The organism is Halobacillus locisalis (assembly GCF_013694105.1).
GTDB lineage: Bacteria > Bacillota > Bacilli > Bacillales > Halobacillaceae > Halobacillus > Halobacillus locisalis.
The window spans coordinates 288,358-346,028 of record NZ_JACEFG010000001.1; the positions used below are offsets into that span (position 1 = coordinate 288,358).

Sequence of the window (57,671 nt, forward strand, 5' to 3'; positions counted from 1 at the left end):
AGACAAAGGGGCCGAGAAGACTTTCACGTATGAAACACCTCAAAGAGATATTCATACGTGGAAAATGGAGAGGTTCGTTCCGAATGAAGAGAATCCCGATAAGCCGCTTGGTTCGATCAAGAGTTTAAAAAATAAAAATCGATGGGATCGGAAGAGATTAGCAGAAGGTATGGTGATGTCCGAAATATTAGGTCCGCCGCGTGCCCATAAGCCTCATAGCTCTCATCCTAAAAAAAGATGATGAAACGCACGAATTGTAGTGATACAATTCGTGCGTTTTTCGTATAAATGAATAGAGAGGGGGAAGTCGAATGGCTAAATGGCAACAGCAGTTACGGACATGGATCGGTCGTTATTTCGATTTACCTTCTGACGTGATGCTCGATCTACCGAGAATTACAACGATTGGATCGATTCATGTGTACATAGAGAACCATACTGGTCTTTTGCATTTTTCAGACCATGAGATAAGAATACAATATAAAAAAGGCCAGGTACGAATCCTTGGAAAAGATCTTGGTGTGAAGATGATGATCAAAGAAGAACTGCTATTAGAGGGAGAGTTAAAGTCGGTCGAATTTTTACCTGATTCGTAACAGGAGGTGAAGCGATGAAAGGTCAATATGATTTTTACAAGGGTAGAATAAGGATCAGGATTAAGGGCGCATTAGTCGAGCCTTATCTGCAAGCCTGTACACGAAGAGGATGTCAAGTGACCCATCTAACGAGGACGAGCGAAGATGAAGTGCAATTGACGATTCGGTTGAGTGATTGGCGTACGTTCCGTGAGTTAAGAAAAAAGTACAGGTGTAAAATCATCCTGGTGGAAGGGCAGGGAATCCCTTTCATTCTTAAGCGTATGTTTCAAAGACCATCGTTGCTCATAGCGTTTTTTGTCGGTGTATTGTTCGTATTTGTACTTGCGAATACGCTGTGGTCTATTGAAGTGAAGGGGCTGAATCCAGAACTTGAGGCTAGTGTGGAGAGTAAGTTGAAATCCTATGGCGTAACCCCTGGAAAATTGACGATTGGCATGAGCGATCCAAATGACATTCAACGCAAGCTGTTAGAGGATATTCCAGACCTCTTATGGGTAGGTGTGAAGAAGCAAGGGACAAGTTATCATCTATATGGTGTAGAGAAAATAAGGCATGACACGGATGATAAGGAGCGCCCTACCTATCTTGTAGCAAAGAAAAAGGGTATGGTCGTTCAATCGTTTATTAAGACAGGCCGTCCATTAGTGAGTGTCTATGATGTAGTGCAAAAAGGACAACCGTTAGCTACAGGAGAATTGGTCGAAGATGGGGACGTGTTCGTTCATGCTGAAGGAGAGGTCATTGCTGAGACTTGGTATAAAGCAGAGCAAACCTTACCTCAGAAACACATACTCCAGTTGACGAACGGAGAAGCTACCCATAGTTACTCTCTTGATATAGGGCGATTACGTGTGCCACTTTGGGGCTGGTGGACGTCTAATGATGGGGACATCAGAGAAGAAAGTGAGACGTCTGATTGGAATGTGTTCGGTTGGCAACTCCCGGTCCAAATGCAGACCACATCTGCTTATTCGCTGGACGCTATATCCCTCGAAAATTCGCAAAAAGAGTTGAAAGAAATCGGAGTTCGTACAGCCAAAGAAAGTCTCCGACAAACGCTTGATGAAAGAGCGGACATCCTGGATGAAAAAGTTTTGCACCTCAGTAAGGAGCATGGTAAAGTAAAATTAATCCTATTATTCAAAGTTTACGAAGACATCGCAGAAACAAAGTATATTAGCCAAGGAGATTGAGTATGCCAGAAGACTTGAAGACAATCGATATCCAATTAGATAATACCACAGAAGCATTAGCTCTTTTTGGAACGGAAGATAGAAATTTAAAGCAAATTGAAGAACAGCTTAAAGTCACGATCATCTCTCGTGGTGAACATGTGCGTGTTTCCGGTCCAACAGACCTTGTTCAGTTGGTGGAAGACATCTTATTGTCTGTATTGAATGTCATTCGAAGAGGGTTGACCATTACAGAACGAGATGTCGTTTATGCAGTAGAGCTCGCTAAAAAAGGTAAAATAAACCAATTTGAAGCGCTTTTTGAAGATGAAATTACTCGAAATGCAAAAGGGAAGTCCATCCGTGTCAAAACGCTCGGTCAGCGAAAATACGTCTCGGCCATCAAAAATAATGACCTTGTTTTCGGAATCGGACCAGCAGGAACAGGGAAGACATACTTAGCTGTCGTTATGGCCGTCAATGCCCTGAAAAATGGGGATGTGAAACGGATTATCTTAACGCGACCTGCCGTCGAAGCTGGAGAAAGCCTCGGGTTCTTGCCTGGTGATTTAAAAGAGAAAGTAGATCCATATTTACGTCCTCTATATGACTCGTTGCATGATGTGTTCGGAGCCGAGCATACTGCACGTCTGATTGACCGGGGAACGATAGAAATCGCTCCGCTCGCCTATATGAGAGGAAGAACCCTGGATGATGCCTTTGCGATTTTGGATGAAGCACAAAATACGACACCAGAACAAATGAAAATGTTTCTGACTCGTCTTGGTTTCGGTTCGAAAATGATTATCACCGGTGACATTACACAAGTCGATTTGCCGAAAGGCGTGAAGTCAGGGTTGAAAGTAGCGGAAGAAAAGCTTGGAAGAGTGAAGGGCTCCGCCTTTATTCATTTGGATCAAACCGATGTCGTCAGACACCCGCTCGTACAGAGAATCATCGATGCTTACGAAGATGGGGGAGAGTAAGGCCCATTCACCTGGGCCTTCTTTCTTGTTGTCTAGGAAATTATAAAATTCGGACCCTGTGGATAGCGCATCTAATGAGCCACGGCCGGCTCCAGCGCCCAGCCCCTGGCGACATAAGCAGCCCACCCTGCGGAAGGAAAGACCACATTCCTCCGGGTGTTTTGCTTATGCTTGCCTGAGCTCCCGGGCGCTTGTCCCTTTGTTCTTCGCTTTTTGTAAATCTTTTAATGAGGTGAAAAAATGGGAAAGCGTACGAATCAGACAACCGATCAAGGTCGCTCTCTATTTCAGCTATACCGTTTTTGGATTTCACTTGCTGTTCCGGCGTTGCTTGTAGCCGGTGTCTTTTTTGTTGCTGCTTTTTCAAATGTACATACACAAACCTATAGTCTGGACAAATATGGAACGGCTCCAGAAACGATTTACGCACCTATTACGATTGAGAACGAAAGGGAGACGGAGCAACAGATCAGAGAAGTCACTCAGGCCGTTACAGACCGTTATACAGTGTCGGATACGATAGCAGAGGAACGATTGGAGAAAGTATCTGAAGTATTTGAGGTAGTCGAAGAAGTGAAAACGTCAGCCGATTCAGAAGAGGGGATCGTGGAGCAAGTCACAAAATTGCGGACACTTATTTCCGAAGATATTGTCGAGTCCCTCCCAGTTGAGCTTTTTCGTCCGTTGTTAGTTGCAGACCAACAAGAGGTTGAAGCTGGCCAGGAAATCCTCATGTCTTCCCTTCGTTCTGCTTTTGAAGACGGGATACGGTCAACCGACTTAGAAAGAGAAGGACGGACGCTCGAGTTGAAGTTGAAGTATTCCAGTGTACCTGAGTCCTTGCAAGAAGTGATGATCGATATCGGATATTTTGGATTAGTCGAGAATGCTCTATTTGATGCAAGGAAAACGGATGAAGCAAGGAAAGAAGCGATTTCCAATGTGGAGCCCGTGATGGTTCGTGCCGGAGAAGTGTTAGTGGAACAAGGAGCCACGATAACAAATGACGTTTATGAAGATTTATCACTGACCGGTTTGCTGGATGAACAGAAGAATGCTCTTCCTTTGATGGGGTTAGTTTTGTTCAGTTTGATGCTCGGGGCTTTATTTTTATATGAGAGTGTTAAGGCCGTAAGTAAGGGGAATTTGCGCGCTCAACACATCTATGTCATGACCGCTGTTTCTCTTTTTATGATTTTGTTAATGAAAGCGTTCAGCTTATATGTAACCCTTGGGAATCCTGTTTATTATGCTATGCCGGCTGCGACAGGTGTACTTCTGATCAAGTTACTTTGTCACGAACGATTAGCTGTCGTTATGTCCATTTTATATGCATTGATGGCTACTATTTTAATGAATGGCCAGATGCTTGGAATGCTGAATGGAGCAGCTGGAGTCTATCTGTTGATGACTCAGTTATCTGCCGTTTTTTTCCTTTTCCAAACAAAAGATCGTCTATCTATTGTAAGGGCGAGTGTAGGAGTTGCTGTTATTAATATATGCACCATCCTATTCTTTATATTCGTATCCTTTGAAAAGTATTCATGGACGGAAGTGATGCTCTTCGGTGGGTATGGGCTGGGGGCAGCCTTCATTGCAGGAGTGCTGACTTTGGGGCTTTTGCCATTTATCGAGACGTGGTTCGGCATTTTATCTGATAATAAATTGCTGACGCTTGCAAGTCCGAACCAACCGCTCCTTAGAAAAATATTGATGGAAGCTCCTGGAACTTATCATCACAGCATTATGGTGGCAAACTTAAGTGAAGCGGCTTGTGAGTCCATCGGGGCGAATGGGCTTCTCGCCCGAGTGGGAGCTTACTATCACGACCTAGGCAAAACGAGAGAACCTCACTATTTTATCGAAAATCAAATGGGGATGAGAAATCCACACGACTTTCTCGATCCTGACCAAAGTGCAGAAATTATTTTGCACCATCCATATGAAGGCGCTGATTTGTTGGAGAAAGAAAAGTTGCCGAAAGAAATTGTCGACATAGCTAGGCAACACCATGGGACGACGCTATTGAAATATTTTTACTACCAAGCAAAAGAAAACAAGGCCCCTGTGCGTGAAGATGACTTCCGCTATCCTGGACCAAAGCCGCAATCCAAGGAAGCTGCGGTTGTATGTGTGTGATTCCGTTGAAGCTGCTGTTCGCTCATTAGACCAACCGACAGAGGAGAAAATCAAAAAAATAGTCCATTCGATTATAGAAGACAGACTCTTGGATGGACAATTCGATGAAAGTGACTTAACGTTTAAAGAAGTAAAGATAATGGAATCTGCTATATGTGAGACGTTACATGGTATCTTCCATTCAAGAATTCAATATCCAGAAACTCAAACACTTGTGAAGGAGGCAAAATAATTATGATCCATATCGACTTTCAAGATGAAACCAATTCCGTAGACGAGGCTTTTGTAGATCTCATTCAACGTATCCTTCAATTTGCTGCAGAGAAAGAAGGGGTCGAGACGGACTCTGAAGTTTCGCTGAGTTTTGTAGACAATAGCGAAATTCAAGAGATCAATCGTAATTATAGACAAAAAGATTACGCGACCGACGTCATTTCCTTCGCCATGCTAGAAGAAGGTGAAGGAGAAATGAAAATTCTTAATGAGGACATGCCGAATATGCTTGGAGATATTGTCATTTCAGTTGATAAGGCGAAGGAACAGGCTGAAGACTATAACCATTCTTTAGAAAGAGAGTTCGGCTTCTTAGCTCTTCATGGGTTCCTTCATTTATTGGGATACGACCATATGAATGAGGAAGAAGAAAAAGCGATGTTCAATCGCCAAGAGGAAATTCTAAATGAGTTCGGACTTGAACGATCCTAAACAACATAAAAAAATCATCGGCTTTCGTTTTGCATGGAATGGAATACGTGAAGTATATAAGTCAGAAAAGAACTTTAGGATCCATCTCCTAGCTACAGCAATCGTGATAGGTATTGGGGTGCTGCTCGGTGTGAGCGCTCTTGAGTGGAGTGTACTTGCGTTGATTTGTTCGCTGGTTATTTCCTTGGAGATGGTGAATTCAAGCGTGGAGAGAGTCATTGATTATTTAGCACCGGAGCATCATCCGTTAGCTGGGATTATCAAGGACATTTCGGCAGGCGCGGTTCTCATCTCAAGTATCGGAGCCGTGATCATTGCCATCTGCATTTTTCTGCCTAAAATACTTCATATGCTGAGCTAGGTGTGAATCTTGGCTGGTTTATAGTAAAATGAAGTAGCAAGAAAGACACAGTGGGAAATATTCACTGATCGGAGTTTCACTTTACCCCGCCTGAACATGACGTAATTCCCCAACATTGAAAATTGAGCATAAATCATAATAGGAATGTAGGGGAAACGGCATCTAAAGGCCCGATTGGTTCAACTAACCATTAATGGGGAAAACCACCCCATTAATAGAAGTTTCACTTTATGGAGGAACAAACATGACAGAAGAATTTAAGTCAGGCTTTATTGCTATTGTAGGTCGACCGAACGTCGGCAAATCGACGTTTATGAACCGAGTGATCGGTGAAAAAATCGCCATCATGAGTGATAAGCCTCAAACAACACGAAATAAAATCCAAGGGGTAATGACGGATAAAGACTCGCAAATCGTCTTTATTGATACTCCAGGGATTCATAAACCTAAGCACAAGCTCGGGGATTACATGGTTAATGTTGCCGAAAGTACATTAAATGAAGTTGATGCTGTATTGTTCATGATCAATGCTGAAGAAGGCTATGGTCGTGGTGATCAGTTTATTATTGATCGACTGCAACGAGTGAACCAGCCTATTTATCTGATCATTAACAAAATTGATAAAGTTCACCCGGATAAACTGCTTCCACTGATTGATCAATACAAGGAAAAGTTGAACTTTGAAGAAATTATCCCGATTTCGGCTCTTGAAGGGAATAACGTACCCCACCTTATCAAAGTATTGAAAGAGCAACTTCCGGAAGGTCCTCAATTCTACCCGGAAGATCAAATCACGGACCACCCGGAACGATTTGTCATCAGTGAGTTCATTCGTGAAAAGGTCCTTCATTTAACTCGTGAAGAAATCCCTCATTCCATTGCAGTTGTTATCGAAGGCATTGAACCGCGTGAGAATTCCAATGCCGTATATATTCAAGCTGCCATCATCGTAGAGCGTAAGTCTCAAAAAGGAATCATCATCGGTAAGCAGGGGAGTATGCTGAAAGAAGTCGGACAGCGAGCAAGGAAAGATATCGAATCGTTACTCGGTAGTAAAGTGTATTTGGAGCTATGGGTAAAAGTCCAGAAAGACTGGAGAAACCGTCAAATTCAACTAAGTGATTTCGGTTATAAAGAGGACGAATATTAAGGGTTGGAAAAAATTATGCCACATGAAGATCAGGTCGAGGAAGCATCCTAAACATGTAAGCATTGGGTGAATTTCATTAGACGAAAGGGCGGTGTTTCTTGTGCTCAATAACCTTTCATGGAATGTGTTCAGGCAAACCGGGGATATAGAAACCTATTTGTTAATGAAAGAATTAGAGTCTCAAGATCAGCAGTCTCAAGCACAACATGCTTCCTCATCTGACGTGGAAAAGGCGAAGTTCGAAGACCTTAATTTGTAATGAACATGAGCAGGTGAGAGGGTTGTTAGAAAAAGTAGAAGGTATTGTCATCCGTACACGTGATTACGGTGAAACCCATAAGATTGTCACAATATTTTCAAGGGAAAAAGGCAAGTTCGGTGTCATGGCACGAGGTGCTAAGAAACCGAAAAGCCGAACAGCATCAGTCACCCAACCGTTTATACACGGCATGTATTTAATTCATATAGGGTCCGGTTTAGGGTCAATGAGTCAAGGAGAAATGATATCTTCCCTTCGGGGCATACGTGAAGATATCGTCAAGACTGCCTATGCTTCTTATGTAGCAGAATTGACAGATAAACTCATTGAAGAAAAACAACCGGACCCTTTTCTTTATGAACAATTCCTTCAAACATTGCAATGGATGAGTGAAGGGAAAGACCCGAATATTTTAACGATGATGTATGAACTCAAGCTGTTTCAAAAGGCGGGTTTCGCACCCGTCGTCGATCAATGTGTCCATTGTGGTTCAACTGAAGGACCTTTTTCTTTCTCCATGGCCGAGGGTGGATTGTTGTGCTTCAGGAGTAAGCATCGTGATCCGGAAGCTTATGGTTTACCAGATCCGCTTCCTAAGCTCTTGCGTGTGTTTTTACATATGGATGTAAAGCGCTTAGGTGCGATCTCCATGAAAGAACAAAATAAAAAATTGTTGCGTCAAATCATTGATGAATATTATGATCGTTATGGTGGATATTTCATTAAATCTAAAAAGTTTCTGAATCAACTGGATTTGTTTACTGAATAATGTTTGACAATGGATTTGGAATTGAGTATGATTTTTATTACTTACAAACGTTTCGTGACGAAGGAAAGTAGTAGTTGGAACCCAGGATAATAGCGAGCTTGTGATGGTGAAAGACAAGCATCTATGGACTAGCGAAGGTGTTCTGGAGCGATAGTATCTAAAAGTGGCTTTCGAAATGGAAAGCAATTAGGGTGGAACCGCGGAAATCCCGTCCCTATGTCTTTATATGACATAGGGACGGGATTTTTTATGTTCTGTTGATTCCGTTGACAACATCAACAGACAACTATATTAGGAGGGAACATGATGAATATACAAGATATGATTTTGACTCTGCAAAAGCACTGGTCCGATCAAGGATGCCTATTGATGCAAGCCTATGACACCGAAAAAGGTGCCGGCACGATGTCACCAATGACTCTGTTAAGAAGTTTAGGGCCAGAACCATGGAATGTGGCTTACGTAGAGCCTTCCAGACGTCCGGCAGACGGAAGGTATGGAGAGAACCCCAACCGTCTTTATCAGCACCATCAGTTCCAAGTGATTATGAAGCCGTCACCTGATAACATTCAAGAATTATATTTGGATTCCCTAAGAGCCCTTGGGATTGACCCTAATAAACACGACATACGCTTTGTCGAGGATAATTGGGAAAACCCAACCTTGGGTGCCGCAGGTCTCGGTTGGGAAGTGTGGTTAGATGGAATGGAGATCACCCAATTTACCTACTTCCAACAAATTGGTGGGTTGGAAGCACGTCCTGTTTCAGCAGAAATTACTTACGGACTGGAGCGTTTGGCTTCATACATTCAGGACAAAGAAAATGTCTTTGATTTGGAATGGACGAACGGTGTTACCGTTGGAGATATCTTTACCCAGCCCGAATATGAGCATTCCGTTTATACGTTTGAAGAGTCAGATGAAGAAATGCTCTTCCAACTGTTTACGACATATGAGAAAGAAGCCCAGCGCATCATGGACAAAGGCCTTGTATTTCCCGCCTATGACTATGTCCTGAAGTGCTCTCACACGTTCAACTTGTTAGATGCCAAAGGAGTGATCAGTGTAACCGAACGGACAGGTTACATCTCAAGGGTAAGGAACCTAGCACGAAAAATCGCCAAGACGTATGTCGAAGAGAGGGAACGACTAGAGTTCCCTATGCTAGCAAAGGAGGATGAAAGCCATGAGTAATACGGTTCTTTTTGAATTGGGAGTAGAAGAACTTCCAGCACGATTTATTGACGATGCCATTGAACAGCTCACATCCAAAACAGAAGCTTGGTTTAAAGAATCACGGATTCCTTTTGGGGAAATCAGAAGCTTTGCGACACCGAGAAGGTTGGCTGTTCAAATTTCGGACGTTGGAGATAAGCAACCGGACCTTGAAGAAGAGGCGAAAGGACCCGCAAAGAAGATTGCTATTGATGAGAACGGTGATTGGACAAAAGCGGCGATCGGCTTTTCTAAAGGCCAGGGAAAAGAAATCGATGATATCTACTTCAAAGAAATCAAAGGTACCGAGTATGTTCACGTTACGAAATTCGTTGAAGGGGAGCCTACCGAACAGCTTCTTCAAAACTTCAAGAAAGTTTTCCTTAGCTTGAACTTCCCTAAAAATATGCGATGGGCGAGCTATGAATTGAAATACGCACGTCCGATCCGGTGGATGGTTGCTCTGTACGGAGAGCAAGTAATCCCTTTCAACATTGAAAATGTGACGACAGGACGTACGACCCAAGGGCATCGTTTCTTGGGTGACGAAGCGGATATACAAGACGCTTCCCTTTATGAAGAAGTACTTGAAGGACAATCGGTGATTGGTTCTGTGGAGAGAAGAAAGCAGATGATACATGACCAATTGACCTCCCTTCAAGAAGAAAAAGGTTGGTCTCTTATTCTTGACGAAGACCTGTTGAACGAAGTGAATCAACTTGTTGAATACCCGACAGCCTTCAGTGGCTCGTTTAATGAAGAGTTCTTGGACATTCCTGAAGAAGCATTGATTACGTCAATGAAAGAACATCAGCGTTATTTCCCTGTCCGTTCTACTAAAGGCGAATTACTACCCCACTTCGTCGGAGTGAGAAATGGAAACGCCGAACATATTGATAACGTGGCTCGAGGCAATGAGAAAGTTCTGAAAGCCAGACTTAAAGATGCCCAATTCTTCTATGAAGAAGATCAAAAAGGGACTATTGACCAGAAGCTCTCTAAATTGAAACGCATGGTTTACCAGGAGGAACTAGGAACGCTTGCGGATAAAGTGGAGCGCGTCGTAGCGGTTTCAGGTAAAGTGGCTGAATGGTTGGAGTTAGATGAGAATACGAGGCAACAAACGAAACGTGCGGCTGAAATTTGTAAGTTCGACCTTGTGACACAAATGGTTGATGAGTTCACAGAACTACAAGGTGTGATGGGTGAAAAATATGCTCGTTTATTCGGAGAAGACGATGTTGTAGCTACGGCAATAAATGAGCACTATATGCCTAGGCAGGCTAATGGAGCCGTACCATCAACGACAGTAGGTGCCATTGTTAGTATCGCAGATAAACTAGACACGATCGTTGGCAGTATTTCAATTGGTATTATTCCGACAGGCTCTCAGGATCCCTATGGTTTAAGAAGACAGTCGCTCGGGATTTTACAGACCTTGAAAGAGAAAGGATGGAATATATCAGTTGAACAACTCATCGATCTTGTTCATCACTTCTATCGTGAATTGAACCTTCCAACTCGAACGCATGAAGAAGTCGAAGAAGATTTACATGAATTCTTCAAGGTGAGGGCTGCCTATTTATTGCGTGAAGATGGAATCGATCCAGACGTTGTCGAGGCCGTATTGTCAAACGGAATCGGACGTTACGCTTCGACAAGGGATAAAGCGAAAGTGCTTGTCTCTAAACGAACGGACGAAAGCTTCAAACCTGTTCAGGAAGCGTTGGGAAGAGTGATGAAGTTAGCTGAAAAAGCCAGTCAGGTGGAGGTTGATCCTGCTCTATTTGAGAACGATTCAGAATCAAAACTCTATGATATGTACCAGATGACTCATCCTGCCTATCATGAGGCCTTAAAAGAAGAGCAGCCAGAAGAAGCATTAACGGTATTATCTAGCCTGGCCTCTCCTATTCACGATTTCTTCGACCATACAATGGTCATGGCAGAAGATGAGAAGGTAAAGAACAATCGTTTGAGTCTCTTAAAAGGGATTTCAGAAGATGTGAGAGTATTTGCCGATTTGACGAAGATCGAGTGGAAACAGCAGTTCTAAAGTTCCTTCTTTTACCCGTAATTTAAAATGAGGTATAATGATTAAATAGTATGTCACAGTTAGTGAGCAGGGTGGTGAAAGAATGGAACTTTCCAACCGACAAGAGCAAATTATTCAAATCGTAAAAGATAACGGACCGATTACCGGTGAAAATATAGCCGAACAATTAAGCCTTACCCGCGCTACCTTGCGTCCAGACTTGGCAATTTTGACGATGGCCGGGTTTCTAGACGCAAGGCCGCGAGTCGGCTACTTCTTTACAGGAAAAACAGGAACAGAGTTACTCACTGAAAAATTAAAGAAATTTAAAGTGGAAGAATATCAGTCTGTCCCAATCGTCGTCGAAGAAGATGTATCAGCCTACGATGCAATCTGTACGATGTTTCTTGAAGATGTCGGAACCTTATTCGTTACCAATGAATTCTCGCATTTAGTTGGGGTCGTATCGAGGAAGGACTTATTACGTGCAAGCATTGGGAACCAGGATTTGTCTTCCGTCCCTGTGCATATCATCATGACAAGAATGCCGAACATTACCATATGCGAACCAGACGACCTTTTACTTGATGCCGCTCAGAAACTGATCGAAAAGCAAATCGACGGACTTCCTGTTGTGCATGTTCAGGATGACACGTTTGAGGTAATCGGTAGGTTGACGAAGACAAACATTACGAAAGCATTGGTTGAACTCGGCAGGGATCAGCATATGTAAAGTTGATAAAATGAGGAGGGGTTAGATTGGATAAACCCTTGATCTATGTATTATCGGACTCTGTGGGGGAGACAGCAGAGCTTGTGGTGAAAGCCGCGCTCAGTCAATTTGACGATGGCCCATTTGATCTTCAACGGATTCCTTATGTGGAAGACAAAGGGACCATTAATGAAACGGTGCTGCAAGCGAAAGAACAGGGAGCCATGATTGGGTTCACACTAGTCGTGCCTATGTTCAGAAAGCATTTGATAGCAAAAGCTGAAGAGCATGGTGTCGAGTGTGTCGATATTATGGGGCCGATGATGGAATCGATGGAAAAGCATTTTCAAACGGAGCCGCGCCTTGAACCCGGGCTTGTGCATAAATTGGATGAAGATTATTTCAAGCGAGTCGAGGCAATCGAGTTCGCTGTTAAATATGACGATGGTCGTGATCCGAGGGGGATTTCTAAAGCAGACATTGTTCTAATAGGTGTTTCAAGAACGTCTAAGACACCTTTATCGCAATACTTAGCACACAAACGCCTTAAGGTTGCGAATGTTCCGATTGTCCCTGAAGTTCAGCCGCCAGCAGAACTGTACCGGGTAGATCCGAACAAGTGCATCGGACTAAAGATATCAGCAGAGAAGCTGAACAGTATTCGGAAAGAAAGACTAAAGTCATTAGGGTTAGGAGCGCAAGCTAGCTACGCGAATCTCGATCGTATCCAACAAGAAATCGATCACTTCAATAGCGTGGTCGATCGAATTGGCTGCCATGTCATTGATGTTTCGAATAAAGCTGTAGAAGAAACCGCTAATGTCATCATGAATAAATTAAGGGAAGATTCCCAAGAATAGTACAAATTCACAAAGTCGCGCTGTGGTTAAGCGCGACTTTTGTTGGGAATACTCTAAAATAGGTAAAATTAGACATGGTGTTTCTTAAGGGTTTGTATTATAATATTTATTTGTGAAAAAATCCTCTTTTGAGCCCATTGAGAAAGGTTATATACTTTCAGAAAATAAAACATTGCTTAAATAGGAGGATTCTTTCTTTTTATTGTAGAAATACTGTTATTATGTCAAATCTAACTTCAAACCTTTGGGTGGATGCAGATAGTTGTCCAGTCCAAAAAGAAATTGTAAATGTCAGTAAAGTTTACGGGTGGACACCCAGATTTGTGGCCACAATTAATCATTTTAGATCCGATTTAGAAGGGCAGCATTGGACTTTTCTTGATCATGGTGATCAAAATGTGGATCTCTACATTTTGAACCATGTTCAACCACTCGATATCGTGATAACACAAGACCTTTCACTCGCCGTGTTATTAACTTCTAAAAGGGTTTATGTGCTTACACCAAGAGGTAAACTAGTTACGGAAGACGATGCGACACAAATCATGGACTCCAAGCATCTTCGTCAAAAGACGTTGAAGAAGAAAAAGAAATGGAAGGGTCCTTCAGCATTCACAGACAGAGATCGAGAAGAATTTTCTCGACAATTGGAAAAAATAATGTCTGATCATGAAGGGATTCTGTAGTTTAACTCGAATAATTCATTAGTATGGTGATTGATTATGGCTGGACACATTCCAGAAGAGAAAGTGGATGAGATCCGCCGTTCGACAGATATAGTTGATATCGTTGGCGGATATGTAGAGTTGAAAAAGCAAGGAAGAAATTACTTTGGGCTTTGTCCTTTTCACGGTGAGAGCACTCCTTCTTTTTCCGTTTCTGCTGACAAGCAAATTTTTCATTGCTTTGGATGTGGAAAGGGAGGGAATGTCTACACCTTCCTCATGGAAATTGAAGGCTATGGCTTCCTGCAAGCAGTCAAACATTTAGCTGAACAATTAGACATTGAATTACCTGATCATGTGATGGAGGACGACCAACCAACAGAGCGGAGCGAAGAAAGCCAAATCGTTCTGGAAGCTCACCAATGGCTTGCAAAACTTTACCATCATTTATTAAGGAATTCGAAAGAGGGAAAAGAAGCCTTTCAATATTTACTTGATCGAGGTTTTTCGGAAGAAACGATTAAGAAATACCAAATTGGGTTTTCCCCGAATTCCAAAGACTTTGTCGTTACATTCTTGGAGAAAAAAGGTTTTCATCCCCAGACAATGGTGAAAGCGGGTCTTTTGAGTACCAATGACCAAGGAGATTACGCCGACAGATTCAGGGGCAGGGTCATTTTCCCTTTACGCAATCATTTAGGTAAAACCGTTGCGTTTGCAGGGCGTGCCCTTGGTAAGCAAGAACCCAAGTACTTGAACAGTCCAGAAACGGAGCTGTTCCAAAAAGGAAAGCTACTTTATAATTTTGACTTAGCCAGATCCGCTATCCGTAAACAGAAGAGGGTTATTCTTTTTGAAGGTTATGTCGACGTCATTTCCGCCGATCAAGCCGGTGTTCACAATGCCGTTGGAACAATGGGAACGTCCATCTCTTCTACTCAAGCGAATCTGCTTAAGAGATACGTGGATCAAGTTATTATTTGTTATGACGGTGATAAACCCGGCGTAGAAGCTGCAGCCAAGGCTGGTCAATTAATGAAAGAAACGGGCTGTCAAACCTTTGTTGCGCGTATTCCGGATGGGCTCGATCCTGATGACTTCATTCAAAAGCATGGAGGAGACCGATTCCAAAAAGAAGTGATCGACACGAGCGAAACGTACATGACCTTCTTGATGAGTTTTCTCAAAAGGGATTACAACCTCCAAATTGAAGGAGATCGGATTGCTTATATCGAAAAGGTATTACAAGAGGTTGCTAAACTAGATCGTGCCGTCGAACGAGAGCATTACCTCAATGAGATTGCCAAGGAGTTTGAAATGTCTTTGGATACGCTGAAAGAAGAGGTCCAAAGTATTCAAAGGGTCTCACCACCTCAAAAAGCGAATCAAGACTCCCAGCGTTCGAATGATCGAGTACCAAGATCAACGGTACGGAAGAAATTGCTTCCCGCCTTTCACAATGCTGAAAGGATGCTGATAGCATATATGTTGAAAGATCCACTTATAGCTGATAAAGTTCAGGAGGAATTAGGAGGAGCTTTTAATATATCCGATCATCAAGTCATTGTGACACATCTTTACGCATATTATGAAGACGGCAATCCTGCAGATGTCAGTGATTTCGTAGAAAGGCTTGAGGATCATTCCTTAAAGGATACAGTAGTCGAGCTTGCGATGGCACCTGTCAATGAAGAGGTATCTGATCAGGAGCTTTATGATTATATCTCCCGTATTCAGGCAGAAGGCAGCGATCGTACGGATATAAAAAGTTTAGAAGATGATTTGAAGAAGGCTGAACAGCAGAATGAGCATATCAAGGCTGCTGAAATTGCCATGAAAATCATCGAAAAAAAGAAAGAATTGAAAAACACCTAGAATAGTTTGTATAGATGTTGGAAGGAGGGGGACTTATGGCAGGTAAGAAACAACAGCCATCACGTTCTAAAGAAAACGAAAACACGAACGATTTGACTCTTGAGCAAGCGAAAGAGCAAGTCTTGGAAATCGGTAAAAAGCGAGGAGTCCTCGCATATGAAGAGGTAGCCGAGAAACTCTCTAATTTCGAGTTAGACTCTGATCAAATGGACGAATTCTATGAGCACCTCAATGAGCAAGGGGTAGAAGTCATAGGCGATTCTGAAACAGATCCAAGCATGAAACAGCTGGATAAAGAAGAAGAGTTTGACCTTAATGACTTGAGTGTACCTCCTGGAGTGAAAATTAATGACCCAGTCCGCATGTACTTGAAAGAGATTGGTCGAGTAAACTTACTTTCTGCTAAAGATGAAATTAGTTTAGCTCAACGAATTGAGAATGGGGATGAAGAAGCGAAGCGGGATCTTGCTGAAGCCAACTTACGTCTAGTCGTAAGTATCGCAAAACGTTACGTAGGTCGCGGTATGCTGTTCTTGGACTTGATTCAAGAAGGTAATATGGGATTAATCAAAGCTGTAGAGAAGTTTGATTACCGTAAAGGGTATAAATTCAGTACGTACGCGACTTGGTGGATTAGACAAGCCATCACTCGTGCGATCGCTGACCAAGCACGTACCATCCGTATCCCTGTTCACATGGTAGAAACCATCAACAAACTCATCCGTGTCCAACGTCAACTATTGCAGGATCTAGGTCGCGAACCGACACCAGAAGAGATTGCTCAAGATATGGAATTGACTCCCGACAAAGTTCGAGAGATCTTGAAGATCGCTCAGGAGCCGGTATCACTTGAAACACCAATAGGTGAGGAAGATGATTCACATTTAGGTGATTTCATCGAGGATCAAGAAGCAACATCTCCTTCTGATCACGCTGCTTATGAGCTTCTGAAAGAGCAATTAGAAGATGTTTTAGATACGTTAACCGATCGTGAAGAAAATGTTCTGCGCCTTCGCTTTGGCCTTGATGATGGTCGTACACGTACCCTTGAAGAAGTAGGGAAAGTATTCGGGGTTACACGTGAACGTATTCGTCAGATTGAAGCAAAAGCACTGCGTAAACTTAGACACCCGAGCCGAAGCAAGCGTTTGAAAGATTTCATGGAATAGAGACCATTCACTCAGGGTTCATCGTCTAGGTAACGGTGGACCTTGAGTTTTTTTGTTCATGAAAGCACTTCTTAGTTGAAGACAATAGAAGGATGCTTGTCTAAAGTGCTTATACGCTGCTAGTGAGATCGGGGGAGTCTTATGTATGGCTGATCAAAGGAAACAAACCATTGTCAATGAAATTCGATACTGGAAAAAAAATCGATTACTCCCGAGTGAGTATTGTGACTTCTTACTTGCCTTATACACAGAGGGAGAAGGGGAAGCAGTAGAGGACAATCAGAAGGCTACGAAGTATCGCAAACGCTTACCATGGATTTATCTCTTCCTTGCTTTGAACCTGATTTTGTTACCCCTTTCATTTCTTGTCATTTATTTTACTGAAATGGACATCATAATGCAAACAGGGCTTTTGTCGAGTTTTGTAGCTCTCGCTTTGGTTCATTTTTGGCGAATGATGAAAAAGGAATCGGAGCTTTATCATATTCCTCTTATAGTAGGGTTGCTGATTGCCCTGTTGTTATCGGTTTTAATCATCCATAGTTATTGGCCCAACAACTGGAGTACATACGGAATCGTAACGAGTCATTGTCTACTTTGGTTATGGATCGGGAGGCGCCTGAGGCTCCCCTATTTACTTATATCAAGCTCTATAGGTATAATAGTAATGTTGGTGTTTATAGTTCTATAAAAATTCACATCTTAACTCTTTCATAAGTACCGCTTTTCGAGTAGAATAAAAGTAGTCGAACAGACATGCGAATACTTTATTGAAGGAATACATAAGGAGGATGCAACCAATGAGAAAAAACCCTGTGATTCCATTTGCAATTATTGCAGTGCTAGGTATTGTGGCGATGATCATTGTATCCGCTGCTGGTATTAATCAGCGTGAAGCCATTCAGAACCAAGAAGAAAACGGTGGAGAACAACAAGAGGAATCAGGTGAAACAGCAAGTGGCAGTCCGGAAGAAATGTTCCAGTCTAAGTGTGCTAGCTGTCACGGCGGTAACTTAGAAGGTGGCGTAGGTCCGAACCTTACTGATGTAGGAAGCCGCTACTCTGTTGAAGAAATTCAGGACATTATCGTAAACGGTAAAGGAAGCATGCCGCCTGGTTTATATACAGGTGAACAAGCTACACAACTTGCTGAATGGTTGGCAGAGAAAAAATAAGTGAAACCCGGAGGAAAGCTTTCTGTATCTTAATCAGAAAGCTTTTCTTTTTACGTTAGCGCTAAGGAGAGATTCAACATGAACGTAAACCAATTGTCTAAACGGCTAGAGAAAGTGGCGGATTATTTACCAGAAGGTGCTTATTTCGCTGACATTGGGTCTGATCATGCGTATCTACCATGTTACGTTTGTCTGAATGACCCAACAGCTAAAGCGGTTGCTGGCGAGGTGAATCAAGGTCCATTAGACAGTGCTAGAGAAGAAGTGGCTTCGCATCAATTACAAAATAGGATTGATACTAGGCTTGGAAACGGGCTTGCTGTCCTCGAAAAAGATGAGGTCAATCAAGTGACGGTCGCGGGAATGGGTGGACCTCTGATCCGAGATATTTTAGAACAAGGGAAAGATAAGCTCACTTCGGTTAACCGGATTATAGTCCAACCGAACATTGATGCACGCTCCTTGCGACGATGGTTCATTAATAATAAGTACAAGCTGTGTGCAGAAGAAATCCTAGAAGAGAATGGACATATCTATGAGGTCCTTGTAGCTGAACCAGGAAACCCTGGTGAGCCTTACTCAGAGGGACAGCTGGAGAAAGAACTTTGGCTTGGACCTTATTTACTTCAAACGAACAGTGCCGTGTTTCAGAAGAAATGGCGAGAGGAACTAGGAAAGAAACAGTATGTGCTAGGGCAAATTATGCAAGCAGCAACACCGGATGAGGAAAAGGTGAAGCAAATCCAAAGTGATATCGATATGTTGAAGGAGGTTGTTCAATCATGAGCCATTCGATGACGGTAAAAGATATTATTCACACTTTTGAGCAATGGTCGCCGAAGCACTTAGCGTACGACTGGGATAATGTGGGGCTACAAGTAGGAAGCATGAACAAACCAGTCAACAAGGTGATGGTTGCCTTAGATGTGCTGGAAAACGTCGTTGACGAAGCTGTTGAGAAGAAAGTCGATCTCATTATCGCTCATCATCCATTGTTATTTGTAAAATTGAAGCAGATCAATTTAGATTCCCCTAAAGGACGGATCGTGAAAAAATTGATTCAGCACGACATTACCGTTTATGCAGCACATACCAATCTGGATGTCGCTAAAGGCGGTGTGAATGATGTGATGGCTGAAAAAATCGGGTTGAAACAAACAAAACCTCTCATTCCACATACGGAGGACGAGCTTGTTAAACTTGTCGTCTTCGTACCAAATGATCATGTGGAGCAGCTGAGAAATGCGATTAGTGAGGCGGGAGCCGGGCATATCGGCAACTACAGTCACTGCACGTATCAGGTTTCCGGAGAAGGTACTTTTATGCCTGAGAAAGGTACATCCCCTTTCATAGGCGAACATGACAAGTTAGAGAAGGTAGAGGAAAAACGGATTGAGACCATTGTTCCTAAGTCAAGGCTTTCTAAAGTATTACAGGCGATGAAGAATGTTCACCCATATGAAGAGGTCGCTTACGATCTTTATCCCTTAGTCAACGAAGGTGAGACACTGGGTGTGGGTCGTGTAGGTCTCTTGGAACAACCGATGAAGCTAGGAGAGCTGAATGAATTCGTTAAACTTCAATACGACGTTCCGGCCGTACGTTTCACAGGAGATCCTGAAAAGCAGATTAAAAAAGTAGCCTTACTCGGCGGAAGCGGAGAAGACTACATTCATCAAGCTAAACGAAGTGGAGCAGACGTCTATATCACGGGAGATATGACTTTCCATATGGCTCAGGATGCTGATGCTATGGGGCTTGCTCTTATTGATCCGGGCCATTATGTAGAAAAAGTCATATGCCCGACGATTGCGGAGTATTTAGAGGTGAACTGTAATCAGCATCACGACTTGACAATCTTGCTGTCCGAATCCCATACAGAGCCTTTTACATTCGGCTAATGTGCTGTAGAAACAAAAAAGAGAAGGGTCCTTAAATTAAGGATCCTTCTCTTTTTAAGTGTTTGACTGTGTAAATTATCTTTTGACCTTCTTTTTAGCGTGAATCTTAGGTAGAATTTTTTTCTGTTCGACTTTAGATTCGCGAATCCAAGTGACTTCATCATCGTGGTCGAATTGTTCGATGAATTTAATCACTTCTTTGGTGATTGGAGTTGGAGTGGAGGCACCAGCTGTTACGGCCACAGTCTCGACTCCTTCTAACCATTCAAGATCAATCTCCGTGACGTCTGCAATTCGATACGCCGTTGTACCAGCTTTTTCTTTCGATACTTGGGCTAAGCGATTCGAGTTGTTACTCTTCGGATCGCCAACCACAAGGGTTAAGTCCGCTTTGCCGGCTTGTTCTGAAACGGCTTCTTGTCGGACTTGTGTGGCCATGCAGATTTCTTGTTGTTTTTCGAGTTGAGGGTACTTTTCTTTCGCGCGTTCCATGACATCATACACATCCCACTGACTCATCGTTGTTTGATTAGTAATCATCAGCTTCTCATGATCGAGTTCTAATGCGTCGACGTCTTCTTCTGTCTGCACGAGGTGCACTTTCCCAGGGGCTACTCCCATGGCTCCTTCGGGTTCAGGATGTCCGTGTTTCCCGACATAAATAATCTCGAACCCTTCTTCGACTTTCTTCCGGATCAGGTTGTGCGTATTGGTAACGTCCGGGCATGTGGCATCCAAGGTCATAAGTCCTTTCGCCTTCGCACGCTCTTTGACTTCTGGAGATACGCCGTGCGCGGTGAAAATGACCGTTCCGTCGTTGATTCCTTCTAGTAAATCCATGCGATTGTTTCCGTCTACTGTAATAATTCCTTCTTTTTCAAACGCATCCGTTACATGTTTGTTGTGTACAATCATACCTAAAATATATATCGGTCGTGGTAGATTGGGATCCTTAGCTGCATTTTGAGCGATGACCATAGCATCTACAACGCCGTAGCAATAACCGCGAGGGGCGATTTTAATGACTTCCATTATGAGACGTCCTCCTCTATATCCATTCCATTTGAATAACTTCCCCTTTTATTATAAAGGGTAAAGAGGAAGATGACAAAGAATCTCCCTATAATCCTAACGTTGTCGTGCATTTCTATCGCACGTCTATTATAATGGGGAAGGAACAATAATATTAAAGGAGCACGTCTATGAGTCAACACACATTCGAACAATATGCCATCAGTCCAGCCGTCAGTAAAATCGTTGAGGGACTTGGCTTTAAACAACCGACGCCTATTCAGCAACAGGTGCTACCTGCAGCCCTGCGCGGTGAAAGTTTAATTGGGCAGTCACATACAGGTTCTGGTAAAACCCATGCCTATCTACTTTCTCTGTTATCACAGTTAGATGAGAACATTGAGGATGTACAATTTGTCGTAACCGCCCCTACACGGGAACTAGCGATCCAAATTCATGAAGAAGTGAAAAAGGCGATTCAAATTGCTGGAAAAGACCAAGTTTGGCTTTCTAAACTATTGATTGGTGGAACGGACAAACAAAAAATGGTCGACAAGCTCTCTTCAACACCTCCCCATATTGTAGTAGGAACACCTGGGCGTATTTTAGATATGGTCAAAGAAGAAGCGATTGATCTGTATAAGGCCAAAGCCTTCGTATTAGATGAAGCCGACTTGATGCTTGATCTAGGTTTTATTGAAGACGTCGACCAAATATTAGTGCGAATGGATCAGGAAGTTCAAATGCTTGTTTTTTCAGCTACGATTCCAGAGCGTTTGCAGCCTTTTCTAAAGAAATATTTAACAAACCCGACTCATATACAAATTGAGGATGAAAAACCATCTCCAGAGTCCATGGAACACCGCCTTGTCCCATTACGACATAAGGACCCGGCCGACATTATCATGGATATTACGAAAGTTATTCAGCCATATTTAGCCATTATTTTCACGAACGGAAAAGAGCATGCTGATCAATTGGCCGATGATTTATTAAGTCGTGGGCTGAAAGTCGGCATCCTCCATGGTGGGTTGTCACCGCGTGAAAGAAAGCGGATGTTAAAAGAACTGCAAAGCTTGCGCTATCAATACATTGTAGCGACAGATCTTGCTTCAAGAGGGATTGATATTCAAGGCGTGAGTCATGTCATCAATGCACAAATGCCAAAAGAAGAAGAGTTTTACATTCACCGTGTAGGAAGAACAGCTCGAGCGGGAATGCAAGGAACAGCCATCAACTTATATAAAGATTCTGATCTTCCATTGATTCAAAAGCTAGAGAAAAAAGGGCTGTCCTTCAACTTTTTTGAAGTGAAAAACGGTGAGTGGAGAGAGGTCAAATCGTATAACGAGCGTCAAGTAAGAGAGCGACCGCAATCAGACCTTGAGAAACAGGCAAGAAGTATGGTTCGGAAACCTAAAAAGGTCAAACCCGGCTATAAGAAAAAGATGAAACAGCAGGCAGAAAAGAATTTAAAAGGATTAAAGCGTGACCAATACCGAAAAAAGAAAAAATAAGGTAGGGATTCGATGTTGAAAATTGGTTCTCATGTCTCGATGAAAGGCAAAAAAATGTTGCTTGGAGCAAGTGAAGAAGCCGCATCCTATGGCTCGAATACGTTCATGATTTACACAGGTGCCCCGCAGAATACGCGTCGCCGTGCAATTGAAGAGTTGAATATTGATGCCGGACAAGAACATATGAAGGCGAATGGAATCACAGATATCGTCGTTCACGCTCCTTATATTATTAATATCGGAAATACGACCAAACCAGAAACCTTTCAGCTGGGCGTCGACTTCCTAAGAAGTGAAATTGAACGTACAGAGGCGTTAGGTGCCCGTCAAATCGTATTGCATCCTGGTTCCCACGTTGGACAAGGTGTAGATAAAGGACTACCGAAGATCATTGAAGGTTTGAATGAAGTTTTGCATAAAGACCAAAACGTACAAATTGCTTTAGAGACGATGGCTGGAAAAGGATCCGAAATCGGAAGAAGCTTTGATGAACTAGCTCAAATTATTGATGGTGTAACAATGAATGATAAGCTATCTGTTTGTATGGATACGTGTCACATCCATGATGCAGGATACAACGTAGTAGAAGACTTTGATGGCGTTCTAGACGAATTCGACCGAATTGTTGGATTAGATCGTTTAAAGGTGATGCACGTAAACGACAGTAAAAATATTCAAGGTGCTGCCAAAGACCGTCATGAAAATATCGGATTCGGTCATATCGGATTTGATGCTTTGCATAAAGTGATTCATCATCCAAGCCTCAAGGAACTACCGAAGATTCTTGAAACACCTTATGTTGGTGAAGATAAGAAGAACAAAAAGCCTCCGTATAGGTTTGAGATTGATATGGTCAAAGAGGGGACATTTGACGAGAACCTCAAAGAAAAAATCATGGAACAATAAGAAAACGCGCACAGCCTTTTGGTTGTGCGCGTTTTTTTCGGAATAAAGTTCAATGTACTGGTGGAATGTTTTTTGAATCTTATAAGTATTAGTTTTTACTTCAACCAGTGAGAAACGCCATATTCGTTTGCCAATTTGACGAGTAATTTATGCACGGATCTTGCTGTATCTTTCGATGTCAGTGATGCTAATTTCTTGAACATTTTTTTGCGTCCATCAGGGTCGAAAGGATTTTCTTTATTTTTTTTCAAAGCTTTCACAACGGCTTCAGCTTCGGACTTCGAGACGGATATATTGTATTTTTTACTATATTCCAATACTTCTTTGACGGTTAACTCCCTTAACTTTTGGGTAATGAACTGTTGTGCCATATTTTTCATAGGTCTATTATCCCTCCGTGATTCAATGTCTTTACAACATATGAATTGGGAGAAGATAATGTGTTTTTAAAAAATTATGTCTATGAGTAAATCAATTGCAATCATCGTTAGCTTCCGTTAGTATAAGCCAATGGGTCCAGAAGGCGCACTAGTCGAAAGTACTATTTCGATGGAACAGCAAAGGAGTGGAAGTTTATGAAGGGATTTACACCTTTAGTACAAGCAGGAGTAGCCATACTTCTTGTAGCAGTAACATTCTTTACTGTGGACCATTTGAAAGATCAACACAAACAATCTTTAGCTGATGAAAATCAGCGTTTAGAGAATAAGAATGATGAGCTACAATCAAAGAATGAAAAGTTAACGAGCACCAATGATTATTTGTCGACAAAATCGACGGAATCAGCAGAGAAAGAGAATGGATTCTACACGTGGCCTAAGATGGAGAAGAAAGCAGAGCGTCTAGTGGCAGAAAGTAATGGTGAATTTAAAAAATCGTGGGCCCTCTATTTAATCAGGGAGTCCAAGCGTTATGATATTGACCCATATCTTGCGTATGAGTTATTGAAAGTGGAGACAGGGGGAACTTTCGACCCTGATTTAGTAGGACCTGAAACAAAATATGGACACGCTTATGGCATGAGTCAATTTATGAAGAATACAGCCCCTTGGATTGCGGACATGGCTGGACTACCTTATGAAGAGAAGCTTTTATTCGACCCATACTATTCCATGCAATTATCTTTAGTTTATTTAGACTTCCTTCACAATCAATATGGTAATTGGGACGAAGCGCTAACGGCTTATCATCGTGGCATGGGTGGTTTGGAACAGTACAAGCAAGAAAATGGGCATGCAAAGAGTTGGTATGCTAAGGAAATTCAAAACAAAGCAGAAAACCATACTACTGTCGCATTAGCTAACTAAAAAAAGAGCCTGATCCGGTATGACAATCGGATCAGGCTCTTTTTCTATAGAGAGTTGGAAAATATGGAGACATATGCGAATTAGACCCGATTCAGAAACCTCCCATTAACTTCCTCGTTAAAAAAATTAATTCATCACATACTATAAGTGATTCTCCAAACAGAAAGTGAGGGTTAATGATGAACGATCCAAAAGATCCGAAAGGTCCTGTTGAGCTTGAGAATCGAGAAGAGCGCCCTAAATATGGGCAAGCGTTTGAGAACGAAGAAGCTCAAAGTGCTCCAGAACATGGTGACGAGCTTGAACAAGTAGCCAAAGACGTGGATGACCACGGACGTGGACCAAATGCTCCGGTCTATGGAGAGAGTTATGAGGAAGAGTTTGCGGCTGAGACAGCAGCAGCTCCTGTTCATGAACCGATAGAGAATCAAGAAAAAGAAACGAACATGCAAGATGATGTGAAAGTCGGTATGGGGTGGGTAGGTTTATCGGCTGCCATCTTATCCTTCTTCTTTGCGCCTTTAATCTTGGGGGCAGCGGGAATTATTCTCGGCATCATCGGAAAGCGCAGAGGAGCAGATACGCTTGGGAATATGGCGATTATCATTAGTGTAGTTTCCATTGCCTTCTCGTTATTCTTTGCTCCGATTTACAATTTGATATAAATAAAAGGTGGATCCCCACATTTGAGGATCCACCTTCTTCTATATTAAGACTGTTCCAGCTTTTCTTTTTCTAAGCGCTGTTTTTCGTAATGTTCTTCAGCTAACTTATCGACTTCTTTTTTCAATTCTTCTACCATTATGTCTTCAGGTACTTTACGGATGATTTCTCCGTGACGGAACAGCAAGCCTTCCCCGCGTGCACCAGCTATACCGATGTCCGCCTCGCGTGCTTCTCCTGGTCCATTAACAGCACAACCTAAAACCGCAACCTTGATAGGCGCTTTTATAGTAGAAATATACTCTTCTACTTCATTGGCTATTGAGATCAAATCGATTTCAATTCGTCCACATGTTGGACACGAAATTAGAGTAGCTGCATTAGCTGCGAGACCGAAGGATTTCAGGAGTTCTTTCGCCACTTTCACTTCTTCAACAGGGTCTGCACTTAAACTGATACGTACAGTGCTTCCGATCCCTTTACTTAAAATAGCACCAAGTCCTGCGGCACTCTTAACGGTTCCGGCAAATAATGTGCCGGATTCAGTTATACCTAAATGAATAGGGTAATTGAATGCAGCCGCTGCTTTCTCATAAGCATCGATCGCTAACTTCACATCAGAAGCCTTAAGGGATACGATAATATCGTGGAAATCCAGATCTTCTAGGATTTTAATGTGATGAAGAGCACTCTCGACCATGCCTTCAGCGGTTGGATACCCATACTTCTCCAGGATATGACGCTCTAAAGAACCAGCGTTGACTCCGATACGAATCGGAATGCCTTTCTCTTTTGCTGCCTTTACAACAGCTTCGACTTTTTCGCGTTTTCCGATGTTTCCTGGGTTGATACGGATTTTGTCAGCTCCGCCCTCGATGGCTTTCAAGGCTTTCTTATAATCAAAGTGGATATCAACAACAAGTGGAATGTTGATGCGCTTCTTGATTTCAGGAATTGCATCAGCTGCTCGGTCATCCGGGCAGGCGACGCGCACAATTTGACATCCGGCTTCTTCTAGTCGTTTTATTTCTGCTACTGTTGCTTCAACGTCGTGCGTTTTCGTCGTTGTCATAGACTGGATGACGACCTCATCGGATCCACCAATCGTAACGTCACCGACTTTTACAGGACGTGTATCTTTTCTGTGCGTAATTGCCATTTTAATATCGCTCCTTTATCTATTCACAAAAAGGTATGCAAGGTGATTATTCCAACCTTCATTATAAGGGCTTTAGTAGGAAATGAGAAGCCAATAAGCTCGAAACGAACCGATTACATGTAAAAAATATGTAAAGGGCCTGGCTATGGCTACTAATCAAACTATATCACGGGATTTTCGATTAGAAAAATCATATGATAAAAATGAAACAAAAGCCTACGTTTAAACGTACATAAGATAATAATGCTACTTGAAGGAGTGTAGGCTCTTGCTTTCTTATGATTGGATCGCCTTATTTATCACTTTATTAGGTACGATGTTTCTCATTGGAGAACTTCTCGTGAATATGAGGGGGTTCTTCGGTTTAATCGGATTCGGGTTCATCACGGTTTACTTTTCTTCCTATTTAAGCACAGACATGTTCATAATTATGATGCTCGTTTATTTTCTCGGAATCGCCCTGATTGTCATTGACGGGAAAATCGTGAATGATGGAACACTTGCGATGATCGGTGGGGCTACTACGATTATTGCGGTTGGATTAAGTGCCCCTACATGGGTATCCGGCTTGTACAGTGTTATTGGTGTTATTTTAGGTGGAGCAGCTTCTCTTCTATTTCTTAAAGTGTTTAAGAGAAGAGAGATGTGGACGAAGATTACACTAGTCGACCAACTTTCTTCTGAGATGGGTTACAACTCCATGAAAGAAACGTATCAATCACTTGTAGGAGAAGAAGGGGAAGCATTGACGGATATGCGGCCAGTAGGAACGATCGTGATTGCTGGTGAAGAGTATAGTGCCGTTTCAAATGGTCAATGGATCTCAAAAGGCGACCAGATTCATGTCGTTTCTGTAGATGGGACTAAAATCTTAGTGAAGAAGACACAAGATAACTGAATATTTACGTCCGCTTCACAAAACCTTAACACTCCGTTGTCATAATTTGAATGGGAAAGAAAATTCAAAGGATAATGGAGTGTTTTACTATGAATAAATGGCGAGTGAAGCTGCAACGACCTTCGATTAAGTTGAGGCGTCCGTCTATCAAGTTTACAAGACCAACTCGTCTTCCATTTAGACAGCTATCGTTACAAGCTCGATTATCTATTATCATTTGTATAATGGTTGCATGCTCAATCGGTCTGATTGGGTTCTTCTCCTATACAAAAGCAAAAGATAGCCAAATGGCTCTTGTGCAAGATCGTTTAGAAAGAGAGCTTCTAATGGTTCAAGATGTAGCGGAGCAGTTGATGTACGCGTTTGTAGGTGATCAAGAAGAGTTCGAAAATCGGATGCAAGGATATTCTACTTCCCAACAAGCTCAGTTGGTGCAAGATGGGTTAAGTTCAAAAGCATACATAGTAAAAGAAGACGGAGTCTATTCTTACCCGGAAAATGAAAAGATGGACAGGTTCTCAACAAGCTTTATTGAACAAGTAAGAAATTCAGAAAACGGAACAATGACTCAGAGAGTGAATGGAGAGGAATTTGTATTTTCTTTCGCTCCGATCCAAGAGTTGCAAAGTGTTTACATGCTAGGTATTCCAGAAGATGACTTCATGTCCGGTGTGAATCAACTTGCAACCTACACGTTCGTACTCGGTGCAGCAACTTTGTTGGTTGTCATCATCACGGTCTATCTATTAATAGGCCGAGTTGTTCGCCCTCTGAAAGAAATGCAAGCCATCATGCTCAAAGCAAGAGACGGAATTCTTGAGGACACCTCCAGCATCCGAACAAGCTTACCGGAAATTCAATCCTTGAAAAAGAGTTACCAAGAAATGATGCAAACAATCACTTCAATATTGGCCTCCTTGCAAGGAGCAGTGAATCAATTGGAGCGCGGAGGGCGTCAGATAGAAGAATCATCTGTTGAGCTTAGACATTCCCAACAGGATGTAAAGAAAGAGATTCAATCCGTTGCGGAGGGAAGTAAGCGAACGCATAAACTCATGGAAACTCAAGGTAATGTTTTTGAGGAGCTTGATGAGATATTTGAAAAATTACTTGAGACAATGCAAGAAATGTATGAAAAGCAAGACGATATGAATGTAGCGGTCGAGTCTGGAACAGATGGGGTTCATAAGATTGAAAAATCATTCGATAGTTTCCGTGAAGAATTGCAGGAAATGACGTCAAGGGTGTCGTCGTTCCAAAATTACATGAACACGATTCAGGATTCGGGTGCGAAAATACAAGATATTGCTGAACAAACACGAATGCTTGCCCTCAATGCATCAATAGAGGCTGCGCGTGCGGGGGAGAGCGGAAAAGGATTCGCTGTCGTGGCTTCAGAAGTACGTAATCTGGCTGATCGCTCTCGCGTAGCAGCGCAAGATATTGATAAGCGGATGACGGATGTTTTAGCTATGGGGCAGTATTTCTCAGAGCAATTTAGTCAGCTGGAAAACGAAATTCATGAACAACAGTCACAAATGACGATCTCAAAGCACGCCTTTTCAAATGTTTCTGAAGGAATGAAGAGCTTCAACCATTACTTGAACCTATCGAAGCATCGCCTAGAAAACGGGGAGCATGTCATGCCTCGAATGAAAGAAGTAATGGAAGGAATGCAGCAAGTCACTCAAAATCAGACTATGTCAACGGATCATTTAGCTCTTGCTTCAGAGGAACAGCAGCAAAAAATGAACCACTTTGATGAGTTTTCCAGAGAGTTAGTGGCATTAACACAGGAACTATCCAGTTTAATCGCCTCCAATCAATTAACTAGAGTGGAGGATCACCCTGGTGAAAAAAACTCTAAAGAAGCAGACGCGATAGAACGTTCTGCTTAAGCTGATAGGATAAGGCACTATCCGAATGGGTAGTGTCTTTTTTGGTAGAAAAAGTTTATTGAATTCGATCTTCAGCATAAGGGTATGACTACCATATGAATAGAATGTAAATTTAATGTTAAGATTGTCGAAATTCCTTTGCAAATGACGACTTAATCGTTAATAATGGTGAAGGTGTTTTAAAAAAAGAGAAAAGACACGACAGATTAACTTGGATGAGAAGGGATGGAGAAGAATTGGAATTTGATGTGCAACAGATGATATTTGAATTCATCGGTGGACTTGGTATTTTCCTATTTGGTCTTAAGTACATGGGGGACGGACTACAAAAGGTAGCCGGTGATCGTTTGCGTGAATTGCTTGACCGCTTTACAAGTAACCCGCTTATGGGGGTTGTAGCCGGTGCTGTCGTAACGATATTACTTCAGAGTAGTTCAACGACGACAGTGTTAACGGTAGGTTTGGTTAATGCTGGGTTTATGACATTCAGACAAGCGATCGGAGTCATTATGGGTGCTAACATCGGTACTACGATGACGGCTTTCATTATTGGTATTGATGTGAAAGAGTATGGACTACCTATATTAGCCGTAGGTGCTTTCTTAATCTTTTTCTTTAAAAATAAAAAAGCTACGAACATTGGTCAGACGATCTTTGGTTTAGGTGCTTTATTCTTTGGTCTAGAGACGATGAGTGGTGGAATGAAACCACTTCGAACACTTGAAGCTTTCTCTGATTTGACTGTGAGCATGAGTAACAACCCGATTTTAGGAGTCGTTATAGGTACGTTGTTCACAGTTATCGTACAAAGTTCAAGTGCAACGATCGGTATTCTTCAGGAACTGATGGGTGAAGGTTTAGTGCCCCTTGATGCGGCGCTTCCGGTCCTGTTTGGTGATAACATCGGGACAACCATTACAGCCGTTATTGCGGCAATAGGTGCTAGCATCGGAGCGAAACGTGCTGCCTTTGTACACGTAATCTTCAACGTGCTCGGTGCCGTTGTGTTCTTGCTTCTATTGAGGCCATTTACCGCATATGTCGAATGGTTGCAAAATCAATTAGGGCTTGGTCCAGAAATGACAATCGCTTTTGCTCATGGGTCATTTAACATTGCGAATACGGTTGTACAATTTCCGTTTGTCGCTGTTCTGGCATGGATTGTGATCAAGTTGGTACCTGGTGAGGAATCTCTTGTCGATTCTAAACCTCAGCACTTAGATCCTATATTTATCGAACAATCACCAGCGCTTGCACTTGATCAAGCCAAAGAAGAAGTGATTCGTATGGGACAGTATGCTTATAAAGGTTTAGAAGAAACGAGCCTTTACCTTAACAACAAACAGCAAAAGCACTCTGAGGTTGCTATGCAAATCGAAGAGGCTTTGAACAACTTAGATCGTAAAATAACGGACTATTTAGTGGAGCTTTCTTCTGCTTCCTTAACGGATGAAGAAAGTCACAAACACTCTGCATTAATGGATTCGGTTCGTGACTTTGAACGAATCGGTGATCATTTTGAAAATATCATTGAATTGATCGACTATAAAAATTCAAATAAAGTACAACTTACAGAGCAAGCTGTAGAAGACTTGAACACCATGATAGACTTGACGCTTATGACCGTAAAACAAGCTACGAAGTCATTGGAGAACATGAGTCGTGAAGAGGCTCTTGCTGTTGTACAAAAAGAGAATGAGCTCGATCGTATGGAACGCAGTTACCGTAAGAAGCACATCATCCGTCTGAATGAAGGAGTGTGCACAGGGCAAGCAGGTATTGTATTTGTAGACATGATCAGTAATTTAGAGCGAATCGGTGATCATGCCGTCAATATTGCTGAAGAAGTCCTTGGTGAAAAAGAAAGCCTATAGTTAGTGAAGAAGGAGACAGGTAACCCTGTCTCCTTCTTTTTATTTTAAACTTTGGAAGCCTTTTGTTAAGAAAAGCCGAGTTTTTGTTGAAAAAACTCTTGAAAAGCATGTGTAGTCCGTGCTATATTATTTTTGTCGCAAAAAAACAGAAGACGCGAATTGAAACTTTCACAGAAAATCATTGACGCTTATACAGAAATGTGATATATTATTAATTGTCGCTTCAAGCGGTATCAACAAAATGGCGGTGTAGCTCAGCTGGCTAGAGCGTACGGTTCATACCCGTGAGGTCGGGGGTTCGATCCCCTCCGCCGCTACCATTTTTTTATTGCATTACATAATTTCATAAACTATGGCGGTTGTGGCGAAGTGGTTAACGCACCTGATTGTGGTTCAGGCATTCGTGGGTTCGATCCCCATCATCCGCCCCATGTGGACCCTTAGCTCAGCTGGTTAGAGCTATCGGCTCATAACCGATCGGTCGCAGGTTCGAGTCCTGCAGGGTCCACCACAACGAAATACGGAGGAGTACCCAAGTTTGGCTGAAGGGAGCGGTCTTGAAAACCGCCAGGGGGTTAACGCCCCGCGGGGGTTCGAATCCCTCCTCCTCCGCCATTTTATATTCTAGAATGAGTAGAATATAAAAACTATAGTAAGAGGCTCGGTAGCTCAGTCGGTAGAGCAACGGACTGAAAATCCGTGTGTCGGCGGTTCGATTCCGTCCCGAGCCACCATCATTTCTAACAAGCTAATAGGCTTGTTTTTTTTATGTCTAAAATTAGCTCTCTATACCAAATTTCAAAGTAATCATTAATCAAAGCTTTCTGTACTCTCTTCAAAAACAGGGCAGAATTGTGGAAGACGTGATTTCGAGACTTCTGTAATGGAGAAGATGAGTAGGGGAACGAGTCGCTTTCCGTGGGGCGTGCGCTGACCCTCCTCGTTTCCTTACTCACCTTGCCCAAATAGTCTCTCGAAATCACACCCCGAAAAGAATAGGTCCATGAACAATGCGACTCATGCGGGATGTATTGGATGAACGGATTTCTATTCGGACATTTAACAAAATGATTCGGACAAGAGATGCATTATATCGGACATCCATCTGCACATTTCGGACTAGCGACCTTCTATATCGGACATTTACTCAGCTTTTCCGGACACTCGCACTCCACACTTTATTTCGGGGAGGACCCGAAGTCTCCTTTTTGAGTCTTCAAGATATGGGGCACTATCTTAAGGGAAGACGTTTGATTTCCTTAAAAAAGGGAATGCATAATATCGGGAGAGATATAGAACATATTTCTCGTCTTGCAAATTAGTTGCAAGTCATATTTCGGTTTGGTAATGTAAAATTAAGAGGTTGTGTAAAGCCACTTCTTGTTTTACATATTACATTTAAGGAGGAGTTATACAATGGCTAAATTTGAACTACCAGAACTACCTTATGCTTATGATGCACTAGAACCAACAATCGACAAGGAAACAATGAACATCCACCATACGAAACACCACAATGGTTACGTAACGAAGCTGAACAATGCACTAGAAGGGCATGCGGATCTTCAAGACAAATCACTTGAGGAGTTACTTGCTAACAACCTATCGGCAGTACCTGAAGACATTCAAACAGCCGTACGTCGCAATGGTGGCGGCCATGCGAACCACTCTCTATTCTGGACAATCATGTCTCCTAATGGCGGTGGCGAGCCTACAGGTGATCTTGCTACGAAAATCAACGACACGTTCGGAAGCCTAGATTCTTTCAAAGAAACATTTGAAAACACGGCAAAAGGTCGTTTCGGTTCTGGTTGGGCATGGTTAGTTGTAAATAACGGTAACCTAGAAGTAATCGATACGCTTAACCAAGACTCTCCTTTAATGGAAGGCAAAACGCCTATTCTTGGTCTTGATGTTTGGGAGCATGCATACTACTTGAATTATCAAAACCGTCGTCCTGATTACGTTTCTGCATTCTGGAACGTAGTAAACTGGGACGAAGTAGCGAAGCGTTTCGACGCAGCTAAATAAATGTATTAACTAAAGGACATGGCGGTTGCCATGCCCTTTTTTTGTTCCAACCCGAAAACTTTTGTCTAAGTCATGATTTTGAGGCAATCACGCGTTTCTGTATTCCCTGCTGTCTCCTTTTTGTTCGTATATCTCTTTTTGTTATGACAACACTAAGGAGGGAACATAAAGGAGACATGTTTATGGTGAGTAAGCTACGTGCGTGGTTGAACCGCGAAAATGTATCAAAGGATTTATTGTTGCTGCTCTTAATTGGAGGGCTTTACTCCCTAGGTATTTTCTTGTCGAGTACCTTTGTGAATATTTATTTATGGAAACAATCGAATAGCTATACAGATATTGCTCTTTACAATATGAGCATATATATTTTGCAGCCTTTGACATTCATCTTTGCAGGTAAATGTGCGAAGAGGGTTGATCGGGTCATTGTGTTACGAACGGGTGTAACCGTGCTGTCTCTATTTTTCCTTACTGTTCTTATAGTTGGGGAGAAAGCGGCCACTTTCAATATTATGCTCGGGGCGTTACTCGGAATAGGGTATGGTTTTTATTGGCTTGCTTACAACGTGTTAACTTTCGAAATTACAGAGCCGGATACGCGGGATTTTTTTAATGGGTTTCTTGGCGTTTTGCAGTCCCTCGGTGGAATGAGCGGTCCTTTACTGGCGGGGTTTATTATATCGCGTCTGAATAATTTTACGGGGTATACTGTGATTTTCGCTATCTCGTTTGGACTATTTATTGTGGCCGTAATCGTCAGTTTTGGATTGTCCAGAAGAAAAGCAAAGGGGAACTTTTCTTTTAAACGAATCATTGATGAACGTAAACACAATACAAACTGGAGAAGAATTCTAAATGCTCATGTGTCTCAAGGGTTCAGGGAAGGCACATTCCTTTTTGCTGTTTCGATTTGGATTTTCTTAATGACTCAAGATGAGCTGTCGATCGGGTTATTTAACCTAGTGTATTCAGGATTCTCATTCTTGTTTTATTTTTTGGTGAGTCGAGTGGTGAAGCCTAGAAGGAGAAAGAAAGCCATTCTTCTCGCAGGACTTGTTTTATATTTAAACGTTTTGATTCTACTTGTGAGCTATAATATGCCGCTGCTTTTAGTTTATGGTGCCATTGGTGGGATTTTCTTCCCTCTGTTTTACGTGCCGTATCTGTCTCTTACTTACGATGTAATAGGGAAGTCTTGGAATGCCGGAGAGATGCGAATCGAGTACATTGTGGTCCGTGAGATCTTCTTGAATTCTGGAAGGGTTTTATCGATTGCTATATTTTTGCTTTCGATTCCTTTTATACAACCAGAATCAGGTATTCCGTATATTTTGCTGCTTGTAGGGGGAGGACACTTTCTGGCGTATTTCTTTATCAGGCGCATTGACACAAAAACGATGCGTGCGACACATCATTGAAACGTATAAACCCGAACTCTCGTCTATTCTTATAGAAGCAAACCGTGCTATAATATAGAAAGAATTTTTTCGAGAAGCAAGGGAGAGGAGAACCATGGGTAAGGAAAAGAAAAAGAAGCAACTAAAGAAAAAGTCGCACCTTCCTTTCCGTTTGAACGTCGTGTTTTTTATTGTATTTTTATTATTTGCAGCCATCATTTTGCAATTAGGCGTTGTTCAAATATTGAACGGTCAAGAAGCGCAGGAAGAAATCGATCGTACAGAAAATACGACGACGAATATTCCTGTACCTCGTGGGGAAATGTATGATCGTTATGGCCGGGTCATTGTTGATAATGAGCCACTTTATTCTATTACATATACTCCTCCAAAAGGGGTGCAGCCAGAGGACCGTTTGGAATTAGCGAAAAGACTTGCAGATTTCATGAATATGCCTTTTGAAAATAAGTTGAGTACGCGTGATTTAAAAGAGTATTTCTTCCTGCAGAATCGGGAGGAGATTCAGGATCGTGTTGCAGACGTCGATACAAGCGAGATGGAAAATGGGGAAATATATCAACTTCAACTGGACAGTATAACCGAAGAAGAGATCCAAAGTTATGATGATGCTACAAGAGAAATTATCGCCATAAAGAAAGAACTCGACAAAGCGTATGCGTTGTCTCCACACATTATAAAGAATGCGGATATTACGGAGGAAGAGTACTCCACTGTTGCTGAACATTTGGCGCAATTACCTGGGGTGAATGTTACAGCAGACTGGGAGCGCAGTTATCCATTCGAAACGACCTTTAAGAACTACATTGGTGGAATCACCTCAAGGAACCAAGGTGTTCCAAGAGACGATTTCGATTACTATATGTCTTTGGATTATAGCCGGAATGACCGAGTGGGAATCAGTGGTTTAGAACAACAGTATGAAGATGTGTTAAGAGGGACGAAAGAGAAAGTCCAATACTTAACCGATAAAGACAATAATGTTGTGGATTCCAAAGTCATAAGAGAAGGTGAACGAGGGAAAGACCTGGTTTTAACCGTAGACATGGAGCTTCAAAAGATGGTCGATCAAATTGTACGCGAAGAATTAGCAGCTGCGATAAGAGAAGCACCATACGAAAACAGTAATCTTGAAAATAGTGTAGCTGTCGTTTCAAATCCGAAAACTGGAGAAATTTTAGCTATTTCCGGACAAAAGTATAACCGAAGTCTGGAAGAGGGGGAAGATCGCTTTTCTGACGTCTCACACCAGGCTGTCTATAACGCCTATACGCCCGGATCGACAGTCAAGGGAGCCACCATTCTGACCGGTTTACACGAAGGGGCGATTGGCCGATATACGACAGTCAATGACGTTGCGATCAACCTTGCTGGGAAACGGAAAAGTTCCTACACACCGAACATTGGTGTCGTAAACCCTGTATCCGCTTTGCAACAATCGTCAAACGTCTATATGTTCTACTTAGCGATGTGGTTAGGTGGAGAATATGGATATGAACCTGGCGGGCGGATTTCATTAGCACCAGGAACATTTGAAACCTTTTTATATAACTTCAACCAATTCGGTTTAGGAGTAGAAACCGGACTGGACTTTCCTTATGAAGAAACAGGTTTCCAAGGAGACGATCCAAATCCAGGTCTTATTCTCGACTTTTCGATAGGTCAATACAGCACTTATACAGCTATGCAACTCAATCAATATGTCTCTACGATTGCTAATGGTGGAGATCGAATGAGGTTGCGGTTAGTAAAAGAAGTTCATGACCCATCCATGAAGGTAGAGGGATTAGGTCCTGTTTATAACGACTATTCTCCACAAGTTCTAAATCAGGTTGAAATGGATCCATCCTATATCGATGCTGTTCAAGAAGGATTCAGGCAAGTATTTCAAACACCTAGAGGTACGGCGAGTAGCATATTTTCAAAGGAACCTTATGCTCAATATAGAATGGCCGGAAAAACAGGTACAGCGGAAGCGACGAAGTATGTTCCTGTAAATGGCGGGGAATCTTACCGGCCAATCCGTAATCTGTTGAATAAGACGCTGGTTGGTTATGCACCGCATGACGATCCAGAAATCGCCTTCTCTGTTATGACACCGTATTTGGGTGATGATGCTACGTCTACCTTCAATGTGAGCAATAAGATAGGAGCAAGGATCGGAGAAGCCTACTTTAAATTGAAAGAACAACGTTCAGAAGAAGGTCTATCTTCTACGGAAACCGATGAAAATCCTTCAGAACAAGAGTGATACGACTAGTATCGCTCTTTTTTTTGGTCGAAAACCTGTGATCAAGGACATTTTTCAACAAAATCCCCTAATTTACAAAACCTTTACGTTTCGTTTATATGTAATTAAAACTCTGTCGGTAGTATATAGGATGTGAGTTGGTCAAGCCATCATCACACAAACTAAAGACCTATAGGGGGAGAAAGAAATGAAAAACCTTAAGAGTTTAGCATTGATGCTAGCATTCATCTTGGTGCTAGGAGTACTTGCAGCATGTGGCGGTTCAGAAGAAGAGCCAGCAGAAAGTGGTTCTGATTCAGAGTCAACGGAAGAAAGTGCAAACGGAAGTGAAGGCGAAGGTAGCGAAGAAGTTTCTGGTCCAATCGCAATCGACGGATCTTCAACTGTATTCCCGATCATGGAGTACCTGACTTACGAATACAGCCAAGATAACCCAGAAGTTAACGCAACTCTAAACAGTTCAGGTTCCGGTGGTGGATTCAAGAAATCTACTGTTGGTGAAATTGACCTTTCTAACGCTTCTCGCCCAATCAAGGAAGAAGAGAAAGCAATTGCTGAAGAAAACGGCATTACACTTGAGCCGCTTGAGCTTGCTTATGATGGTCTTTCAGTAGTCGTTTCTCAACAAAACGATTTTGTAGAAAATCTTTCAGTTGAACAATTACAACAAATTTTCCTTGCATCATCTGACGCGCAAATGTGGTCTGACATTAACCCGGAATGGCCAGAAGAACAAATCAAAATCTTCAGCCCTGGTCATGACTCAGGTACATTCGACTACTTCAATGAAGTCATTCTAGAAGAAGAGCCAATGAAAGAAGGCGAAAACACAACACTTTCTGAAGATGACAACGTTCTAGTTCGTGGTATCGAAAACGATCCAAATGCAATCGGATTCTTCGGTTATGCTTATTACGCTGAGAACGAAGATGTTCTTAAAGTACTAGGTATAAAAGATGGCGAAGATGCTGAAGCCATTAAACCGAATGGTGAAACAATTCAAGATGGTTCTTATACACCACTTTCTCGCCCGGTATTCACATATGTAAATGTGAATTCTTATAAAGAAAAACCACAAGTTCGTGACTTCGTTGAATTCACATTGAACAATGCTGGTAAAGCAGCTGAACAAGTTGGCTATGTGGCACTTCCTGATGAGAAGTACCAAGAGCAACTTGAAACGGCAAAAAGCTGGGCTGAATAAGTAATTTTGAAAATTTAACAAGGAGGGTGAGACCCACAAGGTCTCACCTTGCCTTATGGATGAAGGGAGTTTTCAAAGATGGACAGAAGTTTGCAATCAGAGGGAAAAGGATTGGATGTCCAGAAACTGATCGAACAAAATAAACAAAAATCAAGTTTCGGATCTAAAATAGAGAAAGTGATTCCGTGGTTTTTGTTGCTATGTGCCATTGTTAGTGTGCTGACAACAGTCGGTATTTTATTTACTTTATTACGCGAGTCTATTGGATTCTTTTCCAACGTCTCGATTTTTGAATTCTATACAGGAACAAGTTGGTCTCCGTGGTCAGGTCATTACGGTGTAGCCCCTTTGATAGGTGGAACATTGTTGATCACTTTAATTGCTACCGTTGTAGCTGTACCACTAGGACTGATGTCCGCCATTTTTTTGAGTGAGTATGCAAACGATAAAGCAAGAAGAATTATCAAGCCAGTATTAGAGGTATTGGCAGGTATTCCAACGGTCGTTTACGGTTACTTCGCATTAACGTTCGTCACACCGATGTTTCAGGCGATCTTACCTGATTTAGGTATCTTTAATGCGTTAAGCGCTGGATTTGTTGTAGGTATTATGATTATTCCTATGGTAGCCTCTTTATCTGAAGATGCGATGAACTCTGTACCAAATGCTCTACGTGAAGGAGCTTATGGACTTGGGGCAACGAAGTTAGAAGTTGTGTTCAAAGTTGTACTTCCAGCCGCTTTTTCAGGTATTGTCGCTTCAATCGTACTGGCGATTTCTCGTGCAATCGGAGAAACGATGATCGTTACGATTGCAGCTGGTGCAACACCGAACTTGACGTTTGATCCCACACAGTCGATTCAGACGATGACAGCCTTCATTGTACAAGCCGCAACAGGTGACACAACGTTCGGCTCGACCATTTATTATAGTCTGTACGCTGTTGGTATGACGTTATTCGTGTTCACGCTAGTCATGAACTTAATCGCACAATTCATCTCAAGAAGGTTCAGGGAGGAATATTAATGCTTGGACAAAACGAACAAGGTATAAAATCTCGCATGCAAGGGAGAGTGCGTACCAATAAAATCATGATGGTGTTGTTCTTCTTAGCAACTTCTGTCGGCTTGATTTTCCTTGCGCTCCTCTTTTATCGTGTATTGACTCAAGGAATTGGTTATTTAAATTGGAATTATATTACGAGCTTCCCGGCCCCTTATCCAGAACAAGCAGGGTTATGGGCGGGTGTAATTGGCTCGATTCTTCTGATGCTGATTGTCGCTGTGTTTTCAGTCATAATCGGTGTCTCGACAGCGATTTATTTGGAAGAGTACGCCTCTGAAAACAAGTTTACAGACTTCATTCGAGTAAACATTCAAAACTTAGCTGGTGTGCCGTCCATTGTATTTGGTTTGTTAGGATTGACATTTTTCGTTTATATGTTTAATTTCGGGTATACCCTCATTGCAGGTGGATTAACAATGGCGTTACTGATTCTGCCCGTTATCGTTGTAGCAGCACAAGAAGCTGTGCGCTCTGTACCTGCTGAAATAAAAGAAGCCTCTTATGGTATGGGAGCTTCCAAATGGCAAACGATTCAACGTGTCATTTTACCTGCTGCTATTCCTGGGATTTTGACAGGAGCGATCATTGCACTATCACGTGCGATCGGAGAAACAGCTCCCCTCATCATCGTAGGTGCAGCAACAGCTATTTACACGTTGCCTGATTCATTATTAGCTAAATACACGGTTATGCCCATTCAGATCTATAACTGGACAGGCAGACCACAAGAAGAGTGGCAATTCGTCGCAGGTGCTGGAATTATCGTATTGTTAGCGATTTTGCTACTCATGAACTCCGTAGCCGTATTGATCCGAAATAAATTTCAACGTCGACTATAAATATAAATGGATGTGGAGGGTTTCATAATGAATAAAGTAATGGAAGAAAACAAAGGAACCAATGTAGGTGAAATGGCAACGATAAAGAAAGAGAATATCCAAGCTGGTGAGAAACAAACAGAGGGAAATTATGTATTTGATGTACAGGACTTGAACCTTTGGTATGGTCAAGATCAGGCTCTTTATGAAGTGAATATGCAAGTACCGGAGAAACAAGTCACAGCGATTATCGGACCGTCTGGTTGTGGTAAATCCACGTTCCTTAAAACGTTGAATCGTATGGTCGAGATGGTTCCGATCGTAAAGACTTCAGGTGATATTAAATATCGCAACCAACCGATCTTCGGTAACAAATATGCAAAAGAATACTTGCGGACAAAAGTTGGTATGGTCTTCCAAAAGCCGAACCCATTCCCGAAATCTGTCTATGATAATGTCGCTTATGGGCCGCGTATCCATGGAATCAAGAAAAAAGAAACTCTAGATCAAATTGTAGAGGAAAGTCTGAAGGGTGCCGCAATTTGGGATGAGTTGAAAGATCGTTTGCATGAAAACGCATATGGTTTATCTGGTGGACAGCAACAACGTGTTTGTATCGCTCGTGCTTTAGCTGTAGAACCTGATGTCATTTTGATGGACGAGCCAACTTCTGCTCTTGATCCGATTTCTACAGCAAAAGTTGAAGAATTGGTTCAAGAATTGAAGAAAAAATACAGCATCATTATCGTGACACACAATATGCAACAAGCCGCTCGTATTTCTGATAAGACCGCATTTTTCCTGAACGGTGAATTAATTGAGTTCGCGAAAACAGATGACTTATTCCAAAACCCTCAAGACAAGCGAACAGAAGATTATATTACTGGCCGCTTCGGATAAATACTTTTATAGGGGGAATAAGTCGTGTCTACTCGTGCTCAATTTACAGAAGAATTAAAAGATTTGAAGCAACAAATTAAAGAGTTGGCTATTGATTCGAAATATTCGCTTGATACAGCTATCCATTTACTGTATGAATGCGATGTCGAGCGTGCCAAGCAGCTGATCGAAGATGATGCGCTTCTAGATTCTAAAGAAGAAAAAATCAACGATACGGCCGCATTGATGATTGCGAAGCAACAACCTGTAGCCAGTGATCTGAGAAGGCTGATCAGTGCAATCAAAATTTCTTCGGATTTAGAGCGTATGGCTGATCACTCAACCAATATTGCGAAAGCGACGATTCATTTAGGTGAGGATCACAATATCGAAATCGACCCAGAACTTCGTGAAATGGCAGTCATTGCGATGGACATGGTTGATCTCGCTGTGAAGGCTTTCGAATATGAAGATATTTCGCTTGCAAATAAATTAGCTGAAATGGATGACATCATAGATAAGAAGTATGGTCAAGTTGTTAAGCAGATGCTCGAACTAACGGCCATCAACCCTGAACAAATCCAGCATATTATGCAGATGGCTTATGTGGCCCGTTATATCGAGAGGTTCGCTGACCATATTACGAATATCGGTGAAAATATCTTTTATTTAGTAAAAGGCAAGTCGTATGATTTGAATAAATAAGATAAAAAAGAGGATGCCCTTTTAAAGGGCATCCTCTTTACTTTGATGTGATCGCTTTTGCTATTTCATTGAGAGTCATGTCCGAGTCGATGGTTGCTTGTCCGACTTGGATAAAGCGACTGTAATCATTCACTGCCATATACTGCTCAAGTTCACTTGCCTTTTCAATGATTCCGGCTTGTGCAAGCTTTCTACTTATATCATCAGACGTTGTTCCTTGTACGATATCGAGAGAATAAACATATACCTTTTCTGTTTCAGGTATTTCTTCATCCTCTTTCTCGGAGTTTTTAGGTGCCTCACGAGGGGATGAGTCGTTTTCTAATGCTGTTAACTCTTGGTTGGATAAGACCGCGTAACCCTGTTTTTCTACCTCTGTCATCATGTCCTCTAGAGTGAGTTGCTTCTGATGAGGTTCAGACGAAGGTTCCTCCATGTAATAGGTCACACCTAGTGCGGTTGTGGCCGTTAATAACCCTAAAGCGAACGTGCGTATCGTTTGTTTCACGAGTGTACACCTTCTGACTGCCACTGTTGAATCAATGATTGCACATCATGCACATCAAGATTTGTATGTTTTGCAATATAATGAGCTTTATAGCCTCGCTGATACATAGCAAAGACGTTCTCAATCAAAGGGGGTTGTTGGCCCGTCGTCTTCTCCTGGTTTTTGAGGATTTCTCCAGTCAAGTCCTCTGCTAGCAGCTCTTCCTCAAGTACTTTGAGCTTCTGACTCGTCTGGTAATTCGATTGCATCATTTCCATCGATACTTGTTCAAGCTGCTCTTCTAACTCTTTCATTCGATTATTCATAAAGAAGGAAAGAATATAGAGAACGATCGAAACAGATGACAATGTGATCAATACATATACCAATCGTATTCACTCCTAACATCTTCTTGTTTAGTTATATCATAGAATAGATAGTGTGACCATGACGTATTATAGGATTTTACAACAAATATACACTTGAAAGTCATCGTCTGTTTTGTTATTATAGTTAAGTCTGATAATATGAATAAGACAGTGAAGAATTGAAGATTTGGAGGGATAACCAATGCGTGTAAATATTACACTTGCTTGCACTGAAACAGGTGACCGCAATTATATTTCTACAAAAAACAAGCGTACAAACCCTGAACGTCTGGAGCTTAAAAAGTACAGCCCACGTCTAGGAAAGCATACGCTTCACCGCGAAACGAAGTAAAACAGTAGGAGATTTTCCTACTGTTTTTTTTATATCCGTCTGGAGGCGATGTCATGAATAAATCAGATCTTAGAAGCGAAGCCAAGCAAAAACTTCAATATATTTCTTTTCAGGAACGGGATGACATCGAGAAAACGCTGCAAAACGTATTCTTTAAAAGTGAAATCTGGAGGGAATCTGATACAGTTGGTGTGACGATTTCTCAAGGTTTTGAATGGGACACCATATCCATCATTCAAGAGGGATGGGGGCAAAACAAACAGGTTGTGGTGCCGAAGTGTAATCCTCAGACGAAAGAGATGCAGTTTTACAAGCTTTCTTCATTTGATGATCTTGAAACGGTTTACTATGGGTTGAAGGAACCCGATCCTATGAAAACAGAGGCAATCGATAAAGACAAGATTGACCTGTTAATAGTCCCTGGTTTGCTTTTCAATCAGGATGGATATCGTATTGGATTCGGTGGTGGATATTACGACCGTTTTCTAAGCAATTTCCAAGGGAAAACTCTAATGATGGCATCTGAACATCAAAGAAACTCAACAATACCTGTAGAACGTTTTGATCAGCCAGTGGCATATGTGCTAACAGAAAGAGGAATGCACTCAACAGGTTCTACGAATTAACTTTATTCGGAATCTGTACCTAAACAACCAACCAAATCTGTTGTTGGAGCGTACATTCATGAATAGGCAAGAGGTCTCTGACGAAACATAACTCTATCTACATGAAGAATAGAGGTGGAGTCATTGCAACCATTGATGAAATGGATTTTGATCATCGGTACTGTCATCATGGGAATGTATCAATTCAGGTACAAACTCATCAATTATGTTTCATCTATACCTGCTTTGAGAAAAATGATGGTTCGATTGACGATGAATGTCCCTTATATACGAAGGAAGATGTTAGGGCATATGTTCCAAGGGAGTAAAAACTCTGAGCTGTCATAGTAATGACAGCTTTTTTCATTGTTTATAGATGTTTGCTTTCAGGTGAAAACTTATGAATAGAAGTTACTGTTTTCTCCGTGATATGATAATGGCATCTGAGGGAGGGGAAAATGTGTTTGTCGAACAGAATTATTATTTTTGGAAATTCGTTTATGAGCTTGTTAGTGCTCATGGTTTCCAAGTTCTCTCTATACAATCTGAAGAACAAGAAGTTTGGCTTGAGAAAGAGATTCAGTGGAAGACTCATGTTGTCCGTCTGAAGCAGAAGCAGATTAATTGGAGAAATGAGTTGAAGCGAGAGTTGTTGCTTACTCAGCAGCGGGTGAATAAGAACCGTCAGTTGTTTCGTGGCGGAAATGTGGTTTTGCATGTGGGCTATGTGGCTGAACATCCACCAGTCGATGAATGGAAGAGTGTGACAGAAGAGTTCTCTGGCCAAAAACCAACTCCGAACGTTTTCTTCTTTTCTGACGAAGAAAAAAGCTCAGAGCGTTCCAGGTTTTTTAGCGCAATCCATAGTGAAGACACGATTCAAGAGAAACATCCTTCTGAATCCGAGATGGAAGCGATGGTTCCCTACTTAAGACAGCAGGTTGCAACAAACCATCGTAAACGTCAACAAGAAGACCAATCCCTCTTTCGATTTGGCAAACCAGTCATGACTTATCTTTTACTGGCTATCAATTTATTAGTGTTTTTCTACATTGAGGGGAATGGGGATAGCACTTCGGTTCAGACTTTGATTGAATACGGAGCTAAATACAATCCAGCCATAATCGATGGAGAGTGGTGGAGAATTCTATCTTCGATGTTTCTTCATATTGGAACCTTGCATTTACTCATGAATATGCTTGCATTATTTTACCTGGGTAATGCCGTTGAGCGAATATATGGCTCATGGCGTTTTACCGTTATCTATTTGTTCGCAGGCGTTTTTGGTGGTTTGGCTAGTTTTATGTTGAATCCTCATGTTGCAGCGGGTGCATCAGGAGCGATTTTCGGATTGTTCGGAGCGTTACTGTTTTTCGGTGTCCAGCATAAACAGTTGTTTTTCAGGACAATGGGGTGGAACCTTCTATTTGTAATAGGCTTGAATATTGTTTTTGGTCTGCTTGTACCACAAATTGATAACGGTGCTCATTTCGGTGGATTAATAGGAGGATTTATTGCATCAGCTTTTGTTCATCTTCCGAAAGAAAAGAACATCATAAGGCAGTTGCTGGCGTTCGCTTTTTACTTAGTCGCTATTATGGCTATGGCTTGGCTTGGTGTTCAAAGCACATTCAACGAGAACCAGACGCTTGAGCAGGTAAAAGAGTCGCAAGAGCTTAATCAAACAGGAGATTTTGACGAAGTCATTCGATTGACGACAGAGGCACTTGAAGAGAATGGGAATTTTGAAGCCCCACTCTTATTCAACCGCTCCTATGCCTACATGCAAGTAGGAGACACAAAAGGAGCGAAGGAAGATTTGCTTAGAGTAGTCGATCAATCGCCTGATATGGCGGAAGCGCATTACAACTTGGCTGTTTTGTATCAACAGGAAGGTGAGCTTGAAAAGGCAGCCGATCACGCGGGAACAGCTGCCAAATTGAAACCCGAGAACGAGGGTTTCCAACAACTCCAGAAAGAACTTTCTTCTTCTTAATAATATTGGATGAGTTGATGCTTTTTCCCTGTATCATCTTCGAACAAAACCATAAGGTGTTTCCCGTTCTTATCAAAGAGTATGATCGGAATATAGCTCTGTATTGGATGTTTAGAGGGCGTATCGGTGATCGCTAAAATGTAATTCTTATAAAGTCCTTCCCACAATTGGCCAAGAATTCTTTCGGAATTTTTTTCTGAGGCTCCGGGTAACGGTTTATCTTTAAAGGTGGACAATTGTGTCAGGGGAACCTCAACATACTTGTCCGGGGGAATTTGGTAATATGAATAAAGTTCTTCCCATTGAACCTCCACTTGTTGTTGGATCGTATGATCAAGTCGTTGTTTCCAGTCTTTCTCTTCTTTCGTGTCTGCTTGATGAAATGATGTTCGGTTGCTGTGAGGGGAGTCGATGACGTACAGTACATCTGAAGAAGTCGCTTGAATACTGCGAATCGGTTCCTCCCCCTCGTGAATCTCTCCGTGGTGAAAGGAAATGGCTTCATATTTCTGACTATCTTCCCCGTGAATACTTGATTGTTTCTCGATTTCTTTCGTGTTTTCTTTCCATTTATTCATGATGCCTTTCAATCGTCCATTTACATAAAGGAGAGAAACATCTTGGCGTAGGTATTGAGTTTGATCACTTGTAGAATACATGTCCCAAACGACTTCATACTCATCCTCATCCGCTTGCGATGCAAAGGATAAGGTTGTACCATACTTCGAAAACTGGCTATCCGGATCAATAGGGAAGTATTTAACGACTTCTGCTTCCTTTGAAGCTTGTAAAAAATATAGAAACACGACGAATATTAATAAAGAACAAACGAGTCCGTACAATGTTACTCTCTTCATTCTTCCATCCCCTTACCGTCCTCTCATTATTTAGCGCTGCGTTATAGAAATAGATATGTACGTTCATAAGCGGACATGCCCTTCACTTCAAAAAATGTATGATTTTCAATCAATGGAAGAAACTAAGCCTCGTATAGAGGAGGGTTCCTAGTGAGCGAAGAGAAGCAACCATTGTTCAACAAATATGAGGAAAACGTTTCCTATATGAGAGAACGACTGGGCGTCGATGAAAGTTTTGATATGGTTCATTTAGATCTTGTCTATGCAGGGAGAGGGATGTCTCTCTTTCTTGTAGATGGATTTGTTAAAGATGATATTCTTCATTATTTGATGAAGTTACTTTCTAAGTTAGACAAAGATCAACTTGACCCTGACCCTTTAAAGCAATTGTTGAAAACACATTTGCCTTATGTCGAACTTGATCAAGAAAAAGATTTAAATAAAGCCGCTGATACGGTATTGGCCGGCCCTACGGCACTCGTAGTGGAAGGCTGCGATGAAGTCATCATGATTGATGCGCGTACATACCCGGTTCGTGGTCCCGCAGAGCCGGATTTGGAGAGGGTTGTTCGTGGCTCAAGAGATGGTTTCGTGGAGACGATTGTTTTTAATACGGCACTTACGAGGCGACGAATTCGTGACAGGTCATTGCGAATGGAATACTTGCAAATCGGAAGGCGCTCTCAAACGGATGTCTGTTTATGTTACTTAAAAGATATTGCTGATCCGAGTCGTGTGGAACATTTACAAAGAGTGCTCAAAGAAATTGATACGGATGCATTGCCGATGGCCGAGAAAACCATCGAAGAATATATAAGTGGTCAGCACTGGAATCCATATCCTGTGATTCGCTACACTGAACGCCCGGATACTGCTGCTGCACATTTATACGAGGGTCACATCCTCATTATCATCGATGGGTCGCCTAGTGTGATGATTACGCCAGCTACGTTTTGGCATCATTTGCAGCACGCAGAAGAGTATAGGCAAAAGCCGTTGGTCGGAGCCTACCTGAGATGGGTACGTTTCTTTGCTTTTATCGCATCAATCTTCATTTTACCGTTGTATTTCTTGTTCTCTATGTATCCTGAACTGCTACCTGAAGCTCTTTCTTTCATAGGTCCATCAGATCAAGGCGTCATCCCTCTACTCTTACAGTTCTTAATTGCCGAGATAGGAATTGATCTCTTGCGTATGGCAGCGATCCACACCCCTTCTTCTCTTGGTACAGCGCTTGGGTTGGTGGCTGCAATCTTAATTGGACAGGTAGCTGTAGATGTAGGTCTCTTCTCAAGGGAAGTCGTCTTATACTTGTCTCTGGCTGCTATTGGAACATTTGCCACCCCCAGTTATGAGATGGGGCTCGCTGATCGAATTTCAAGATTGTGCTTGCTGATTGTGACGGGGTTATTCGGTGTCAAAGGTTATATTATTGGTGTCAGCTTTTGGTTGATCTATCTGTCACGCATGCAAACCTTTAAGACACCATATCTATGGCCATTCCTCCCGTTTTCTTGGAAGCCGTTCCGTGACGTTCTCATCAGGTCTCCCATCCCTTTAAAAAATAGAAGACCTGCCTTCTTACATCCTAAAGACCCTGATCGCTAACTAGCATCAGGGTTTTACCGTTTTCATTCTTATCTGGACTTGGTATAATGAAAGAGGTGATGAAACGTGAAGACAATTTATGATATTCAGCAACACTTAAAAAAATTCGGAACCTTCATTTATGTGGGGGATCGACTCGCAGAATTAGAATTAATGGAAGAAGAAGTTCGCGAACTGTACCAGGCGCAATGCATGTCGACAGAAGACTATCAAATGGCGATTCTGTTGTTACGTGGAGAGATTGCTCGTATGAAAGACCGTGTAGAGGGAGAGGTTTGATTGATGGAGAAATTATACCTTGGTGCTGATATTGGCGGTACGACTGTCAAGTTAGCTGTAATTAATGGTGATGGTGATATAAAGAAGAAATGGGAAATCAAGACGAATACGGAAAACCGTGGTGCGTCAATACCACAAGATATTCACGTAGCGTTTGAGGAAGCATTAAAGGAGCTACATATTGAAAAAGACCAAATCGCTGGCATCGGGGCGGGAGCACCTGGTTTTGTCGATACGGATACAGGCTACATTCATGAAGCCGTCAACATCGGATGGAAAGATTTTGATTTCGGTGAACAGCTTAAAGCCCTGACTGGTTTACCTGTTTGGGTTGATAATGATGCAAACCTTGCCGCTTTAGGTGAAAATTGGTTAGGCGCTGGTCGTGGAGCTGAGCATTTGATTGCTGTGACTCTTGGTACAGGAGTCGGTGGTGGAATCATCACGAACGGTCAAATCATCAATGGAGCGAATGGTACGGCTGCTGAAATCGGTCATATGACGGTCGTCAAAGAAGGTGGCGCTCCTTGTAATTGTGGTAAAACAGGCTGCTTAGAAACAGAAGCCTCTGCAACCGGAATCGTGCGTAAAGCTAAAAACGCACTGACAGATTTCGAACAATCGATTTTGAAGGACTCAATCGTGTCTGGACGTTTGAATTCAAAAGAGGTGTTCGAGGCGGTATATAAAGGTGATGAGTTAGCTGTCACGGTCATCAATGATGTCATGGATACACTCGGATTGGCCATAGCTAATTTAGCGATTGCCATGAACCCAGAGAAAATCGTAATCGGCGGTGGAGTGTCCAAAGCAGGCGATCTGTTACTTGATCCCTTGCAGGAAGCGTATAACAAGTATGCTCTAAATCGGACTAGAGAGGCGTCAAGCTTTGGAATTGCTGAACTCGGCAATGACGCTGGTGTCATTGGTGGAGCGTATTTAGTTAAGAAAAATCAATAAAACACAGGAAAAAAGTTGGAGCGATCAGCTCCAACTTTTTTTGTCTATATAGGTAAATTCAGGGGCGATTTTGTCATACGGATTAAACAATGTGACATTCCAATTACAATTTATGTATATCATAAAAAATCATGAAACTTTTGTGGTATCATTTACGTCATATTATAGGAATGAGTTTAATATCTATTTTAAGTGGAAATTGTAAAGGTAGTTATGTATGATGGTTAAGCGCATGTAAAATAATGCTTGATCCGTACATGCAATAGAGGAGGAACAGTCATGCCATTTCAAAAATTACGCATGCCTTTATTTATCATAGCAACGATTTTATTTGGACTGAAAACGTACGTTGTATATCGGTTTATGTTTGACCTATCTATAGAAAACTCGCTACAAGAGTTCATCCTATTTGTCAATCCTCTGGCTAGTGCCTATTTAATCTTTGCCATAAGCGTATGGTTAAACCCTAAACGCCAAATGAAGTACTTGCGGTGGACATCGTTAGTCGGTTCGTTGATTTTGTTCTTTAACTTGGTTTTCTACCGGAATTTCACGGATTTCATAACGATTCCTGTTCTATTCCAAGGCAACAATGCCGCTGATTTGACAAGTAGCTTTTTGACGTTGTTACACATCGAAGACTTGATTATTTTCTTAGATGTCGCACTCATCTGGTACTTGAGTAAACAAAAATTCAACTTATCTGTGCGTATGCCTAAAAGAGGGAAAATTGCCGCAACGGCCGTAACGTTCTTACTGTTAGCGGGTAATGTCGTACTCGCAGAAATCGAACGTCCTATGTTGTTCGTGCGTGCATTTGACCGTGAATATTTAGTGAAGAATATCGGTGTTTATAATTACCATCTTTACGATATGACGATGCAGACAAAAACGAGGGCTCAGCGTGTGCTGGCAGATGAAAGTGAGATTAGTGAAGTTGAGACTTATTTAGACGAACATTCTCCCGATAGAAAAGGAGAAAAGGCAGATCTCTTTGGGATTGCCGAAGATAAAAATGTGATTTTTGTCAGTGTCGAATCGTTTCAGAATTTCTTGTTCGATTCGAATATAAATGGAACCGAAACGACTCCTTTCTTGAATGATTTAAAGGAAAGTCAGGATACAATCTGGTTCAAAAACTTTTATCATCAAACCGCTCAAGGCAAAACATCGGATTCTGAATTCATTGTAGAGAATTCATTATACCCTCTTGGACGTGGCGCAGTGTACTTTACACATGCCCAGAATGAATACAATGCTTTACCAGAAATTTTGAATAATAATGGCTATGAGACGTCAGTGTTTCACGCTAATAATAAGAGCTTTTGGAACCGTGATGTCATGTATGAGAATATAGGGTACGATGAATTCTACGGAGAGCAATCGTTCGAGGTGACACCAGAGAACTCATTTGGGTGGGGACTTGAAGATAAAGCGTTCTTCGAGCAATCCATTAAATATTTGCAGTCCCAAGAACAACCGTTTTACAGTAAATTCATTACGTTGACTCACCACTTCCCGTTTGAAATGCCGGAAGAAAAGGCGAATATCGACCTTTATGATTCTGGCTCAAATACGTTGAATCATTACTTCCAAACCGCACGATACACTGACGAGGCGCTAGAACAGTTTTTCCAACAATTGAAGGATTCAGGAATTTATGAAGACTCCATCATTGTTATGATGGGAGATCATTATGGCATCAGTGAATTCCACAACAAAGCCATGAGCCAATTCCTGGGAAAAGAAATCACAGGATATGAACATGTCCAACTTCAACGCGTCCCATTCATGGTGCACATACCAGGTTATGAAAATGGCCAAGTGTACGAGAAAGCGGTCGGCCAAATCGACGTGAAACCGACCCTTCTTCATTTACTAGGGATTGAGGCTGAACAAGACCTAACGTTCGGAGAGAATATGTTCGCTGAGCAAAAGGATGATTTTGTGGCATTGCGAGACGGAAGCTTCATTAATGAAGCTTATGTCTTCACGGATGGCATCTGTTATGAACGAGAGACGGGTACTGAGCTTGTAGATGAACAAGCAGAGGCATGCACACCTGTTAAAGAGCAGGTAGACAAAGAACTTCAGTTATCTGACAATATCATTTATGGGGATCTGTTCCGATTCTACGACTTTGGACAGTCTGATGAGTCGACACCATCCTCTTAAAGCTGAGCCACTAGAGTAACACTCTAGTGGCTTTTTCTTGCTACAAAGTCTTCACATACTTTTGCCTTAAATAGGGTAAGGTTAGGTACATACATATCATTCAAGTAGAGAGAGGGAAAAAGATGTTTCGTTTTGAAAATGTCAGTCAATCACCATTGCAAGGGGTGACATTCGAAATCAAAGATCAGGACAAGGTGATTTTGTTCGGACCATCAGGGGCTGGAAAAAGTACACTATTGTTCTTATTCAACCGGCTGAGCGATCCAGAAGGTGGTCATATTTATTATAAGGACGAAAGGATTGAAAAACATGATATCACGTCCTTACGAAAAAACGTGGGGCTTGTGCTGCAATCTCCTAACCTGTTTCCCGGTACAGTCCTAGACAATTTAAAGTACGGGCCAGCCCTATTCGATGAATGGAATGAAAATGAAGCGCGAAAGTTGTTGGATTATGTACAACTTCCCATTTCATTTTTGGATAGGGAAGTGGACCAACTCTCAGGCGGGGAACAACAGCGAGTGTCCCTAGCACGTACTCTTGCTAATCAACCTGAAATGCTGTTGTTGGATGAACCGACAAGTGCTCTCGACAATCGGACAGCGGAAGAAATAGAGGAGGTTTTGGAACGGTTGATCAAAGAGCATCAACTGACCATGCTTATGGTTACTCATGACATGAAACAGGCTCGTCGGTTAGGAGATCGAGGGTTGTTCATCTCAGATGGAAAGTTACAAGAAGACGGAAAGATTCCTGAGATGTTGGATCAACCCGATACAGAAGCTTTGTATAAATTTCTAGAAGAGTAGGATGTGTCGTCATGTCACCTGAGATATCAAATCAATCGTTATTATTTCTAATTGTTTTTGTAGTCGTTCCATTAACGCTCTCCTATTTTTATCAATTAGGCATGAGTAGAGATATTCTATGGTCTTCCTTAAGGGGAACGGTACAGTTATTTGCCATTGGATATATCCTTACGTATTTGTTCGATTTGCCAGCAAGTTTTGGTATTCCATTGATGGTCGGAATTATGTTGATTATCGCTACGTTTCACGCTCGTCAGAAAGGAAAAGAACTGCCGTACGTATTACCGGTGGTTTTCTTTGGGTTATTGATTGTAGAGGTCAGTGTGCTATTTATGTGGCTTACCTTCGATATGGTGCAGTTCAGACCATCAGAGGTCATCCCGATGAGTGGGATGGTCATCGGCAACAGTATGGTAGCTATGGGGTTGTCATTAGAACGGATGAAAAGTGAATTCAAACAAAACAATGGTCGGCTGTTAGCTGCACTCTCTTTAGGTGCAAAGCCTAAGCAAGCGTCCCATTTGATCGTTCAAAAGACACTTCACGCGGCTTTGATCCCGAATGTCGACCGGATTAAGACCATCGGGCTTGTGCAGCTGCCTGGTATGATGACAGGATTGATCCTTGGTGGTGTAGATCCGGTTATGGCGATAAAGTATCAGCTCGTTATTTCCTTGAGTATCTTTTCATCCGTCTCAATCAGCGCAATGTTTGTCACCATTGCCATGTACCGCTATTTCTTCAATCAAAACAAACAGTTGGTTGAATCAGCCGAAGAAATCGAAAGCCAAAGTTGAATATAAAAAAAGCGAGCTACCAAAAGTAGCTCGCTTTTTGAGTTTTATCCAAATAAGTTTGCATAGATCGTCATGACAGAGAACCAACCAAACATCAATGCTGATGCAGCTGCAAATAATACGGCAAAGAAGTTCTTCGTCTTCAACTCGCGGAAAACGGCAATAACACATAGAATTGCAACGATAAGAAGAATGATAGCTGTTACCAAGTTCAGCACCCCCTATATTCCTTTTCTTTATTATCATCCCGACAGAGAGGATGTTATACTATATGTAGCCCAAATTGACTCAAACTTATTCTATAGTATAAATGATGAAATGTCGAGTTATCTATATGTATTTTATAAAATTAAAGAAGAGGTGTCTACCCATTGATTAAAATTTCTCGTTTGCCTTTAGGCCCAATGGCAACAAACGCTTACATTATCCATGAAAACAAGCAGGCTCTGGTGATTGACCCGGGTGGGGACTTTGAAAAATTACAAGCATATCTAGAAGAGCGAGAATTGGATGTTTTAGCAGTTTTACTCACTCATGCACACTTTGACCATATCGGGGCGGTAGACCAAGTCAGGGACGCTTATAAGGCCCCTGTGTACCTACACGGTTCTGAATCAGACTGGTTAATGGATCCTTCTTTAAATGGATCGGGATTATTCCAGATGGGAAGTGTAACCGCACGTCCAGCAGACAATCTTTTAGAACCTGGACAAATGGAAATTGGTCCTTTCACATTCGAAGTGCGTCATACACCTGGTCATTCGCCGGGAAGTCTATCTTTCGTCTTCAGAAATCAACGGTTTACGATTGCAGGAGATACGCTATTCCAACGTGGAATGGGACGCACAGATTTACCTGGAGGAAGTCGGGAGGAGCTTGAAGAAAGCATCAAGGAGCAGCTGTTCAGCCTACGGAACGATATGAAAATCTTCCCGGGTCACGGTCTTCCGACCACCATCGAAGAGGAGAAGGAAGAAAATCCGTTCTTTTCTTAATAAAGACCAAATAAAAAACCTGTTATCTGCTTAGATAACAGGTTTTTTATTAGTGACCACCGAAACTCGGTACTAGAATAAATGATGAATAATACGTGAATCCAATCATGAAAACTGTCAAGTATGAGAAGAATATGTACACATACATACGCTCAGACAGTTTGAGGTAACCAATAGTAAGGAAAAAAGCCGTTTGAACTAAAGATAATAAGGCCGCTTCCATCATGTCGCCTGCATAAAACATGATAGTAAAAATACCCGTCCAAAAGGCCAGCACTCGAAACATACGATCCATGCTTTTTCCCCCTCCTTTTTCATCGTTAAACTATCAAACCTATTATAAACGACCCAACTCCAATTGTAAATAAATCATTACATATATCAGTATTTGTCATAAAGCTTCTCAGTATCCGCCATTTCTCAAAAAGTAAATCCATCGCAAACCTTTCTTTAACAAGGGGGTTATAGAGAAGGATGTCTCTTGGTAGAGGAAAAAACGGGTCGCAGAACTACCTACACCATTCCTCAATTCGAAATAATTGTAGAAAAGTAAAAAAAGATGTTTAATAAATTGTACAAAGGTTATACAATGACTGTACAGGATAAAACAAAAAATGAGGAGCGATGAAGATGGAACAGTTGAAATTCTATAGTTACCCGAGTTGCACATCTTGTAGACGTACGAAGTCATGGTTGAAAAGTCAAGGGGTGGAATTTAACGAACAGCATCTGTTCCGTGAAACTCCATCGGTCGATGAATTAAGACAGATCCTATCTCTAACCACATTGGGAATCGATGAAATATTAGCGAAGCGTAGTAAAGAATATAAAGAATTGGATATAGACGTTGATGATTTGACAATCAATGAATTTTTAGACTTAGTCATTGAAAAGCCTAAATTGTTAAGACGCCCGATTTTAACGAATGGAGAAAAAATCGTTGTTGGTTATGATCTAGAAGGGTTACGAGGTATCACAGATAAAAAGATGGAATACACAGCTCAAATTTCCTAATGATATGGAAAAATACAAGAAGAATACAAACATACCTTAATCATCGCTCCTCTTAGCAGTAGGAAGCGATGATTTTTTATTGTGCCACGATTGGGTAGTGGTAAACGGTTGAAGACTCTTTACCGTCGAGTTCCGTGATTTCCCAATGACAGATCACATGTGTCTCATTGTTTTGTTGACAAGTAGCATATGCTTGGCCCAATTCAGAAGAGAAGTAGAATTCATCGCTCCATATTGTTTGCCCTTTGGACCATCCGTCAAGCATTTCTCCTTCTGCAAGTTCCAATAAATTTTGTCTAAGTAAAGTCTTCTCATAAACCTCTGTATAGATGACCTCATTTTTATATTGCTCAATGGTAAGCAATGTTACCGTGATGAACAAAAGGGATAGGATTAAAACTAAAGGGAATACCAGTCCTCGTTCGTTTGTGAGGAGGGACGAATATAAATTTCGAGTACCGTTCATTTTCCTTCATCCTTACCTTCATAATAAAACCATTAATATGATCGTCCACAAGCACTTCTTCTACACCTTTTAATAGCGGCTCATGTCCGGTGCTGTTTACTTGTCTACGAATGATGTTCCCGTATTTCTCAATGGAAATCATACGATCGTTGACATCTGTTAGAAGAATGGAAGTCGGCGTTGTTGTCACTCTTTGTGACTGAGTAACTTCCATCTGTATATATTGAAATAATTGATTAGCGGCAAGTTCTTGGTTATAAGAGGCGCTGTCCAGTAGTCGAAGCAGAGGTGCAGACAAAGATACGATTAGTAGGAAAATGAACAAGCTGATAAGGGTTTCCATCATCGTGAACCCTTTATGGTGATCGGGCAAAAAGACATATGGTCTCAATGGTTTCCTCCTTAATCTTGAGACAGCCTTTCAGATGCTGGTCCTCAATTGTGAACTCGTAATAGATGTGCGACCACCGGTGGTCTTGAATGATAAGAGGGAGAGTTGCTTCCTTTTTTTCTTCTATAGTATGGAGTTGATCATGAAGAGTCGAAAGGGACAGGCGTTGAATAGACAAATCTTTTTGACTGGACCGGACCTCAAATAGAAGAGGGAGCAAAGTTAGAGTAAGGAATAGGAATAGGCTAAAGGCCGTAAGGGTTTCAACTAACGTAAAGCCCCGTGAGTTATTCAATGGTTGCTCGACTGATTCCAAATGGAAACGTTACTTTGTAAGAGCGATCAGGACTGTAGAAACGCATGGTTCCGGGGTGGCGTATAGTTCCATTCCGATTAAATCGGATTGGCGATCGGGTTGTGTTCATTTGATAGCTCCAATCTTTAGGGAGGGGTCTGTGAAACATTGTTTGATTCGACTCGCCATCATAAAGGGTATAATCATTCGTCTGTTTTTGGAACAAAAGATAATACGATCCGTGATCTTGCATGGTTAACTGTTGAGTAAGTAACAAGTCCGATTGAAATTGTTCAAGGAAGTGCTCCGCCTTTATAGAAGAGATGATGTTATGTTGGATAGGGGATATGATGAGCAAGAGGGCACTCCAAGATACTAAAACAAGGAGCACTTCTGTTAAAGTGAAACCAGATCTGTTACGGAGTGACTGGAGGCCCAGAAATGACTTCTCCTTCTGTAGTTCCATAAGACAACACATCTCCGTTTGGACACTCCTTCTGTTTTAGGTATCCATCTGAAACTAACACATCAATGGATTCCGGAAAGTCATCATTTTCGATATAGTAAGCTTCTGTCTGGGCTTGTGCGCTTGAAAGTAACGCTGCACACCCTTTGGTGCGAATCGATTTATTTTGTGCGGACAAATTCGGGATCGTGATAATTAATAGGACAGAGATTACTAGTAGTACAATAAGCATTTCAACTAAGGTAAAACCCCGTTCATTTTTCATATGAATGGCTCCTTTTATAATTGATTCATCCACTCGTATAGTGGAAGCATAATCGATGCGTAAATCGTGATAACAAGAAAGGCGATCAGAAGGAAGAAGGCGGGCTGAATCCATTGCACCCATTTCAATAGGGTGGTTTTCATGTGATCCATATAAAATTCAGACAATAGTTCAAGTTCATCGTTTAGGGCGTCGACGTCATTTGTTTGATGAAACAAGTCGGTCAGTTCTGAACGCAACATCTCGCAAGGATGAATCGCTTGACTCAGTGTTCTGCCGAAAGCGAGCTCGTTCAATATTTGTTCACTATAATGAGCTAAAATATCGTACCTCTGGTGTTGACGCATGAACTCTAACGATTCTTTCAGTGTCAATTTTGTCTGAAGCAACGTCTGAAGGTGATGGCTGAATAGAAAGGAGAGAACAAACGAATAGCCCTTGTAGAAGAGGGGAATCTTTTTGAACAAACGTATCCGATTATCGATGGATAGTTTAGGTGTGATCAGACGGAGAAGAATTGAGGCTAGCACACTAAGAAGGGCAAGTACGCCTAACGTACGGATGAAAAGGGAAATGCCTTTCAAAAGCCAAAGCGTGTCTGTGCTCTGCTCTTCAAAAAGCACAAGGAAATTCGGGAGAACGGTATGCTGTATAATCGAAAAGGCAACGAGCATAAAAAGGAGAAGGAGAACAGGGTATCTGGTAGCTTGAATGACTTTTCTCGTATACTCTCTTCTTAATTGAAGGATGTCCTTACATTGTCTGAAAGAAGAGGCGAGGTCGTGCTGGGAGCGGGCGAAGTAAAGGTAATTAGTGACAACCTTTGAAAACTTGGCATTCCTGAAGCCTTCATCAATGGTCTCTCCTTTTGTTAAGGAATGGTTCAATTCGTCGGAAATCGGTTTGAGTGTCTTGTCCCAGCTTGTCATCGATAATGCCTCTAACAGCGGATAACCTTTTGATAAGATGTGACTGACTCTGTGAAAAAATAATATTTGAGTATGGACCGGAAGCGGTCGCTCAAATTTCCAACTCCATGTTGGAAGCTTTCGTAAAGCCGAGCGCATAAGCTTTCCTCCTTAGGGTAGGAAAAGATCGAAAAGAAGAGGATTGATAAGGTGATTCATTCTTGATGGAT

At 41.9% G+C, this 57,671-nt stretch carries 64 protein-coding genes and 5 tRNA genes (2 of these 69 only partly in view); 54 read left to right on the top strand and 15 right to left on the bottom strand.

The genetic code is table 11. The features are described from left to right. From H0266_RS01425 to H0266_RS01525, 22 genes are all read left to right on the top strand, one after another. On the top strand, positions 1-241 hold the 3' portion of the coding sequence (locus tag H0266_RS01425) for a hypothetical protein (RefSeq protein WP_181470607.1). It extends 260 nt beyond the left edge of the window; only the last 241 of its 501 coding nucleotides appear in the window; its start codon lies off the left edge, out of view; it ends in the stop codon at positions 239-241. Between the two features lie 70 nt (positions 242-311). Beyond that, complete coding sequence (gene yqfC, locus H0266_RS01430; protein WP_181470608.1) at positions 312-596, top strand: sporulation protein YqfC; 285 nt, start codon at positions 312-314, stop codon at positions 594-596. Between the two features lie 14 nt (positions 597-610). Beyond that, on the top strand, positions 611-1,792 hold the full coding sequence (gene yqfD, locus H0266_RS01435) for a sporulation protein YqfD (protein WP_181470609.1): 1,182 nt from the start codon (positions 611-613) through the stop codon (positions 1,790-1,792). Between the two features lie 2 nt (positions 1,793-1,794). Continuing rightward, positions 1,795-2,757: a PhoH family protein gene (locus H0266_RS01440; protein ID WP_181470610.1), complete on the top strand. Its 963-nt coding sequence runs from the start codon at positions 1,795-1,797 to the stop codon at positions 2,755-2,757. Positions 2,758-2,997: 240 nt separating this feature from the next. Further along, positions 2,998-4,896, top strand: a complete 1,899-nt coding sequence (locus H0266_RS01445; protein ID WP_246363580.1) for an HD family phosphohydrolase — start codon at positions 2,998-3,000, stop codon at positions 4,894-4,896. Beyond that, entirely contained in the window at positions 4,883-5,128 is a 246-nt protein-coding gene (locus H0266_RS19395; RefSeq protein WP_246363581.1) for a hypothetical protein, read from the top strand. The genes H0266_RS01445 and H0266_RS19395 overlap by 14 nt, the downstream gene beginning before the upstream one ends. Before the next feature lie 5 nt (positions 5,129-5,133). After that, entirely contained in the window at positions 5,134-5,601 is a 468-nt protein-coding gene (gene ybeY, locus H0266_RS01450) for an rRNA maturation RNase YbeY (RefSeq protein WP_181471691.1), read from the top strand. Beyond that, positions 5,576-5,962, top strand: coding sequence for a diacylglycerol kinase family protein (locus tag H0266_RS01455; protein ID WP_181470611.1), 387 nt, complete (start codon positions 5,576-5,578; stop codon positions 5,960-5,962). The genes ybeY and H0266_RS01455 overlap by 26 nt, the downstream gene beginning before the upstream one ends. Positions 5,963-6,206: 244 nt before the next feature. Next, on the top strand, positions 6,207-7,112 hold the full coding sequence (gene era / locus H0266_RS01460; protein WP_181470612.1) for a GTPase Era: 906 nt from the start codon (positions 6,207-6,209) through the stop codon (positions 7,110-7,112). 163 nt (positions 7,113-7,275) lie between these two features. After that, positions 7,276-7,371 (top strand): hypothetical protein, encoded by a 96-nt coding sequence (locus H0266_RS19725; RefSeq protein WP_425484276.1) that lies wholly within the window; start codon positions 7,276-7,278, stop codon positions 7,369-7,371. A 22-nt stretch (positions 7,372-7,393) separates the two neighbouring features. Further along, entirely contained in the window at positions 7,394-8,140 is a 747-nt protein-coding gene (recO, locus tag H0266_RS01470; protein ID WP_181470614.1) for a DNA repair protein RecO, read from the top strand. 306 nt (positions 8,141-8,446) lie between these two features. Next, a complete protein-coding gene (gene glyQ / locus H0266_RS01475) occupies positions 8,447-9,334 on the top strand; it encodes a glycine--tRNA ligase subunit alpha (protein ID WP_181470615.1) in 888 nt (295 codons plus the stop codon). Further along, positions 9,327-11,411 (top strand): glycine--tRNA ligase subunit beta, encoded by a 2,085-nt coding sequence (gene glyS / locus H0266_RS01480; RefSeq protein WP_181470616.1) that lies wholly within the window; start codon positions 9,327-9,329, stop codon positions 11,409-11,411. Before glyQ ends, glyS begins: the two co-directional genes overlap by 8 nt. An 82-nt stretch (positions 11,412-11,493) precedes the next feature. After that, on the top strand, positions 11,494-12,123 hold the full coding sequence (gene ccpN, locus H0266_RS01485) for a transcriptional regulator CcpN (protein ID WP_181470617.1): 630 nt from the start codon (positions 11,494-11,496) through the stop codon (positions 12,121-12,123). A 26-nt stretch (positions 12,124-12,149) separates the two neighbouring features. Then, positions 12,150-12,962 (top strand): pyruvate, water dikinase regulatory protein, encoded by an 813-nt coding sequence (locus H0266_RS01490; RefSeq protein ID WP_181470618.1) that lies wholly within the window; start codon positions 12,150-12,152, stop codon positions 12,960-12,962. A gap of 221 nt (positions 12,963-13,183) precedes the next feature. Beyond that, entirely contained in the window at positions 13,184-13,648 is a 465-nt protein-coding gene (locus H0266_RS01495; protein WP_181470619.1) for a DUF188 domain-containing protein, read from the top strand. A 36-nt stretch (positions 13,649-13,684) separates the two neighbouring features. Further along, complete coding sequence (dnaG, locus tag H0266_RS01500) at positions 13,685-15,502, top strand: DNA primase (RefSeq protein ID WP_181470620.1); 1,818 nt, start codon at positions 13,685-13,687, stop codon at positions 15,500-15,502. A gap of 35 nt (positions 15,503-15,537) precedes the next feature. After that, positions 15,538-16,671 (top strand): RNA polymerase sigma factor RpoD, encoded by a 1,134-nt coding sequence (gene rpoD, locus H0266_RS01505; protein WP_181470621.1) that lies wholly within the window; start codon positions 15,538-15,540, stop codon positions 16,669-16,671. A gap of 145 nt (positions 16,672-16,816) precedes the next feature. Further along, positions 16,817-17,362 carry a hypothetical protein gene (locus H0266_RS01510; RefSeq protein ID WP_181470622.1) on the top strand — a complete coding sequence of 182 codons (546 nt, stop codon included), beginning with the start codon at positions 16,817-16,819 and terminating at the stop codon, positions 17,360-17,362. 109 nt (positions 17,363-17,471) lie between these two features. Continuing rightward, positions 17,472-17,846, top strand: a complete 375-nt coding sequence (gene cccA / locus H0266_RS01515) for a cytochrome c550 (RefSeq protein WP_181470623.1) — start codon at positions 17,472-17,474, stop codon at positions 17,844-17,846. A gap of 78 nt (positions 17,847-17,924) precedes the next feature. Then, a complete protein-coding gene (locus tag H0266_RS01520; protein ID WP_181470624.1) occupies positions 17,925-18,632 on the top strand; it encodes a tRNA (adenine(22)-N(1))-methyltransferase in 708 nt (235 codons plus the stop codon). After that, positions 18,629-19,747, top strand: coding sequence for a Nif3-like dinuclear metal center hexameric protein (locus H0266_RS01525; RefSeq protein WP_181470625.1), 1,119 nt, complete (start codon positions 18,629-18,631; stop codon positions 19,745-19,747). Before H0266_RS01520 ends, H0266_RS01525 begins: the two co-directional genes overlap by 4 nt. A 75-nt stretch (positions 19,748-19,822) precedes the next feature. Here H0266_RS01525 and H0266_RS01530 read toward each other — a convergent pair whose 3' ends face one another. Then, positions 19,823-20,779, bottom strand: a complete 957-nt coding sequence (locus H0266_RS01530; RefSeq protein WP_181470626.1) for a 4-hydroxy-3-methylbut-2-enyl diphosphate reductase — start codon at positions 20,777-20,779, stop codon at positions 19,823-19,825. Between the two features lie 170 nt (positions 20,780-20,949). On the opposite strand from H0266_RS01530, the gene H0266_RS01535 reads away from it, so the two are divergent. Both H0266_RS01535 and H0266_RS01540 read left to right on the top strand, forming a co-directional pair. Beyond that, positions 20,950-22,275 carry a DEAD/DEAH box helicase gene (locus H0266_RS01535; RefSeq protein WP_181470627.1) on the top strand — a complete coding sequence of 442 codons (1,326 nt, stop codon included), beginning with the start codon at positions 20,950-20,952 and terminating at the stop codon, positions 22,273-22,275. Between the two features lie 12 nt (positions 22,276-22,287). Next, positions 22,288-23,181 (top strand): deoxyribonuclease IV, encoded by an 894-nt coding sequence (locus H0266_RS01540; protein WP_181470628.1) that lies wholly within the window; start codon positions 22,288-22,290, stop codon positions 23,179-23,181. Between the two features lie 95 nt (positions 23,182-23,276). Here the strand turns inward: H0266_RS01540 and H0266_RS01545 are convergent, their stop codons facing one another. Continuing rightward, a complete protein-coding gene (locus H0266_RS01545) occupies positions 23,277-23,561 on the bottom strand; it encodes a DUF2624 domain-containing protein (protein ID WP_181470629.1) in 285 nt (94 codons plus the stop codon). A 195-nt stretch (positions 23,562-23,756) separates the two neighbouring features. Here H0266_RS01545 and H0266_RS01550 point away from each other — a divergent pair, with 195 nt between their 5' ends. Beyond that, positions 23,757-24,488: a transglycosylase SLT domain-containing protein gene (locus H0266_RS01550; RefSeq protein WP_181470630.1), complete on the top strand. Its 732-nt coding sequence runs from the start codon at positions 23,757-23,759 to the stop codon at positions 24,486-24,488. A gap of 179 nt (positions 24,489-24,667) precedes the next feature. Next, entirely contained in the window at positions 24,668-25,153 is a 486-nt protein-coding gene (locus H0266_RS01555) for a hypothetical protein (RefSeq protein WP_246363583.1), read from the top strand. Between the two features lie 44 nt (positions 25,154-25,197). On the opposite strand, the gene ispG is transcribed toward H0266_RS01555, so the two are convergent. Next, complete coding sequence (gene ispG / locus H0266_RS01560; RefSeq protein ID WP_220127083.1) at positions 25,198-26,310, bottom strand: flavodoxin-dependent (E)-4-hydroxy-3-methylbut-2-enyl-diphosphate synthase; 1,113 nt, start codon at positions 26,308-26,310, stop codon at positions 25,198-25,200. Between the two features lie 268 nt (positions 26,311-26,578). On the opposite strand from ispG, the gene H0266_RS01565 reads away from it, so the two are divergent. The 16 genes from H0266_RS01565 (at position 26,579) to phoU (ending at position 41,348) form a co-directional block, all read left to right on the top strand. Continuing rightward, a complete protein-coding gene (locus H0266_RS01565) occupies positions 26,579-27,208 on the top strand; it encodes an NfeD family protein (RefSeq protein ID WP_246363585.1) in 630 nt (209 codons plus the stop codon). Between the two features lie 89 nt (positions 27,209-27,297). Beyond that, a complete protein-coding gene (locus tag H0266_RS01570; protein ID WP_181470631.1) occupies positions 27,298-29,106 on the top strand; it encodes a methyl-accepting chemotaxis protein in 1,809 nt (602 codons plus the stop codon). 215 nt (positions 29,107-29,321) lie between these two features. Further along, positions 29,322-30,980 carry a Na/Pi cotransporter family protein gene (locus H0266_RS01575; protein WP_425484277.1) on the top strand — a complete coding sequence of 553 codons (1,659 nt, stop codon included), beginning with the start codon at positions 29,322-29,324 and terminating at the stop codon, positions 30,978-30,980. Positions 30,981-31,223: 243 nt separating this feature from the next. Further along, a tRNA-Met gene (locus H0266_RS01580) sits at positions 31,224-31,300 on the top strand. A gap of 35 nt (positions 31,301-31,335) precedes the next feature. Next, a tRNA-His gene (locus H0266_RS01585) sits at positions 31,336-31,411 on the top strand. Between the two features lie 3 nt (positions 31,412-31,414). Continuing rightward, a tRNA-Ile gene (locus H0266_RS01590) sits at positions 31,415-31,491 on the top strand. Positions 31,492-31,502: 11 nt separating this feature from the next. Beyond that, positions 31,503-31,595: transfer RNA gene (locus H0266_RS01595), tRNA-Ser, on the top strand. 43 nt (positions 31,596-31,638) lie between these two features. After that, positions 31,639-31,714 (top strand) — tRNA-Phe (locus tag H0266_RS01600). A 682-nt stretch (positions 31,715-32,396) separates the two neighbouring features. Continuing rightward, positions 32,397-33,011, top strand: coding sequence for a superoxide dismutase (locus H0266_RS01605; RefSeq protein WP_181470632.1), 615 nt, complete (start codon positions 32,397-32,399; stop codon positions 33,009-33,011). A 182-nt stretch (positions 33,012-33,193) separates the two neighbouring features. Next, on the top strand, positions 33,194-34,429 hold the full coding sequence (locus H0266_RS01610; RefSeq protein WP_181470633.1) for an MFS transporter: 1,236 nt from the start codon (positions 33,194-33,196) through the stop codon (positions 34,427-34,429). A 94-nt stretch (positions 34,430-34,523) separates the two neighbouring features. After that, positions 34,524-36,677 (top strand): peptidoglycan D,D-transpeptidase FtsI family protein, encoded by a 2,154-nt coding sequence (locus H0266_RS01615; RefSeq protein ID WP_181470634.1) that lies wholly within the window; start codon positions 34,524-34,526, stop codon positions 36,675-36,677. A gap of 187 nt (positions 36,678-36,864) precedes the next feature. Beyond that, complete coding sequence (locus H0266_RS01620) at positions 36,865-37,881, top strand: PstS family phosphate ABC transporter substrate-binding protein (protein ID WP_181470635.1); 1,017 nt, start codon at positions 36,865-36,867, stop codon at positions 37,879-37,881. Positions 37,882-37,959: 78 nt separating this feature from the next. Then, positions 37,960-38,907, top strand: coding sequence for a phosphate ABC transporter permease subunit PstC (gene pstC, locus H0266_RS01625; RefSeq protein WP_181470636.1), 948 nt, complete (start codon positions 37,960-37,962; stop codon positions 38,905-38,907). Then, a complete protein-coding gene (pstA, locus tag H0266_RS01630; protein WP_181470637.1) occupies positions 38,907-39,785 on the top strand; it encodes a phosphate ABC transporter permease PstA in 879 nt (292 codons plus the stop codon). The genes pstC and pstA overlap by 1 nt, the downstream gene beginning before the upstream one ends. A 72-nt stretch (positions 39,786-39,857) precedes the next feature. Then, positions 39,858-40,664 carry a phosphate ABC transporter ATP-binding protein PstB gene (pstB, locus tag H0266_RS01635; protein WP_220127140.1) on the top strand — a complete coding sequence of 269 codons (807 nt, stop codon included), beginning with the start codon at positions 39,858-39,860 and terminating at the stop codon, positions 40,662-40,664. Between the two features lie 24 nt (positions 40,665-40,688). Further along, entirely contained in the window at positions 40,689-41,348 is a 660-nt protein-coding gene (gene phoU / locus H0266_RS01640; protein ID WP_181470639.1) for a phosphate signaling complex protein PhoU, read from the top strand. 37 nt (positions 41,349-41,385) lie between these two features. On the opposite strand, the gene H0266_RS01645 is transcribed toward phoU, so the two are convergent. Further along, positions 41,386-41,856: a hypothetical protein gene (locus H0266_RS01645; RefSeq protein ID WP_181470640.1), complete on the bottom strand. Its 471-nt coding sequence runs from the start codon at positions 41,854-41,856 to the stop codon at positions 41,386-41,388. Continuing rightward, positions 41,853-42,224: a hypothetical protein gene (locus H0266_RS01650; RefSeq protein WP_181470641.1), complete on the bottom strand. Its 372-nt coding sequence runs from the start codon at positions 42,222-42,224 to the stop codon at positions 41,853-41,855. The genes H0266_RS01645 and H0266_RS01650 overlap by 4 nt, the downstream gene beginning before the upstream one ends. A gap of 181 nt (positions 42,225-42,405) precedes the next feature. On the opposite strand from H0266_RS01650, the gene rpmG reads away from it, so the two are divergent. The 4 genes from rpmG (at position 42,406) to H0266_RS19680 (ending at position 45,156) form a co-directional block, all read left to right on the top strand. Continuing rightward, positions 42,406-42,555, top strand: coding sequence for a 50S ribosomal protein L33 (rpmG, locus tag H0266_RS01655; RefSeq protein WP_181470642.1), 150 nt, complete (start codon positions 42,406-42,408; stop codon positions 42,553-42,555). A gap of 53 nt (positions 42,556-42,608) precedes the next feature. After that, on the top strand, positions 42,609-43,181 hold the full coding sequence (locus H0266_RS01660) for a 5-formyltetrahydrofolate cyclo-ligase (protein WP_181470643.1): 573 nt from the start codon (positions 42,609-42,611) through the stop codon (positions 43,179-43,181). A 135-nt stretch (positions 43,182-43,316) separates the two neighbouring features. After that, positions 43,317-43,508, top strand: coding sequence for a hypothetical protein (locus H0266_RS01665; RefSeq protein WP_181470644.1), 192 nt, complete (start codon positions 43,317-43,319; stop codon positions 43,506-43,508). 112 nt (positions 43,509-43,620) lie between these two features. Next, positions 43,621-45,156, top strand: a complete 1,536-nt coding sequence (locus H0266_RS19680; protein WP_181470645.1) for a rhomboid family intramembrane serine protease — start codon at positions 43,621-43,623, stop codon at positions 45,154-45,156. Here the strand turns inward: H0266_RS19680 and H0266_RS01675 are convergent. Beyond that, positions 45,153-46,013: a hypothetical protein gene (locus tag H0266_RS01675; protein WP_181470646.1), complete on the bottom strand. Its 861-nt coding sequence runs from the start codon at positions 46,011-46,013 to the stop codon at positions 45,153-45,155. The genes H0266_RS19680 and H0266_RS01675 overlap by 4 nt on opposite strands. Positions 46,014-46,217: 204 nt before the next feature. Between H0266_RS01675 and H0266_RS01680 the strand changes: the two genes are divergently transcribed. The 6 genes from H0266_RS01680 (at position 46,218) to H0266_RS01705 (ending at position 52,641) form a co-directional block, all read left to right on the top strand. Then, entirely contained in the window at positions 46,218-47,621 is a 1,404-nt protein-coding gene (locus tag H0266_RS01680) for a spore germination protein (RefSeq protein ID WP_181471695.1), read from the top strand. A gap of 66 nt (positions 47,622-47,687) precedes the next feature. After that, complete coding sequence (locus H0266_RS01685; protein ID WP_181470647.1) at positions 47,688-47,900, top strand: YqgQ family protein; 213 nt, start codon at positions 47,688-47,690, stop codon at positions 47,898-47,900. Positions 47,901-47,903: 3 nt separating this feature from the next. Then, positions 47,904-48,860, top strand: a complete 957-nt coding sequence (locus H0266_RS01690; RefSeq protein WP_281374199.1) for an ROK family glucokinase — start codon at positions 47,904-47,906, stop codon at positions 48,858-48,860. A 279-nt stretch (positions 48,861-49,139) separates the two neighbouring features. Next, complete coding sequence (locus tag H0266_RS01695; protein WP_181470649.1) at positions 49,140-51,035, top strand: LTA synthase family protein; 1,896 nt, start codon at positions 49,140-49,142, stop codon at positions 51,033-51,035. A 122-nt stretch (positions 51,036-51,157) separates the two neighbouring features. Continuing rightward, positions 51,158-51,844, top strand: a complete 687-nt coding sequence (locus H0266_RS01700) for an ABC transporter ATP-binding protein (protein ID WP_181470650.1) — start codon at positions 51,158-51,160, stop codon at positions 51,842-51,844. Between the two features lie 11 nt (positions 51,845-51,855). Then, on the top strand, positions 51,856-52,641 hold the full coding sequence (locus tag H0266_RS01705) for an ABC transporter permease (protein WP_181470651.1): 786 nt from the start codon (positions 51,856-51,858) through the stop codon (positions 52,639-52,641). A 44-nt stretch (positions 52,642-52,685) separates the two neighbouring features. Here H0266_RS01705 and H0266_RS01710 read toward each other — a convergent pair whose 3' ends face one another. Continuing rightward, positions 52,686-52,850, bottom strand: a complete 165-nt coding sequence (locus tag H0266_RS01710; protein WP_181470652.1) for a DUF2759 domain-containing protein — start codon at positions 52,848-52,850, stop codon at positions 52,686-52,688. Positions 52,851-53,012: 162 nt separating this feature from the next. On the opposite strand from H0266_RS01710, the gene H0266_RS01715 reads away from it, so the two are divergent. Further along, entirely contained in the window at positions 53,013-53,636 is a 624-nt protein-coding gene (locus H0266_RS01715) for an MBL fold metallo-hydrolase (RefSeq protein ID WP_181470653.1), read from the top strand. A 49-nt stretch (positions 53,637-53,685) separates the two neighbouring features. Here the strand turns inward: H0266_RS01715 and H0266_RS01720 are convergent, their stop codons facing one another. After that, positions 53,686-53,931, bottom strand: a complete 246-nt coding sequence (locus tag H0266_RS01720; protein ID WP_079479675.1) for a DUF2626 domain-containing protein — start codon at positions 53,929-53,931, stop codon at positions 53,686-53,688. Between the two features lie 335 nt (positions 53,932-54,266). Here H0266_RS01720 and H0266_RS01725 point away from each other — a divergent pair, with 335 nt between their 5' ends. Beyond that, the gene (locus H0266_RS01725; protein ID WP_181470654.1) at positions 54,267-54,650 is read left to right on the top strand and encodes a Spx/MgsR family RNA polymerase-binding regulatory protein; all 384 of its coding nucleotides are present in this window, start codon (positions 54,267-54,269) and stop codon (positions 54,648-54,650) included. A 76-nt stretch (positions 54,651-54,726) separates the two neighbouring features. On the opposite strand, the gene H0266_RS01730 is transcribed toward H0266_RS01725, so the two are convergent. The 7 genes in view from H0266_RS01730 to comGA are tightly spaced (at most 14 nt apart) and all read right to left on the bottom strand, a layout consistent with a single transcriptional unit that may run on beyond the window. After that, a complete protein-coding gene (locus H0266_RS01730; protein ID WP_181470655.1) occupies positions 54,727-55,032 on the bottom strand; it encodes a hypothetical protein in 306 nt (101 codons plus the stop codon). After that, entirely contained in the window at positions 55,001-55,507 is a 507-nt protein-coding gene (locus H0266_RS01735) for a competence type IV pilus minor pilin ComGF (RefSeq protein ID WP_181470656.1), read from the bottom strand. The genes H0266_RS01730 and H0266_RS01735 overlap by 32 nt, the downstream gene beginning before the upstream one ends. Further along, positions 55,473-55,823: a prepilin-type N-terminal cleavage/methylation domain-containing protein gene (locus tag H0266_RS19730; protein WP_425484278.1), complete on the bottom strand. Its 351-nt coding sequence runs from the start codon at positions 55,821-55,823 to the stop codon at positions 55,473-55,475. Before H0266_RS19730 ends, H0266_RS01735 begins: the two co-directional genes overlap by 35 nt. Further along, a complete protein-coding gene (gene comGD, locus H0266_RS01745; protein ID WP_220127084.1) occupies positions 55,795-56,268 on the bottom strand; it encodes a competence type IV pilus minor pilin ComGD in 474 nt (157 codons plus the stop codon). Before comGD ends, H0266_RS19730 begins: the two co-directional genes overlap by 29 nt. Next, complete coding sequence (gene comGC, locus H0266_RS01750) at positions 56,219-56,533, bottom strand: competence type IV pilus major pilin ComGC (RefSeq protein WP_181470659.1); 315 nt, start codon at positions 56,531-56,533, stop codon at positions 56,219-56,221. The genes comGD and comGC overlap by 50 nt, the downstream gene beginning before the upstream one ends. Before the next feature lie 14 nt (positions 56,534-56,547). Continuing rightward, a complete protein-coding gene (locus H0266_RS01755; RefSeq protein ID WP_181470660.1) occupies positions 56,548-57,600 on the bottom strand; it encodes a type II secretion system F family protein in 1,053 nt (350 codons plus the stop codon). Then, positions 57,554-57,671, bottom strand: the 3' end of a protein-coding gene (comGA, locus tag H0266_RS01760) for a competence type IV pilus ATPase ComGA (RefSeq protein WP_425484288.1). 896 nt of this gene lie beyond the right edge of the window; only the last 118 of its 1,014 coding nucleotides appear in the window; its start codon lies beyond the right edge, outside the window — the gene reads right to left on this strand; it ends in the stop codon at positions 57,554-57,556. Before comGA ends, H0266_RS01755 begins: the two co-directional genes overlap by 47 nt.

What these genes read in the sequence shown, in the direction of transcription:
- H0266_RS01720 (WP_079479675.1), bottom strand. Translation starts at nt 53,931, where the DNA reads ATGGATCGTATGTTTCGAGTGCTGGCCTTTTGGACGGGTATTTTTACT.
- H0266_RS01575 (WP_425484277.1), top strand. Translation starts at nt 29,322, where the DNA reads ATGAGAAGGGATGGAGAAGAATTGGAATTTGATGTGCAACAGATGATA.
- ispG (WP_220127083.1), bottom strand. Translation starts at nt 26,310, where the DNA reads ATGGCAATTACGCACAGAAAAGATACACGTCCTGTAAAAGTCGGTGAC.
- H0266_RS19725 (WP_425484276.1), top strand. Translation starts at nt 7,276, where the DNA reads ATGAAAGAATTAGAGTCTCAAGATCAGCAGTCTCAAGCACAACATGCT.
- H0266_RS01675 (WP_181470646.1), bottom strand. Translation starts at nt 46,013, where the DNA reads ATGAAGAGAGTAACATTGTACGGACTCGTTTGTTCTTTATTAATATTC.
- H0266_RS01695 (WP_181470649.1), top strand. Translation starts at nt 49,140, where the DNA reads ATGCCATTTCAAAAATTACGCATGCCTTTATTTATCATAGCAACGATT.
- H0266_RS01520 (WP_181470624.1), top strand. Translation starts at nt 17,925, where the DNA reads ATGAACGTAAACCAATTGTCTAAACGGCTAGAGAAAGTGGCGGATTAT.
- comGC (WP_181470659.1), bottom strand. Translation starts at nt 56,533, where the DNA reads ATGAAAAATGAACGGGGTTTTACCTTAGTTGAAATGCTTATTGTACTA.
- rpmG (WP_181470642.1), top strand. Translation starts at nt 42,406, where the DNA reads ATGCGTGTAAATATTACACTTGCTTGCACTGAAACAGGTGACCGCAAT.
- H0266_RS01665 (WP_181470644.1), top strand. Translation starts at nt 43,317, where the DNA reads ATGAAATGGATTTTGATCATCGGTACTGTCATCATGGGAATGTATCAA.
- H0266_RS01705 (WP_181470651.1), top strand. Translation starts at nt 51,856, where the DNA reads ATGTCACCTGAGATATCAAATCAATCGTTATTATTTCTAATTGTTTTT.
- yqfD (WP_181470609.1), top strand. Translation starts at nt 611, where the DNA reads ATGAAAGGTCAATATGATTTTTACAAGGGTAGAATAAGGATCAGGATT.
- H0266_RS01495 (WP_181470619.1), top strand. Translation starts at nt 13,184, where the DNA reads ATGTCAAATCTAACTTCAAACCTTTGGGTGGATGCAGATAGTTGTCCA.
- H0266_RS01660 (WP_181470643.1), top strand. Translation starts at nt 42,609, where the DNA reads ATGAATAAATCAGATCTTAGAAGCGAAGCCAAGCAAAAACTTCAATAT.
- rpoD (WP_181470621.1), top strand. Translation starts at nt 15,538, where the DNA reads ATGGCAGGTAAGAAACAACAGCCATCACGTTCTAAAGAAAACGAAAAC.
- glyS (WP_181470616.1), top strand. Translation starts at nt 9,327, where the DNA reads ATGAGTAATACGGTTCTTTTTGAATTGGGAGTAGAAGAACTTCCAGCA.
- H0266_RS01570 (WP_181470631.1), top strand. Translation starts at nt 27,298, where the DNA reads ATGAATAAATGGCGAGTGAAGCTGCAACGACCTTCGATTAAGTTGAGG.
- ccpN (WP_181470617.1), top strand. Translation starts at nt 11,494, where the DNA reads ATGGAACTTTCCAACCGACAAGAGCAAATTATTCAAATCGTAAAAGAT.
- pstB (WP_220127140.1), top strand. Translation starts at nt 39,858, where the DNA reads ATGGCAACGATAAAGAAAGAGAATATCCAAGCTGGTGAGAAACAAACA.
- H0266_RS01700 (WP_181470650.1), top strand. Translation starts at nt 51,158, where the DNA reads ATGTTTCGTTTTGAAAATGTCAGTCAATCACCATTGCAAGGGGTGACA.
- H0266_RS01550 (WP_181470630.1), top strand. Translation starts at nt 23,757, where the DNA reads ATGAAGGGATTTACACCTTTAGTACAAGCAGGAGTAGCCATACTTCTT.
- dnaG (WP_181470620.1), top strand. Translation starts at nt 13,685, where the DNA reads ATGGCTGGACACATTCCAGAAGAGAAAGTGGATGAGATCCGCCGTTCG.
- H0266_RS01620 (WP_181470635.1), top strand. Translation starts at nt 36,865, where the DNA reads ATGAAAAACCTTAAGAGTTTAGCATTGATGCTAGCATTCATCTTGGTG.
- H0266_RS01535 (WP_181470627.1), top strand. Translation starts at nt 20,950, where the DNA reads ATGAGTCAACACACATTCGAACAATATGCCATCAGTCCAGCCGTCAGT.
- glyQ (WP_181470615.1), top strand. Translation starts at nt 8,447, where the DNA reads ATGAATATACAAGATATGATTTTGACTCTGCAAAAGCACTGGTCCGAT.
- H0266_RS01545 (WP_181470629.1), bottom strand. Translation starts at nt 23,561, where the DNA reads ATGAAAAATATGGCACAACAGTTCATTACCCAAAAGTTAAGGGAGTTA.
- H0266_RS01455 (WP_181470611.1), top strand. Translation starts at nt 5,576, where the DNA reads ATGAGTTCGGACTTGAACGATCCTAAACAACATAAAAAAATCATCGGC.
- H0266_RS01725 (WP_181470654.1), top strand. Translation starts at nt 54,267, where the DNA reads ATGGAACAGTTGAAATTCTATAGTTACCCGAGTTGCACATCTTGTAGA.
- era (WP_181470612.1), top strand. Translation starts at nt 6,207, where the DNA reads ATGACAGAAGAATTTAAGTCAGGCTTTATTGCTATTGTAGGTCGACCG.
- cccA (WP_181470623.1), top strand. Translation starts at nt 17,472, where the DNA reads ATGAGAAAAAACCCTGTGATTCCATTTGCAATTATTGCAGTGCTAGGT.
- pstC (WP_181470636.1), top strand. Translation starts at nt 37,960, where the DNA reads ATGGACAGAAGTTTGCAATCAGAGGGAAAAGGATTGGATGTCCAGAAA.
- H0266_RS01755 (WP_181470660.1), bottom strand. Translation starts at nt 57,600, where the DNA reads ATGCGCTCGGCTTTACGAAAGCTTCCAACATGGAGTTGGAAATTTGAG.
- comGD (WP_220127084.1), bottom strand. Translation starts at nt 56,268, where the DNA reads ATGGAACTACAGAAGGAGAAGTCATTTCTGGGCCTCCAGTCACTCCGT.
- H0266_RS01680 (WP_181471695.1), top strand. Translation starts at nt 46,218, where the DNA reads ATGAGAGAACGACTGGGCGTCGATGAAAGTTTTGATATGGTTCATTTA.
- H0266_RS01445 (WP_246363580.1), top strand. Translation starts at nt 2,998, where the DNA reads ATGGGAAAGCGTACGAATCAGACAACCGATCAAGGTCGCTCTCTATTT.
- H0266_RS01510 (WP_181470622.1), top strand. Translation starts at nt 16,817, where the DNA reads ATGGCTGATCAAAGGAAACAAACCATTGTCAATGAAATTCGATACTGG.
- H0266_RS01530 (WP_181470626.1), bottom strand. Translation starts at nt 20,779, where the DNA reads ATGGAAGTCATTAAAATCGCCCCTCGCGGTTATTGCTACGGCGTTGTA.
- H0266_RS01525 (WP_181470625.1), top strand. Translation starts at nt 18,629, where the DNA reads ATGAGCCATTCGATGACGGTAAAAGATATTATTCACACTTTTGAGCAA.
- H0266_RS01605 (WP_181470632.1), top strand. Translation starts at nt 32,397, where the DNA reads ATGGCTAAATTTGAACTACCAGAACTACCTTATGCTTATGATGCACTA.
- H0266_RS01440 (WP_181470610.1), top strand. Translation starts at nt 1,795, where the DNA reads ATGCCAGAAGACTTGAAGACAATCGATATCCAATTAGATAATACCACA.
- yqfC (WP_181470608.1), top strand. Translation starts at nt 312, where the DNA reads ATGGCTAAATGGCAACAGCAGTTACGGACATGGATCGGTCGTTATTTC.
- H0266_RS01555 (WP_246363583.1), top strand. Translation starts at nt 24,668, where the DNA reads ATGAACGATCCAAAAGATCCGAAAGGTCCTGTTGAGCTTGAGAATCGA.
- H0266_RS01690 (WP_281374199.1), top strand. Translation starts at nt 47,904, where the DNA reads ATGGAGAAATTATACCTTGGTGCTGATATTGGCGGTACGACTGTCAAG.
- H0266_RS01540 (WP_181470628.1), top strand. Translation starts at nt 22,288, where the DNA reads ATGTTGAAAATTGGTTCTCATGTCTCGATGAAAGGCAAAAAAATGTTG.
- H0266_RS01610 (WP_181470633.1), top strand. Translation starts at nt 33,194, where the DNA reads ATGGTGAGTAAGCTACGTGCGTGGTTGAACCGCGAAAATGTATCAAAG.
- H0266_RS01615 (WP_181470634.1), top strand. Translation starts at nt 34,524, where the DNA reads ATGGGTAAGGAAAAGAAAAAGAAGCAACTAAAGAAAAAGTCGCACCTT.
- pstA (WP_181470637.1), top strand. Translation starts at nt 38,907, where the DNA reads ATGCTTGGACAAAACGAACAAGGTATAAAATCTCGCATGCAAGGGAGA.